The organism is Agrobacterium sp. NPDC090273 (genome assembly GCF_044772305.1).
In the GTDB taxonomy this organism is placed as follows: Bacteria; Pseudomonadota; Alphaproteobacteria; order Rhizobiales; family Rhizobiaceae; genus Agrobacterium.
On sequence record NZ_JBIVYN010000004.1, the window covers coordinates 1 to 57671 of the forward strand.

At 57.8% G+C, this 57671-nt stretch carries 49 protein-coding genes (1 of these 49 running past the window's edge); 18 read left to right on the forward strand and 31 right to left on the reverse strand.

The window, feature by feature from the left end; translation table 11 throughout:
* A partial coding sequence (locus ACIQT8_RS12015; RefSeq protein WP_400965444.1) for an NAD(P)-binding protein occupies positions 1-306 on the reverse strand: 306 nt, incomplete at its 3' end.
* A gap of 474 nt (positions 307-780) precedes the next feature.
* Here ACIQT8_RS12015 and ACIQT8_RS12020 point away from each other — a divergent pair.
* From ACIQT8_RS12020 to ACIQT8_RS12030, 3 genes are all read left to right on the forward strand, one after another.
* On the forward strand, positions 781-1569 hold the full coding sequence (locus tag ACIQT8_RS12020; protein ID WP_400965446.1) for an SDR family oxidoreductase: 789 nt from the start codon (positions 781-783) through the stop codon (positions 1567-1569).
* Positions 1570-1739: 170 nt separating this feature from the next.
* Complete coding sequence (locus tag ACIQT8_RS12025) at positions 1740-2576, forward strand: hypothetical protein (RefSeq protein ID WP_400965449.1); 837 nt, start codon at positions 1740-1742, stop codon at positions 2574-2576.
* A 71-nt stretch (positions 2577-2647) separates the two neighbouring features.
* Entirely contained in the window at positions 2648-2863 is a 216-nt protein-coding gene (locus ACIQT8_RS12030) for a hypothetical protein (protein WP_400965450.1), read from the forward strand.
* A gap of 1 nt (position 2864) precedes the next feature.
* Here the strand turns inward: ACIQT8_RS12030 and blaOXA (ACIQT8_RS12035) are convergent, their stop codons facing one another.
* Positions 2865-3674: a class D beta-lactamase gene (blaOXA, locus tag ACIQT8_RS12035; RefSeq protein ID WP_400966321.1), complete on the reverse strand. Its 810-nt coding sequence runs from the start codon at positions 3672-3674 to the stop codon at positions 2865-2867.
* A gap of 153 nt (positions 3675-3827) precedes the next feature.
* Here blaOXA (ACIQT8_RS12035) and ACIQT8_RS12040 point away from each other — a divergent pair, with 153 nt between their 5' ends.
* From ACIQT8_RS12040 to ACIQT8_RS12055, 4 genes are all read left to right on the forward strand, one after another.
* Positions 3828-4721 carry a LysR substrate-binding domain-containing protein gene (locus tag ACIQT8_RS12040; RefSeq protein WP_400965453.1) on the forward strand — a complete coding sequence of 298 codons (894 nt, stop codon included), beginning with the start codon at positions 3828-3830 and terminating at the stop codon, positions 4719-4721.
* A gap of 142 nt (positions 4722-4863) precedes the next feature.
* Entirely contained in the window at positions 4864-6156 is a 1293-nt protein-coding gene (locus ACIQT8_RS12045) for an Hsp70 family protein (RefSeq protein WP_400965456.1), read from the forward strand.
* 43 nt (positions 6157-6199) lie between these two features.
* The gene (locus tag ACIQT8_RS12050; protein WP_400965459.1) at positions 6200-7090 is read left to right on the forward strand and encodes a uracil-DNA glycosylase family protein; all 891 of its coding nucleotides are present in this window, start codon (positions 6200-6202) and stop codon (positions 7088-7090) included.
* Between the two features lie 152 nt (positions 7091-7242).
* Positions 7243-7434 carry a hypothetical protein gene (locus ACIQT8_RS12055; RefSeq protein WP_138794907.1) on the forward strand — a complete coding sequence of 64 codons (192 nt, stop codon included), beginning with the start codon at positions 7243-7245 and terminating at the stop codon, positions 7432-7434.
* A 122-nt stretch (positions 7435-7556) separates the two neighbouring features.
* Here the strand turns inward: ACIQT8_RS12055 and ACIQT8_RS12060 are convergent, their stop codons facing one another.
* Positions 7557-8495 (reverse strand): DMT family transporter, encoded by a 939-nt coding sequence (locus ACIQT8_RS12060; RefSeq protein ID WP_138794906.1) that lies wholly within the window; start codon positions 8493-8495, stop codon positions 7557-7559.
* A 434-nt stretch (positions 8496-8929) separates the two neighbouring features.
* On the opposite strand from ACIQT8_RS12060, the gene pepN reads away from it, so the two are divergent.
* From pepN to ACIQT8_RS12075, 3 genes are all read left to right on the forward strand, one after another.
* Entirely contained in the window at positions 8930-11578 is a 2649-nt protein-coding gene (gene pepN, locus ACIQT8_RS12065) for an aminopeptidase N (protein WP_400965463.1), read from the forward strand.
* Between the two features lie 306 nt (positions 11579-11884).
* The gene (locus ACIQT8_RS12070; RefSeq protein WP_400965466.1) at positions 11885-12022 is read left to right on the forward strand and encodes a hypothetical protein; all 138 of its coding nucleotides are present in this window, start codon (positions 11885-11887) and stop codon (positions 12020-12022) included.
* A gap of 243 nt (positions 12023-12265) precedes the next feature.
* The gene (locus ACIQT8_RS12075) at positions 12266-14602 is read left to right on the forward strand and encodes a PAS domain-containing sensor histidine kinase (protein WP_400965469.1); all 2337 of its coding nucleotides are present in this window, start codon (positions 12266-12268) and stop codon (positions 14600-14602) included.
* A 44-nt stretch (positions 14603-14646) separates the two neighbouring features.
* On the opposite strand, the gene ACIQT8_RS12080 is transcribed toward ACIQT8_RS12075, so the two are convergent.
* The 14 genes from ACIQT8_RS12080 to ACIQT8_RS12145 form a co-directional block, all read right to left on the reverse strand.
* Complete coding sequence (locus ACIQT8_RS12080; protein ID WP_400965472.1) at positions 14647-17616, reverse strand: bifunctional [glutamine synthetase] adenylyltransferase/[glutamine synthetase]-adenylyl-L-tyrosine phosphorylase; 2970 nt, start codon at positions 17614-17616, stop codon at positions 14647-14649.
* 112 nt (positions 17617-17728) lie between these two features.
* Positions 17729-19423 carry a DUF4166 domain-containing protein gene (locus tag ACIQT8_RS12085; RefSeq protein ID WP_400965475.1) on the reverse strand — a complete coding sequence of 565 codons (1695 nt, stop codon included), beginning with the start codon at positions 19421-19423 and terminating at the stop codon, positions 17729-17731.
* Positions 19424-19482: 59 nt separating this feature from the next.
* Positions 19483-19908, reverse strand: a complete 426-nt coding sequence (locus ACIQT8_RS12090; RefSeq protein ID WP_400965478.1) for a thiol-disulfide oxidoreductase DCC family protein — start codon at positions 19906-19908, stop codon at positions 19483-19485.
* 158 nt (positions 19909-20066) lie between these two features.
* On the reverse strand, positions 20067-21476 hold the full coding sequence (locus tag ACIQT8_RS12095) for a sensor histidine kinase (RefSeq protein ID WP_400965481.1): 1410 nt from the start codon (positions 21474-21476) through the stop codon (positions 20067-20069).
* Positions 21477-21485: 9 nt separating this feature from the next.
* A complete protein-coding gene (locus ACIQT8_RS12100) occupies positions 21486-22244 on the reverse strand; it encodes a response regulator transcription factor (protein ID WP_138794900.1) in 759 nt (252 codons plus the stop codon).
* A 111-nt stretch (positions 22245-22355) separates the two neighbouring features.
* Positions 22356-23918 (reverse strand): Do family serine endopeptidase, encoded by a 1563-nt coding sequence (locus ACIQT8_RS12105; RefSeq protein WP_138794899.1) that lies wholly within the window; start codon positions 23916-23918, stop codon positions 22356-22358.
* 154 nt (positions 23919-24072) lie between these two features.
* A complete protein-coding gene (locus ACIQT8_RS12110; RefSeq protein ID WP_400966323.1) occupies positions 24073-24525 on the reverse strand; it encodes a cytochrome c-type biogenesis protein CcmH in 453 nt (150 codons plus the stop codon).
* Entirely contained in the window at positions 24525-26516 is a 1992-nt protein-coding gene (locus ACIQT8_RS12115; protein WP_400965486.1) for a heme lyase CcmF/NrfE family subunit, read from the reverse strand. Before ACIQT8_RS12115 ends, ACIQT8_RS12110 begins: the two co-directional genes overlap by 1 nt.
* Entirely contained in the window at positions 26513-26992 is a 480-nt protein-coding gene (ccmE, locus tag ACIQT8_RS12120) for a cytochrome c maturation protein CcmE (RefSeq protein WP_400965488.1), read from the reverse strand. The genes ACIQT8_RS12115 and ccmE overlap by 4 nt, the downstream gene beginning before the upstream one ends.
* Positions 26989-28134 carry a c-type cytochrome biogenesis protein CcmI gene (gene ccmI / locus ACIQT8_RS12125; RefSeq protein ID WP_400965491.1) on the reverse strand — a complete coding sequence of 382 codons (1146 nt, stop codon included), beginning with the start codon at positions 28132-28134 and terminating at the stop codon, positions 26989-26991. Before ccmI ends, ccmE begins: the two co-directional genes overlap by 4 nt.
* Positions 28135-28270: 136 nt before the next feature.
* Complete coding sequence (locus ACIQT8_RS12130) at positions 28271-28705, reverse strand: hypothetical protein (RefSeq protein WP_138794983.1); 435 nt, start codon at positions 28703-28705, stop codon at positions 28271-28273.
* 105 nt (positions 28706-28810) lie between these two features.
* Positions 28811-30211, reverse strand: a complete 1401-nt coding sequence (locus ACIQT8_RS12135; protein ID WP_262525042.1) for a HAMP domain-containing sensor histidine kinase — start codon at positions 30209-30211, stop codon at positions 28811-28813.
* A complete protein-coding gene (locus ACIQT8_RS12140) occupies positions 30201-30872 on the reverse strand; it encodes a response regulator transcription factor (protein WP_003497063.1) in 672 nt (223 codons plus the stop codon). Before ACIQT8_RS12140 ends, ACIQT8_RS12135 begins: the two co-directional genes overlap by 11 nt.
* 97 nt (positions 30873-30969) lie before the next feature.
* On the reverse strand, positions 30970-31224 hold the full coding sequence (locus ACIQT8_RS12145) for a hypothetical protein (RefSeq protein WP_138794894.1): 255 nt from the start codon (positions 31222-31224) through the stop codon (positions 30970-30972).
* Between the two features lie 597 nt (positions 31225-31821).
* Between ACIQT8_RS12145 and ACIQT8_RS12150 the strand changes: the two genes are divergently transcribed.
* Entirely contained in the window at positions 31822-33024 is a 1203-nt protein-coding gene (locus ACIQT8_RS12150) for an MFS transporter (RefSeq protein WP_400965496.1), read from the forward strand.
* Between the two features lie 201 nt (positions 33025-33225).
* On the opposite strand, the gene ACIQT8_RS12155 is transcribed toward ACIQT8_RS12150, so the two are convergent.
* Positions 33226-33549 carry a Dabb family protein gene (locus ACIQT8_RS12155; RefSeq protein ID WP_210271353.1) on the reverse strand — a complete coding sequence of 108 codons (324 nt, stop codon included), beginning with the start codon at positions 33547-33549 and terminating at the stop codon, positions 33226-33228.
* Between the two features lie 815 nt (positions 33550-34364).
* Here ACIQT8_RS12155 and ACIQT8_RS12160 point away from each other — a divergent pair.
* On the forward strand, positions 34365-36026 hold the full coding sequence (locus ACIQT8_RS12160; protein ID WP_400965499.1) for an alpha/beta hydrolase: 1662 nt from the start codon (positions 34365-34367) through the stop codon (positions 36024-36026).
* A 34-nt stretch (positions 36027-36060) separates the two neighbouring features.
* Here the strand turns inward: ACIQT8_RS12160 and ACIQT8_RS12165 are convergent, their stop codons facing one another.
* A complete protein-coding gene (locus tag ACIQT8_RS12165) occupies positions 36061-36900 on the reverse strand; it encodes an SDR family oxidoreductase (RefSeq protein ID WP_400965502.1) in 840 nt (279 codons plus the stop codon).
* A gap of 146 nt (positions 36901-37046) precedes the next feature.
* Between ACIQT8_RS12165 and ACIQT8_RS12170 the strand changes: the two genes are divergently transcribed.
* Positions 37047-37424, forward strand: coding sequence for a winged helix-turn-helix transcriptional regulator (locus ACIQT8_RS12170; protein ID WP_400965505.1), 378 nt, complete (start codon positions 37047-37049; stop codon positions 37422-37424).
* On the opposite strand, the gene ACIQT8_RS12175 is transcribed toward ACIQT8_RS12170, so the two are convergent.
* Positions 37416-37847 (reverse strand): Lrp/AsnC family transcriptional regulator, encoded by a 432-nt coding sequence (locus tag ACIQT8_RS12175; protein ID WP_138794889.1) that lies wholly within the window; start codon positions 37845-37847, stop codon positions 37416-37418. The two genes, ACIQT8_RS12170 and ACIQT8_RS12175, sit on opposite strands and share 9 nt — an antisense overlap.
* A 127-nt stretch (positions 37848-37974) precedes the next feature.
* Here ACIQT8_RS12175 and ACIQT8_RS12180 point away from each other — a divergent pair, with 127 nt between their 5' ends.
* A complete protein-coding gene (locus ACIQT8_RS12180) occupies positions 37975-39075 on the forward strand; it encodes a saccharopine dehydrogenase NADP-binding domain-containing protein (protein ID WP_400965508.1) in 1101 nt (366 codons plus the stop codon).
* 117 nt (positions 39076-39192) lie between these two features.
* On the opposite strand, the gene ACIQT8_RS12185 is transcribed toward ACIQT8_RS12180, so the two are convergent.
* A complete protein-coding gene (locus ACIQT8_RS12185; protein WP_400966326.1) occupies positions 39193-40653 on the reverse strand; it encodes a YdiU family protein in 1461 nt (486 codons plus the stop codon).
* Positions 40654-40879: 226 nt separating this feature from the next.
* Positions 40880-44062 carry a PAS domain S-box protein gene (locus ACIQT8_RS12190; RefSeq protein ID WP_400965511.1) on the reverse strand — a complete coding sequence of 1061 codons (3183 nt, stop codon included), beginning with the start codon at positions 44060-44062 and terminating at the stop codon, positions 40880-40882.
* Between the two features lie 242 nt (positions 44063-44304).
* Here ACIQT8_RS12190 and ACIQT8_RS12195 point away from each other — a divergent pair, with 242 nt between their 5' ends.
* The gene (locus tag ACIQT8_RS12195; RefSeq protein ID WP_400965514.1) at positions 44305-46023 is read left to right on the forward strand and encodes a GH32 C-terminal domain-containing protein; all 1719 of its coding nucleotides are present in this window, start codon (positions 44305-44307) and stop codon (positions 46021-46023) included.
* Between the two features lie 13 nt (positions 46024-46036).
* Here the strand turns inward: ACIQT8_RS12195 and ACIQT8_RS12200 are convergent, their stop codons facing one another.
* From ACIQT8_RS12200 to ACIQT8_RS12230, 7 genes are all read right to left on the reverse strand, one after another.
* Positions 46037-47419: an MFS transporter gene (locus tag ACIQT8_RS12200; protein WP_400966329.1), complete on the reverse strand. Its 1383-nt coding sequence runs from the start codon at positions 47417-47419 to the stop codon at positions 46037-46039.
* 123 nt (positions 47420-47542) lie between these two features.
* Positions 47543-47740, reverse strand: coding sequence for a heavy-metal-associated domain-containing protein (locus tag ACIQT8_RS12205; RefSeq protein WP_262525022.1), 198 nt, complete (start codon positions 47738-47740; stop codon positions 47543-47545).
* Positions 47741-47797: 57 nt separating this feature from the next.
* Positions 47798-48220, reverse strand: a complete 423-nt coding sequence (gene cueR, locus ACIQT8_RS12210; protein WP_400965517.1) for a Cu(I)-responsive transcriptional regulator — start codon at positions 48218-48220, stop codon at positions 47798-47800.
* Positions 48217-50778 (reverse strand): heavy metal translocating P-type ATPase, encoded by a 2562-nt coding sequence (locus tag ACIQT8_RS12215; RefSeq protein ID WP_400965520.1) that lies wholly within the window; start codon positions 50776-50778, stop codon positions 48217-48219. Before ACIQT8_RS12215 ends, cueR begins: the two co-directional genes overlap by 4 nt.
* A 115-nt stretch (positions 50779-50893) precedes the next feature.
* On the reverse strand, positions 50894-51502 hold the full coding sequence (locus tag ACIQT8_RS12220) for a class I SAM-dependent DNA methyltransferase (RefSeq protein ID WP_400965523.1): 609 nt from the start codon (positions 51500-51502) through the stop codon (positions 50894-50896).
* Between the two features lie 39 nt (positions 51503-51541).
* Positions 51542-52369 (reverse strand): class D beta-lactamase, encoded by an 828-nt coding sequence (blaOXA, locus tag ACIQT8_RS12225; protein ID WP_400965526.1) that lies wholly within the window; start codon positions 52367-52369, stop codon positions 51542-51544.
* Between the two features lie 102 nt (positions 52370-52471).
* Positions 52472-52939 (reverse strand): YcgN family cysteine cluster protein, encoded by a 468-nt coding sequence (locus ACIQT8_RS12230; RefSeq protein WP_400966332.1) that lies wholly within the window; start codon positions 52937-52939, stop codon positions 52472-52474.
* Between the two features lie 181 nt (positions 52940-53120).
* Here ACIQT8_RS12230 and ACIQT8_RS12235 point away from each other — a divergent pair, with 181 nt between their 5' ends.
* Both ACIQT8_RS12235 and ACIQT8_RS12240 read left to right on the forward strand, forming a co-directional pair.
* Positions 53121-55313, forward strand: a complete 2193-nt coding sequence (locus tag ACIQT8_RS12235) for a transglycosylase domain-containing protein (RefSeq protein ID WP_400965529.1) — start codon at positions 53121-53123, stop codon at positions 55311-55313.
* A gap of 168 nt (positions 55314-55481) precedes the next feature.
* Positions 55482-55946 carry a VOC family protein gene (locus ACIQT8_RS12240; RefSeq protein WP_400965531.1) on the forward strand — a complete coding sequence of 155 codons (465 nt, stop codon included), beginning with the start codon at positions 55482-55484 and terminating at the stop codon, positions 55944-55946.
* Positions 55947-55961: 15 nt separating this feature from the next.
* On the opposite strand, the gene ACIQT8_RS12245 is transcribed toward ACIQT8_RS12240, so the two are convergent.
* The gene (locus ACIQT8_RS12245; protein ID WP_262525014.1) at positions 55962-56867 is read right to left on the reverse strand and encodes a LysR family transcriptional regulator ArgP; all 906 of its coding nucleotides are present in this window, start codon (positions 56865-56867) and stop codon (positions 55962-55964) included.
* Between the two features lie 95 nt (positions 56868-56962).
* On the opposite strand from ACIQT8_RS12245, the gene ACIQT8_RS12250 reads away from it, so the two are divergent.
* Positions 56963-57571, forward strand: a complete 609-nt coding sequence (locus ACIQT8_RS12250; protein ID WP_138794878.1) for a LysE/ArgO family amino acid transporter — start codon at positions 56963-56965, stop codon at positions 57569-57571.
* Here the strand turns inward: ACIQT8_RS12250 and ACIQT8_RS12255 are convergent.
* Positions 57568-57671: the final stretch of a M20 family metallopeptidase gene (locus tag ACIQT8_RS12255; RefSeq protein WP_400966335.1), read on the reverse strand. The gene runs 1285 nt beyond the window's last position; 104 of the gene's 1389 nt are visible here — the last part of the coding sequence; its start codon lies off the right edge, out of view; its stop codon occupies positions 57568-57570. The genes ACIQT8_RS12250 and ACIQT8_RS12255 overlap by 4 nt on opposite strands.

Below are 57671 nucleotides of genomic sequence, written 5' to 3' on the forward strand. Positions count from 1 at the left end.
TGGCAGGCGGATCGAGCCGGCCGGGCCGAGCAACAGGAACTGATCGTCCTTGACCTCGGTCTTGAAGGGATGCCCCTCCTCCTCGCGCCAGCCCGGCAGCAGCCTGTCGATGCCGATCGGATCGACAACCGCACCCGAGAGGATGTGCGCGCCGACCTCGCCGCCCTTTTCCAGAACAACCACAGACAAATCCGGATCGATCTGTTTCAGACGGATCGCCGCAGAAAGGCCAGCGGGACCTGCACCAACAATCACGACATCGAATTCCATCGATTCCCGTTCAGGGAGTTCCATCGGTTCGGTCATTCTACCCTCTCACTCGCCGGTCCCTTCCGGCTGTTGTTTCCACCCATCGCGGCAACTGTCGATCCCGCGGTTCATCGCGAAATCAGATAGCTGCACCTTTCAAGGCAGCTTTATCGATGCCTTTTGTCTTCGCAAAGCATGACACACTTGTCGAGCTTCTATAGCGGCAAAACATGTCGTATGCCAGATATTTGTCAGACAACCTGATGACTAAGTTTGCGGTATTACCTTTACGTTCACGTAATAGTAAATTCACGCTGATTGTGCGTCAAGCGACCATACTATCGCAAATGAAGAGGCGATGAGAATGGGCACTTGGAAATCGAACCGATTAACCGCCGATCAGCAAAGCGTGATGCTAGCATCAAAAATAATCGGCACTCAAAAACCATTCGGGCTTGAACCAGCCTTCAAATGCGAGCCACCGCCACCTATAAACACTGTCATCTGCATTTCGGCATAAGGATATTCGTCATGGATCTCGGCATTTCCGGCAAACGCGCCCTTGTTCTCGCATCTTCGCGTGGGCTGGGCCTCGGCATAGCAACTGCTCTCGCCAAGGAAGGCGCAAACGTTCTTCTGGTTGGCAGAAGCGGTGAAAAGCTGGAGGCAAACTGCAAGGCAATCAATGCTCTCGGCAAAGGCAAGGCCGATTGGGTCTGGGGCGACCTTGCTGACGAAGGTTTCGTTGATGCCATGACGCAGGCGGTCAAGGAAAAGCTCGGCGGCATCGACATTCTCGTCAACAACACCGGCGGCCCTACCCCCGGCCTGGCACAGGAAATGACCGCCGACAAGCTTGATACCTTCTTTCAGTCCATGGTCTTGCGCGTCATTACCCTGACCAACACCCTGTTGCCGCAGATGAAGGAACAAGGCTGGGGCCGCATTCTGACCGTCGCGTCCTCTGGCGTTTTCGAGCCGATCCCCAACCTTGCCTTGTCCAACACGCTGCGCGGCGCCCTTGTCGGCTGGAACAAGACGCTTTCGAGTGAGGTCGCGGGCTTCGGCATCACGGCGAACATGTTGCTTCCGGGCCGCATCCACACCGACCGTATCGATGAACTCGATGGCGCAAACGCCAAGCGTCTCGGCAAGAGCGTCGAAGAAATCCGGGAAGCATCGGTCAAGACCATTCCCGCCGGACGGCTTGGCTCCGTCGAGGAATTTGGTGCCGCCGGAGCCTTTCTGTGCTCCCAGCCTGCCAGCTACATCACCGGCACGATGCTGCGCGTCGATGGCGGTGCATCGAAGTCGAACTGATAAAACAACAATTCTGGAGCCGAAACTTCGGCTCCAGAATAATTATTTCTGAAAATCATTATAAAAACCACAGATACCGGCACATTTTAACTAAATGCGAGTGCGCGACTGCACGCAATATTGAGGCGCGTGCGAATACGGACTGCCCATTATCAATTTGGCATTCCGACATGTTAGAAAACATCCTCCGACCGACCACCCCCGGCGCAACGTCGGGCAATCAGTCCAGTTCGACGCAGAACAGCAATACGTCGAACACCACAGCCAACCAGCCATCGAGCCCGTCGAACAGCGACAACCAGGCGGGCAGCACGCCGCCCACGTCCGCAGAAGAACAGGGCGACGAGCAGGACATCGATGATGGCACCTATTCTCCGGCGCCTTCGCAGTCCGACGATGCCGCAATTCCATCAGCCGAGCAGGAAGACTCTGCAAGCGACAACGGCGCTGCGCCGGTAGAATCACCCGACGAACAAGCTCCTGCAAACGAGGCCCCGGCAAACAACACCGAAAGCGATTCGTCCTCCGGACAAGATGGTACTGTGGGCACGCCAGCAGCGGAGCCGCAACCGAACGAACCATCTCCGACACCGACGGAAGGTCAGTCTCCCGGCTCAGAAACGAATACGTCCGAAGCTGGCAAGAATGGCGGAGCACAGGCACAGCAGCCCATGCCATCGACACAGTCTGGCGCTTCCAATCCGGCACCGGTCGCAAGCTCTCCGTCGACGCAGCCGACAACGGCGCCTGTTCGAAATACTGTGAACAGTGGTTCCGATGCGATGAGCGAAAGAGCTGCGTTGCGCCGCAGTCTGGCCGAAAAGGAAGCGGCACTCGAAGTTGCGCGCAACCGGGCAGTCGAAGCGCAACAGGATCGCATCATTCGCGGTCTCCTGGATGCAGCCGTCAACGGCAACACTTCCAAGGATGGCAACAACCTTCAGAGGCCGGGTGACAATGAAGACAGCCACGCCAACGTCGTGACCCGTTACTACGCGGAGACCTGACAAATCCATATGTGTCAGTTTCGCATGACATCGGCGACCTCCCTGCATTATGGTGCGGGGAGGTTATGCTTATGGGGTCTATGATGCGCGTGCTTCGAATTTCCCTCGGTGTCCTTGGCGTATTGCTTACGCTTATCGGCCTCGTCTGGATGGGACAGGGCAGCGGATATTTCCCCTACCCAGCCTCCAGCTTCATGATCGACCAGAGCCCGTGGATCTGGCGCGGAGCAATGGTTGCCATCGTCGGCCTGGTGCTGATCTTTTTGGTACGTCGCCTCGTACGCTGATTTATTTCACCAGCGCCGGCAGATCGGCAATCAACGAATCGCGCGTCACGAAGCTGATTGGTTCTTCGCGGCTCCAATCGGCGATGTTAAGCCGTGCGAACACAACACGCCGCTCCCCTTTATCTGCCCAGCCGACGAACCAGCCAAGCCAGGCATCACCATCCGGCTTGCCAGCCTTGTTGCGCATGCGACCGGAACCGGTCTTGCCATGCACCTGCCAACCATCGTCTGCGGCAAATTGCGGAATGACCGCCCGCGTCTTGTCAAATGCGGCTTTCGAGACCGGCAATTTTCCATTGATGAAACGGCGTACGAAATCAGCCTGCTGGTCACCGGAAATTTTCAGGGAAGACATCAGCCAGGATTCCGTCAAACCATCCGTCTGGCCCGGGATACCCTTCACATCAGCATTGCCGTATCCGAAATCGCGCACATAATCGGCGAACTTTTTCTGCCCCAGCTTTCTGGTGATTTCCTGCGAATACCAGACAATCGAGTCTTTTTCCCAGATCGTCGGGTCGACCGATTTCTGCTCACGCTTCGGCCGGTTCCACAGGCTCTTGTAGTTCCATCGCGGGGTCGTCGCATCTTTCAGGATACCTGCGTCATATCCCATGATAGCCAAAGGAAACTTGAATGTGGATTGCGGTGCAAATGCTTTTTCACATTTGCCATTGCGATGGAGCGCAGCGCCACTTTCGGCATCAAGAACAACCGTGCAATGCACCGGCTCTGCGGCAAGCACGTTACGAGATGGCAGGCAAGAGATTGATATCGCCACAAAAAATGCGGCGGTAAATCGTCTTGTCATCATGTTTCATTCTCCTTGGATTGGCGACCACTCAATGTCTGATCGTACCGATTTAGGCGCGTTTGCAGGCAAGCGACAAATGATGATATCTGCCGTAAGGCATGAATTAAACTTGGGCTTAAATGTCATAGCCCGTTGAATGGAGATGGCCGCATGGTCCGCCCCCACCTGCCGCTGAACGCTCTTCGCGCCTTTGAGGCTGCCGCACGCCACCTGAGCTTTACCCGCGCTGCGATAGAACTGTGCGTCACCCAGACTGCGATCAGCCATCAGGTGAAATTACTGGAGGAACGCCTCGGCGTAACGCTTTTCCGTCGTCTTCCCCGTGGCCTGATGATTACCGACGAAGGCTTGGCGTTGCTGCCAACCCTGCGTGATTCATTTGATCGTATGGCCGACATGCTGCAGCGCTTCGAGGATGGTCACCTTCAGGAGGTCCTGACCGTCGGCGCAGTTGGAACTTTCGCCGTCGGCTGGCTTTTGCCGCGCCTGCAGGAGTTTAACGAGCTTTACCCCTTCATCGATGTTCGCCTCTCGACCAACAACAACCGTGTCGACATCGCTGCAGAGGGGCTGGATTTTGCCATTCGTTTCGGCAATGGCGCCTGGCATGACACGGAGGCGGACGAGCTTTTTTCGGCACCACTCTCGGCGCTGTGCATTCCCACCATTGCCGAACAGCTTGAAGGCCCACAGGACATTGCCCAGCATACGCTCTTGCGCTCCTACCGCACGGACGAGTGGCCGGGCTGGTTCGAAGCGGCAGGCGTGGCGGCACCACGGATCAAAGGTATCGTCTTCGATTCATCCGTGCCGATGGTCGAGGCAGCCATGCAAGGTATCGGCATCGCACTTGCCCCGCCACTGATGTTCCAGCGCCAGCTTTCATCCGGCGATCTGGTGCAACCCTTCCCGGTCTATGTTTCCAAGGGGTGTTACTGGCTGACCCGTCTGAAGTCGCGCAGCGTCACGAAGGCCATGGCAACCTTTGCGGCCTGGATTGCAGCAAGAGCAGAGGCGATGCGGATGCCCCCGTCAAAAAACTGACGCCACGCGCTTGCTATTCACAATTGCCTGTGCGATCACGCGCCCTCTTCAAAACAGGCGGGCGCTTTTTTGCGTCCCTTTATCTGTCCGGATGCTCACTGGCTTCCGGCGCATCTCTTGTTGACACATAAGGATATCCGCTATGGCAAGGGCACTCGGCCTCGATTTCGGCACGACCAACACGGTCATGGCAATTTCCGATTCTGGCACCACCAGCCACTCCATGCGCTTCACCAGCAGTGCGGGAACGGCAGACAGCATGCGCACCGCTCTCTCCTTCATGAAGGATAACGCCCTTGGCGCCGCTGCCTTGCATGTGGAAGCAGGCCATGCCGCTATCCGCCAGTTCATCGACAATCCCGGCGATTGTCGTTTCCTGCAGTCGATCAAGACCTTCGCCGCATCCTCGTTGTTTCAGGGCACATTGATCTTCGCAAAGCGCCAGAGCTTCGAAGACTTGATGGAGGTGTTCCTGCGCAAGCTGAAGACCTATGCCGGAGACGAATGGCACAACGACGTTTCCACAGTCATCGCCGGACGTCCGGTACGCTTCGCAGGCACGAACCCGAATGAAGAACTGGCGCTGACCCGTTACAATGAAGCGCTGACACGCGCCGGTTTCCCGGAAATTCATTATGTCTATGAGCCTGTCGCAGCCGCCTATTACTTTGCGCAGAGCCTGAAGAAGGACGCCAATGTTCTGGTGGCCGACTTTGGCGGCGGCACCACCGACTATTCGCTGATCCGCTTCGAAACCCATGGCGGAAGGCTTTCGGCAACGCCAATCGGCCACTCGGGTGTCGGCATTGCCGGTGACCATTTCGATTTCCGCATGATCGACAACCTCGTCTCGCCGGAAATCGGCAAAGGCAGCAAGTTCAAAAGCTTCGACAAGGTTCTCGACGTCCCCTCGGGTTACTACGTCAATTTCGGCCGCTGGAACCAGTTGTCGATCTTCAAGACCTCGAAAGAGTTTTCCGATCTGAAATCGCTGGTCCGTTCAGCGATAGAGCCGGAAAAGCTGGAGATGTTCATCGATCTGGTCGAGCACGATGAGGGCTATCCCCTTTATCAGGCCATCTCCGCAACCAAGATGGCGCTGTCGTCTCAGGAAGAGGCAGAGTTCAACTTTGCCCCGCTCGGCAAAGCTGGACGCAAGACCGTCAAGCGGAGCGATTTCAACAACTGGATCTCCGAAGACCTCGGCAAGATCGAGGAAGCGCTGGACGAGGTTCTGGTCAAGACCAACACCGCGCCTGACGCCATCGACAAGGTGTTCCTGACTGGCGGCACGTCGTTCGTGCCAGCCGTCCGCGAGCTTTTCACCCGTCGTTTCGGTACGGACAAGATCGAAAGCGGCGGCGAAATGCTGTCCATCGCCCACGGTCTCGCCATGATCGGCGAAAGCGGAGACATTGAACGCTGGACAGCGTGATTTACGGGTTTCGCCGGGCCGGGACTTGGGATAGTTTTCCCTCATGATTTCGGCCCACGACCTCTCCCCGGCAGAACTTGCCGCGCTTCTGCATTTCCATGCGGATGCGGGCGTGGACTGGCTTCTCGAAGACCAGTCGATTAACCGTTTCGCGGAATTTGCGACAAGCCGCCCGGCACGATCAACGGCGAGGCAGGAAGCTCCCCAGGGCGACCGTCAGGGCAATGATCGACCGGCAGGCTCGGCCGAACCATCGCGACGGCCGGCAGCCGCTTCGGGCAGAGCTGCGCCGCCCACTCCCGCCATTCAACAGAATGTCGCCGTTCCGGACGAGCAGGTCGTGGCGGCTGCACGCTTTGCGGCCGAAAGCGCCCGCTCCATCGAAGAACTCAAGACTGCTGTGGAAGCCTTCAACGGCTGCAACCTGAAGAACAGCGCGCGCAGCACCGTCTTCGCAGAAGGTAGCCCTGCCTCCGGCATCATGGTGATCGGCTCCATGCCCGACGCCGACGATGATCGTGAAGGCATTCCATTTGCCGGCAAAACCGGGTTGCTGCTTGAGCGCATGCTGGCGGCAATCGGGCTCGAGCGCAGCGGTATCGTGCTCGGCAATGTCGTCCCCTGGCGCCCCCCGGGCAATCGCCAGCCGACTCAGGCGGAAATGGACATTTGCCGCCCGTTCATCGAGCGTCAAATCGCGCTTTACGAGCCAAAACACCTGTTGCTTCTTGGCAACTTTACCGCACGTTTCTTCTTTGGCGGCAGCGGAACCATTCATACCATGCGCGGACAGTGGCGGGATGTCGCCGCCGCGCACCTTGTTTTGCCCGCCCTTGCCAGCCTGCATCCGCAGGAACTTTTGAACGCCCCCGCTTCCAAGTCATTGTCCTGGCAGGATTTATTGGCATTCAGGGCGCGTATCACGCAATCGTAAATGCCTCCTTTCTGCTCAATGTAAATGATTTGTGAAAAAAGCCATGCATTTTGCGCATAACAGCGGCGCATTTGCCTTGCTTGCCGAATCCATGCTGCGCTGCGATATATCCCGCCATGTCTTGGGAGGAAAAGGTTTAAGGAACCAAGGCAATGACCACTCGCTTCCGTCCGGTGCATTCCGGCTTTGAAACGCTTCGTCTGGCGGGCCTCAGCCCCCGTTCGAGCAATGGCTATCATCGTTTTGGCGCTGCCGCCAATGAACAGATGACGGCTCGCGCTGCTGCGCAGCAGGTTCGCGTTACGCGTCCTTCTGCTGTTTTTGCGGATTTTCGCGAACGCTAAGATTGTTTGATCGGCGACCTGCCGATGCGACATGAAGAACTGCGCTGTGGCGTCTTTCTCCGGAAAGGCGCCTTTTGCATTTCAAGACACACTACAGGCTGACGGCAACCCCAAAAGGAAATTCATCCCTGTGGCGTCGAGGCTTTGCGCGCCGCTTTTCTGGCGAGACCAAGCTGGTGCTCGCGAAGGATGATGAAAATACCGGCCATGATGACAATCGCCGTACCGATAAGCATCGTTGTTGTCGGAATATCACCAAACAGAACGTAGGACACGGCAATTCCGAAGACGATGGAGCTGTATTCGAAAGGCGCGATGATCGAGACTTCGGCGTGCCGGTAGCTTTCCGTCAAAAAGATCTGCGCCACGCCACCACAGATGCCGCTGCCAATCAACAGGGCCGCCTGCTGGGGATTGAGCCACAACCAGCCGAATGGCACGCTGACCAAGGACAGCAAGGCTGCCGTCAGCGAGAAGTACAGGACAATGGTTGGCGTCTTTTCCGTTTCGACCAGTTGCCGTACCTGGATCATTGCCAGGCCACCCAGCGCGGCGCCGACAAGAACGGCAATCGCCGCCGTCCCCTCGCCCGCAGCGAACCCGCCTTCACGCAGCAACGTCATTTTCGGCCACAGAATGACTAGGACGCCGACCATGCCGATAGCGACAGCGCTCCAGCGATAGACCCTGACCTTTTCCCGCAGGATAAGCGAGGCAAACACCACGGCGAGCAATGGCGAGGCATAACCGATGGCGATGAACTCCGGCAAGGGCAGCAATGTAAGACCATAAAAACCGCAGGCCATCGACAGGATGCCGAGAAAACCGCGCTTGAAATGGCCCGCAAGATTGTTGGTATGTAATGCACTTGCCAATGCGTGCAGCCAGGCCAGATAGACGACGATCGGGACAATGGCGAAAGCCGAGCGGAAGAAAGTTATCTGCCCCGGAGGCACATCCGGCCCTGACGCCTTGATGCAGGTCTGCATCATGAGAAAGAAGCCGACCGAAATCAGCTTCATGGAAATCCCGCGAACGGGACTATAGGCATCGGCGCTCATCGGCAGTTACTCATATCGTCTGCACAAAACGCCATCGAAGATTTTTTCGCACGAAAAGGACGACGCAAGGGGGGAATTGAATTTCCGCAAAGCTAGAACAAATGTGCCACCGCTTCACATCAAAAATCGTTATCCATCCATGAATTCGGTTGATTGCTTATGCGAGACGGCAGTCCTTGAAATGCAACCGACGCCAACCTTGAAAATTTTCATAAAAATCAAAACAACTTCAGCAATCGTTCAACATTTGCTGCCATGGTCCGCAGAAACCAGCGGCCAGAGGACAAACTACACTGCGGGTTTGATCCTCTTTCCGGGGACAGAATGTCCCGCGACGCTCACATGAACGTGACGAGTACTTCCGTATTTTACATTCAGGCTTTGTGACGACATGATGCCTGGCCGACGATCGACAGAATTATTCAGGAATAGTCATGCGAACAGATACGGGCCAGGTCGTTCACCTGGCAGATTACCGCCCTACCGATTTCGTTCTTGAGCGCGTGGATCTCACTTTCGAACTCGACCCCAAGAATACCAAGGTCGAGGCCCGTCTGATTTTCCATAGACGAGAAGGCGCGGAAAAGACCGCCCCTCTGATCCTGGATGGCGACGAACTGAAGCTGTCGAGTGTCCTCCTGGACCAGATCGAGCTTCCCGCTTCGCAATATGACGCAACGCCGGAAAGCCTGACGATCCGCGATCTGCCGGAAGAAACGCCGTTCGAGATCTGCGTGACAAACTACATCAATCCGCAGGTGAATACGCAGCTTATGGGGCTTTACCGCACCAATGGCGTTTATTGCACCCAGTGCGAAGCCGAAGGCTTCCGCCGGATTACCTATTTCCCCGATCGTCCTGACGTTCTGGCACCTTATACCGTGACAATCATCGCGGCGAAGGAAGGCAATCCGCTGCTGCTGTCGAACGGCAACTTCCTTGGCGGCGGCAACTACGACGAAGGCCGGCACTTCGCTGCCTGGTTCGATCCGCATCCGAAACCCAGCTATCTCTTCGCGCTTGTCGCAGGCGACCTCGGCGTTGTGGAGGACACCTTCACCACCATGTCCGGCCGCGATGTCGCGCTGAAGATCTATGTCGAGCACGGCAAGGAGCCGCGCGCAACCTATGCCATGGACGCGTTGAAGCGTTCGATGAAGTGGGATGAAGAGCGCTTCGGTCGCGAATACGACCTCGATATCTTCATGATCGTCGCCGTTTCCGATTTCAACATGGGCGCGATGGAAAACAAGGGGCTCAATGTCTTCAACGACAAGTTCGTGCTGGCAGACCCCGAAACCGCAACCGATGCGGACTATGCCAATATCGAACGCATCATCGCGCACGAATATTTTCATAACTGGACCGGCAACCGCATTACCTGCCGCGACTGGTTTCAGCTTTGCCTCAAGGAAGGCCTGACCGTTTATCGCGATCAGGAATTTTCATCCGACATGCGGTCGCGACCGGTCAAGCGCATTGCCGATGTGCGTCACCTGAAGTCCGAACAGTTCCCTGAAGACTCCGGTCCGCTGGCTCATCCGCCGCGCCCGGACAGCTATCGTGAAATCAACAACTTCTACACCACGACCGTCTACGAAAAGGGTGCTGAAGTCACCCGCATGATCGCGACGATCCTCGGTGAAGGTGATTTCAAGAAAGGCATGGACCTATACTTTGAGCGCCATGATGGTGAAGCAGCGACGGTCGAGGATTTCGTCAAGAGCTTTGCCGATGCCAGTGGCCGTGACCTGACACAGTTTGCACTGTGGTACACCGAGGCCGGAACGCCGCTTGTTGCCGCATCGACGGACTACGATTCTGCCACCTCCACGTTCAAACTGTCGCTGGAGCAGACTATTTCTCCGACACCCGGCCAGCCGGTCAAGCAGCCACGGCATATTCCTCTGTCGCTGGCGCTGATCCTCGACAATGGTCAGATCGCCGAACCGAAGTCCGTTGAGGGCGGTGACTACCGTGACGGTGTGCTGCACCTGACTGAGCGTCGCCAGACTTTCACCTTCTCCGGCATCTCATCGCGGCCGGTCGTTTCAATCAATCGCAGCTTCTCTGCACCCGTGAACATCGACTTCGTGCAGCGGCCTGCTGATCTCGTGCAGATTGCCCGGCACGAAACGGATATGTTTGCCCGCTTCCAGGCTCTGACAGAGCTGGCCTTGCCGGCGCTGATTGCCGCCACGAAAGCCATCCATGCCGGTGGTGATGTTGTTGCGGATGCCGACCTCATCGCGACGCTGATCGAAGTCGCCGGTGACGAGAGCCTCGAACCCGCCTTCCGGGCGCAGGCGCTTGCGCTGCCCAGTGAAACGGACATTGCCCGTGAACTCGGTCGTAACACGGACCCTGACGCCATTCACAAGGCGCGTAACGCAACAATCGCTGCCATAGCCAAGGCTGGTATTGCCACGTTCACCGGGCTGTTTGAAACCTATGGCAACGAAGGCGCCTACAGCCCCGACGCCGAGAATGCCGGTCGCCGGTCGCTGCGTAACAGCGCCTTGAACTACCTGGCTTTTGCCGAGGAAACGCCGGATCGTGCAGCCCGGGCCTATGCAACGGCTGGCAACATGACCGACCTCGCTCATGCCCTGAGCGTTTTGACGCAACGCTTCCCCGAGCAACCACAGACCGTCGAGGCTCTTGCAGACTTCGAAGGTCGCTTTGCGGATAACGCACTGGTGCTGGACAAGTGGTTCTCGCTGCAGGCCGCAATTCCGGGTGAAGGCGCACTGGAACGGATCAAGGGACTGATGGCGTCGAAGCATTTCATCCCGTCCAACCCCAACCGCGTTCGCTCGCTGGTCGGAACACTGGCCTTCGGCAATCCCACCGGTTTCCACCGACCGGATGGCGCTGCCTATCGTTTCCTGGCAGAGCAGATCATCGCCATCGACACACGCAACCCGCAGCTTGCGGCACGTCTTCTGACATCGATGCGCTCCTGGCGTTCCCTCGAAGCCAATCGCGGAGAAAAGGCAAAAGCGGCTCTCTCGCAGATCGCTGAAACCAAAGGGTTGTCGGCCGATGTCGGCGATATCGTCGAGCGTATCCTGAAGGGCTGATAGCGAGCAAAAGCGCATCGCCCAGACATGACAGAGAACGTATTCCGCCGCCTTGATCCCAATCAAGGCGGCGGATTTGTTTCTTCAGCCCGATCACGCTGACAGCACGATCGGGTGGCGAAATTCATATGTGACATGTCCCAAATCGGCACATTGCTCCAGCGCCTCATCGCCGGAACCCCACGGCAGGTCGCCTGAGTTGAAGCTATCCAAAATCTTTGGAGCGGCCTTGATGCTCGATCCGAAAACGCAGTGCGTGATCTATATCGGTCTTCTTGCAGCGTTCAGTTGGATGGGGCCCCTGCCTTGCACAGTCTCGAGGCCAAAGTGCTCGCGGCGAACCGCGAGGACGTCGTCAGCGCCTTAGTGGCGAGGCTTCCGGCCGCAGGCAATGGTGTTGTCCAGACGCTGGAGCCTGCTCTCTATGCCTATTCGCAAGCGTGAAAAATCGTTTCCGGCTACGCGTCCTGTTCGCAGAAAAGCGATGCGTCGGCGTCCTGTTTTTCGGCAACGACAGCGACGGTGAAATCACCTCTCCGATCGACGTGAAAAAATGCGGAGTCGGTTCAAAGGGTTAAAATTCTTTTAACTTCTCCCTCTGGACACGGAGAATCGCAAATGATTCATTAAGGCAGATTCGGGCGGCGGCGCTTCGAATTCCATGAGGGACAATCACAAGGCGGGACAATGACGAACGTGCGGCGGGCGACTGCGGGCGATGAGCGGCCGTATGCCAAATTTTCAGACTTTGCGGCCTGGGGAGAGCGCCTCTCCAGTGATCTGATGGGTCTGATGGATGGCGACGAGCGGCGAATTCCGCAGGTTGAGAGCCTGCTCAAGCGTTTGATTCCTATTCTTATTCTGGCGTTCCTCGTTGTCGTTGCGGCATCGCGCGTGCTTGGTATCGTTTCCGAATACAGCCGCATGGAGGAAGCTGCCCGCCACAGCACGGCCTTGACCGCGCTTACGGCAAAGGCCGCCCTACTCAACAATGGCAAGGTTTTCGCCGTGCAGGATCGCACGCCCGCGGAAACAAGCCTGCTGGCCGCGTTGCCGCCGGGCAGTCTTGCCGATGGGACCCTGGTTCTGCTCTCAGGCAGCAATGGCCGGATCTTTGCCGGTGCAGGCAAGCAAGCGCCGCTTTACATTGGCACCGCCCTTCCCGCTCTGCTGCCGGAAATTGCTATCGTCCAGCGCTTTCCGGGTGCACCCGGCACCGTCGAGACCACGATCGACGGCATCCAGCACTACGCCACGATGATCCCGTTCGGCAGCGACGGCAGCATGGTGATTGCCGCCAGGTCGCTTGAGCCGATCCGCTCTTTCTGGCGCAGCGAAATTGCCATGAACGTGACGCTGTTCGCAGGCATTTCCGCCATCCTGCTCGTTATCCTCTACGCCTACTACATGCAGGTCAGACGCGCCCGCGATGCGGACGATATTTTTGCAGAATCCAACCTGCGGGTTGAGACCGCGCTGTCGCGCGGCCGGTGCGGTCTCTGGGATTTCGACCTGTCCACCCGGCGCATGTTCTGGTCGGGATCGCTCTATGAAATTCTGGGCATGCCGCCGAAGGCAGCGCCCCTGTCCTTCTCCGACGCCGCCCGCATGATGCATTCCGAGGACGGCAACCTCTATGAACTCGCCCGCGCTGTGGGTTGTGGCAACCTTCGCCAGATCGACCAGATCTTCCGCATGCGCCACTCCAAGGGACATTATGTCTGGCTGCGCGCCCGTGCCCAGGTCATTCGCACGAACAATGGTCCGCGTGTGATCGGCATCGCCATGGATGTCACCGAGCAGCACCGTCTGGCACAACGTTATGCAGAGGCCGATCAGCGCCTCGCCGACGCGATCGAATCCACCTCGGAAGCCTTCGTTCTCTGGGACAAGAACGACCGTCTGGTGATGTGCAACACCCATTACCAGCAGGCTTACGGTCTGCCGGACAGCGTTCTCGTCGCTGGCACCGAAAAGGCTGTCCTGCTGGCTGCCGCCTCGCGTCCGGTTACAGAACGCCGCGTTGCCGATCCGGATCAATCCGGCCTCTCCCGCACCATGGAAGTGCAGCTCGCCGATGATCGCTGGCTGCAGATCAACGAACGCCGTACCCGCGACGGCGGGCTTGTCTCTGTCGGTACCGACATCTCGCTTCTCAAGCGCCATCAGGAGCGCCTGCGCGAATCCGAGCGTCGCCTGATGGCAACGATTGGCGATCTCTCGGCCTCGCAACACAAACTGGAGCGCCAGAAGACAGAGCTATCTGCGGTCAACGCCAATTACCTGTCAGAAAAAGAACGCGCAGAGGCTGCCAACAAGGCGAAGTCAGAGTTCCTTGCCAATATGAGCCATGAACTGCGCACGCCGCTCAACGCCATCCTGGGCTTTTCCGAAATCCTCCTGGCGGAAATGTTCGGTCCGGTGGGCTCACCGAAGTATTCCGAATATGCGCGCGACATCCACGACAGCGGCAAACACCTGCTGAACGTCATCAACGACATTCTCGACATGTCGAAGATCGAAGCAGGACATATGCGCATCAACCGCGAGACGGTCGATCTTGCTCCGCTGATCGAGGAAACGCTGCGGCTTACCGCCATTCAGGCGGAACAGAAGGCCATTACCGTTCACCAGCGCGTCTGCTCAGGCCTGACCATGCACGGCGACCGCCGTGCCATGAAGCAGATCATGCTGAACCTTTTGTCCAATGCCGTGAAGTTCACGGGAGACGGCGGTCACATCGCGCTTCGCACCCACGTTCATGAAGCCGCCCTTATGCTGACAATTGCCGATACAGGCATCGGCATTCCCGCCAAGGCGCTCGACAAGATTGGCCAACCTTTCGAACAGGTACAAAGCCAATATGCCAAGAGCCAGGGCGGTTCAGGTCTCGGCCTCGCCATTTCGCGCTCACTCGTCAAGCTGCATGGTGGCACGATGAAAATCCGCTCCTGCGAGGGCAAGGGCACGGTGGTCACGATTGTCATTCCCCATGCCGAGGCGCGTTGCGGCACGAAGCATTGATATCGCAACGGCAGAAATGGGCTTCCGTTCAAGACGTTGGCCCGTCAGCCGCCATTCTTGACCGTTGACTGATAGGCTTTGCGTACCGCCTTCGACAGTCGCTTCACCTCACCTTCCAGGGTCTGAATATTGGGGCAATCTCCCGCACGGCAGACAAGGTCGACCAGACCTGCCGGGGCTTCCTTCGGATTGAAGCCGCCATCGATACACAGACGGACGATCTGCGAAATTTCCGTGTAAAGCGCCATCGCCTTCATGCAGTCGTCGAAGGCCATCGGGTCCATTGTTCCCGCTGCCATGGCCTGAAGCGCTTCACGTGTACTCAGGCCGGGCTTGTGCGCAGGCAGTCCCTTGGCGGGTCCGACCAACGCCAGAAATTGCGCGATGAACTCCAGATCGATCAGACCACCGGGGATAAGCTTGAAGTCCCAGATGTTTTCCGGCGGTTTTTCCTGCTCAATCAGCGAGCGCATTTCAAGAACATCTGCGGAGACTTTCGACACATCCCGTTTCTCGGATAGGATTGACGCAACGATCTTTCCGGCATCCTCGATCAACGAGGCGTCGCCGCAGATGAGCCTTGCGCGCGACAGGGCCATATGCTCCCAAGTCCAGGCCTCCGTGCGCTGATACTTCTCAAAGGCTGCGATGCGTGTCGCGACCGGACCTTTGTTGCCCGAAGGGCGAAGGCGCATGTCGACTTCATAGAGCACCCCCTCCGCCGTCGGGGCGGAAAGTGCCGAGATCAGCCTTTGTGTGACACGGGTGAAGTAGCGCACGGCATCGAGCGGTTTGGCACCGGTCGATTCATGTGCGGTGTCGTCGTAGTCATAAAGCAGGATCAGATCGACATCCGAACCTGCTGTGAGTTCGAACGAACCAAGCTTGCCCATGCCCATGACAGCAACGCGGCCACCGGGATATTGACCATGCGCTGTTTCCATTTCCGCCAGCACTGCTTTCAGTGCCGCCTCGATCACCAGATCGGCAAGATGAGTAAAAGCGCGGGCGGCAATATCGCCATGGATGGCGTCAGTCAGCAGTCGCACACCGATCAGGAAGCGTTGTTCGGCGGCGAAGATGCGCAGCCGATCCAGAACGTCCTCGTAGTGAACCGCAGAAGACAGGAAATTGTCCATGCGGGCAGCAAGATAATCGCGCGTCGGAATATCGCTCATCAGAGCGGGATCAAGCATGCCATCGAACACATGTGGACGGGCCGCGATGATTTCGGCAAGCCTTGGCGCAGAAGACATGATCGTTACCAGCAGCGACAGAAGTGCCGGATTGTTGCCGAGCAACGAAAAGAGCTGGATACCCGCAGGCAGGCCGGAGAGGAAATTGTCGAACCGCAGTAGCGCCTCATCCGCGCGTGTGCTTTCACCAAAGGCTTTCAGCAGGTCCGGCGTCAATTCCGTCAGTCGCTCGCGTGCTTCCACAGATTGCGTTGCCCGATAGCGGCCATTGTGCCAGGTGCGGATGACGCGGGAAATATCTTCCGGCCGTTGGAAACCAAGCGAAGCCAAGGTCTTCAGCGTATCCGGGTCGTCTTTCTGGCCGGTGAAAACCAGATTGCCACCATCGCCTGAGAGCTTCACTTCCTGTTTAAACAGGGCAGAGTATTTGCGCTCCACCAGACGCAACACACCCTCGAGCTTTTCGGCGAAGGCCTTGGTATCGGCAAAACCAAGCATGAAGGCGATGCGTTTCAGTTCGGACTCGCTGTCCGGCAAGGTGTGGGTCTGCTCGTCCCGTACCATCTGGATGCGGTGTTCCACCTCACGCAGAAACCAGTAAGCGTCCGCCAGACTATCGCGGGTTTCCGGATCGATCCATTTCGCTTCGGTCAAGGCAGCCAGCGCCTGCTCGGTGGAGTGGACGCGCAATGCCGGCATACGACCGCCGGCAATCAACTGCTGCGTCTGGGCGAAGAACTCTATTTCGCGAATACCGCCACGCCCGAGCTTGACGTTGTGCCCCTTCACGGCAATCGCGCCATGTCCCTTGTGGGCATGGATTTGCCGCTTGATCGAATGGATGTCGGCAATCGCCGCATAATCAAGATATTTGCGGAAGATGAACGGCGTCAGTTCGCGCAGGAAGTTGGCGCCTGCCTTCAGATCGCCTGCAACCGGACGCGCCTTGATGTAGGCGGCGCGCTCCCAGTTCTGACCCCGGCCCTCGTAATAGGTCAGCGCTGCTTCAACCGGAATGGCAAGGGGCGTCGAGCCGGGGTCCGGGCGAAGTCGCAAATCGGTGCGGAACACATAACCGTCCGCGGTGCGCTCCTGCATGATGCGGACGAGACGGCGCATCATGCGACCAAAATTCTCGGTCGCATCGAGCGGGTCTTTCATGATGCCTGCGGACGGCTCGAAAAAGACAACTGCGTCGATATCGGATGAATAGTTCAGTTCGTGCGCGCCGAGTTTGCCCATTCCGAGAACGATCAGGCCCGAACTTTCGCTCGGTGCAGCCACATCCTTGAGGACCAGTTTTCCGCCCTCGTGCGCTGCAAGCAGAAGATGGTCGATGGCGGCTGAGAGCGACGCATCCGCCATATCGCTCAACCAGCGCGTTGTGTCGCGGGCGGTGAAGATCCGTGCGAGATCGGCAAGTGCGGCGATGAAGGAAAGCCGGCGTTTGGCGATACGAAGCCTCGACATGACTTCGTTTTCAACAGGGGTTCCCGCATCTTCCGCAGGCTTCCAGCTATCGCGCGCTTCCTCCACCAGCGTTGCGAGCAGTGGCTCAACCGGACCAGATATGGCAAGCGTCAGCAAACCTTCGTCCGCCGTGGCCATGTCACGCAGATAAGGCGAAAGAGTAAAGGCGTTGGCAATGAAGGTCTTGAGCGTGCTTTCTCCCGCAAGCAGATCCGCCACAGCGGGTTCGCTACGACCGATGTCCTTCAGCGTCGACAACACCGACTTCAGTTCGGCCTGCGTATAAGGGCGGATCACATCCGGCTGAACGTCACCAAGCCATTTGCCTTCGGCATTTGTCTTCTGCACTGTCTCTCTCCCTGCCTGCAGGGTCCCATACCTGCATATCGTCCCTACCGCATCGGAGCGAAAATCCAAATCGATTTCCGCTCACCGGGTGAGATGAGCCGCTCCTTTGGAGCTAGGCGACGTCCTCAATGACCGGCAAATCCTGCCGCGCCTGCGCTGGTTGCAGCCTTCCCTTGTACGCAACGATCGGGCCGATCAACGGCAGCGAAATATCGATGTCGAAACAGAAATCGTTGCCTTCCTGTGTTTCGAAACTCGCACCTGATGGCAGCAGGAAGTCGGGCAACGGGACGCCCAACACGCGCCAGCGACGCGGAACGAACGCCAACCGGCCATCGTGCAGCACAAGTGCAAGGGCCACCGTGACGATGCCGCAACGTTCCAGCAGCAGATACGTATCCTTGCCGAAGCCAGGTGACTGAACAGACGAGAAGCGTCTTCCGCCGAAGTTGCGTGTCCAGCGCTCCCCGTCTTTCTCAGGAGTAAGTGTTACGCTGACGGGCACCTGATCTGCCGCTTTGGGAAAGCCGAATAGTGCGGAGATCATTCGCGCCATGATGCCTTGTCCGCGCCGGACCTCAGCAAAGCCGTGCCAGTTCCGGGTTGCAAGACTCTCGTGCAGTTCGCGCAGTCGCGGCGGCAGATCGTCAAAGGCCGAGCCCAGCACCTTGCGAAACAAGGGCAAAGTTGGTTCGTCACGACGGAAACCGGTGAAAATGGTCTTGCGGCGAAACAGCCTTTCGTAATCGGCAAGATCAAGCGCGTGGGCGCCCGAGCGGGCACCTGGTTGCGGTCGCTCGCCAGCCTGCAATTTGCGAATGATCGCTTCTATTGCCATCGAGGGGATGTAAGGACCATCGTCCCCCTCCGCCAACATATGCCAACTCATCTCCGTGGGGTTGCCGTCTGCCAGACCGTGGGCGTGCACAAACATGCCGCCCCGGTGTTCGCCAAAGCGCAACAGGTTCAAGACGGTATAGAAAAAGACAGAGAGCGGCTCGAAGGAACGCAAACCAAAACGCGCTCGCGCTTTTGCCAGCAGGTTGAGCATGCGGTGCAGAATTTCAGGCGTGGGACCAGCACCCATCCAGATATCTTTCATTGTCGCATGTTCCGGCGGGATCACCTGCAGGTCCGGCACATCGACCAGTGAGAAGTGCACGTTCCTGAGCGGGAGCTTTCCGGGAACAGCCACTGTGTAGCGCATGCTTTCCGCCAGCCCAATGCCGTGAGCGTGCTTGCCGTCTCGCCGGAGCTTGACCGGCGCCCCGGCATAACCCGCCACGGCGCGCATCACGTTCAGACCAATTCCGGCATAAGGGGAAGGCGCGATGCCACCTTGTACCGAGACGACGTCCATCTCCTTGGCGATCTCGCGCAAAACAGCCGCCGTCAAAACGGGAAAACTGCTGACACCTGAGAGAACGAACACACCCGCGGACTTCGCGTGGGCATCGAACTGGCTGACACCGAAAACAAAGTCGGCGGCGTCGGCAAAGTCCAGATAATCGATATGTGCCTCAAGACACGCTTCTAAAACTGCGTAGCGTTCGGTCCCGTAATCCTGAAAAGGGCCCGAAGCATCGACAACGAGACCGGGAGCATGGACGTGCAAGGCAGTTTTAATATCCTGACGATCGAGTGCGACGGGCGTAAGTTTCGGCCGCCCCTTATAGCCCGCACAAAAGGCCTCGGCGCGGGTCAGCTTTCGACCGCAGACCAGAATTTCCAGACCGGACATATCGGCAAGCAGTTCTGCAAGCCGACCGCCAAACACACCATAACCGCCGAGGATCAATATCTTCACCGACGCACACCCCAATCGATTTTCAAATGACGATCTTTAAAAACGCCTGCACTTCCCGTTCAAAGGATTCGGCTCCTGTATTCGGGCGGCGCGACCCAGCACTCCTGCCGTTTCCCGAACCAGCGATATCGGTTGCGCGCGACAAGGCGATAAACAGGATCACACAGAAAAGCGGGGATGACACGCACTATGCCGAGCAACCGCCAAGGAAAGCCTAGCGCTTCGTAGACGCCGAGAACGGCGTCACTGTCCTGGCGAATCCTGTCGCCATCGACAAGCAGAAGGCTGACCGGGTTTTTCGGGTCCATACCGTGACGTCGGTAGATTTCCGCGCCGATGACGCCCTGCATGGAGGCCAGCCGAAAATGTCCTGCCCTGTCGTGTTTCAGGACGAATTGCGCATTTGCGGCGCACAGAACGCATTCGGCATCGAAGAGAATGATCGGACCTTGCCGTTCCATATCCGCCGGGGCCGCGCTTGCCATCTGTCAGTCTTCCTTGTGCCGATCGCCATGAAAAACACAGAGATCAGAATGAACCAAAGAGCAATATTTCGATCAATATTCTTCAGTTCAACACAAAAGAACAGGCGCCATTTGACGCACCAGCAGTCCCCCGGAAGTCGACGATAATCTCCTGCCGGCTACGATTTTGTGACTGGAAAAACCATGGAAACGGTCAGGCCCGGAGATGCGGCATTGGCTGGATTGGTGTCTGATAGCGCCAATGAACCACTGTGCAACTCCATAACGGCCTCCACGAGAGAAAGACCGAGGCCTGTTCCTGGCTTGGAGCGACTTTCATCCAGTCGCACGAACCGTTTCAGCACTTCCTCGCGCTTGTCGGCGGGAACTCCCGGCCCGTCGTCGGCGACGGAGAGCACGATGGAATCCTGCTGTTTTGTCAGTCGGACCACGAGCTTCTTCTCGCCCTCAGCTTCGCTCGCATACTTCATCGCGTTGTCGATCAGGTTGGAAAGTGCCTGACCGATCAGTTCGCGATTGCCCTTGACGGACAACCCCTCCTCGATCTCGGTCGTCAGAACCAGCCCGGCGTCTTCTGCAACAGGTTCGTAAAGTTCCGCACTGTCGGCAGCGATCGCAGACACATCCACATCGGTCATTTCGGCAGCAATGGAACCTGCCTCAACACGTGAAATCATCAGAAGCGCATTGAAGGTGCGTATGAGTTGGTCGGATTCCGCGATGATCCCTTCAAGGGCAGCGCGCCGCTTCGTTTCATCGGCATCGTTCAATGCGTCGGCGGCCTTGTTTCTCAATCGCGTCAGCGGTGTCTTGAGGTCATGGGCGATGTTGTCGGAAACCTGCCGCAACCCCTCATTCAGCTTCTCGATGCGACCAAGCATGGCATTGAGCGAGCCCGACAGACGATCGAACTCATCCCCGGAGCGGCCTTGCGGCAGACGCTGTGAGAGATCGCCCGCCATGATCTTTTTCGTGGCGGCAGACATGCGGTCGATGCGTTTCAGGGCGTTGCGACCAATGCCGAACCAGATGAGCAGCGCACCGGCACTCATGATCGCCAGCGCAACCATCAGCGCGTTGCGGACCAGTGCCCGGAATTTGGTTGGTTCACCAAGGTCGCGTCCGATCAGGATGCGCAGGCCATTGTCCAGCGTGAAAACATTGGCAGTTGCCAGATGCTGCACACTGTCTCCGCTCTCCGAGTAACGCTCGTAGCTAAAGGGGAAGCCTGTCCAGCCCTCCTTGTCGAACACGCCCGGTTCCACGGAGGCGACATTACCGGCAAGAATTTCACCGTTCGGTCCAGCGATGATGTAGAGGCTTGCTCCCGGCTGGCGTGCCCTACGCTCCATCATCCGCAACAGCGGATTGATGCCGCCGCGGCCATAGATGCGCTGCACATCGGCCACTTCCTGCAGCACGGCATCGCGCGTCTGCTGGTTCAGCAGGCGCTCCGACAAAGCCGTAACGTAAAACACCAGGAAAGCGGCACACAGTGCAAACAGCAGGATATAAAGCGCCGACAGGCGGACCGCTGTGGACCGGAACAATATTCTAAGGCGGGCCATTTTCGCCAATCAGCCCTCGTCCTTCATCATGTAACCCGCACCGCGAATGGTCTTCAAAAGCGGCTTCTCGAAGTCCTTCTCGATTTTCGAGCGGAGACGGGACACATGCACGTCGATAACATTGGTCTGGGGATCGAAATGATAGTCCCAGACATTTTCCAGGAGCATGGTACGGGTCACGACCTGTCCGGCATTCTTCATCAGATATTCCAGCAGGCGGAATTCGCGCGGCTGCAGCAGGATTTCCTTGCCGTTGCGGCGCACGTCGTGGGAGAGCCGATCCAGTTCCAGATCGCCAACACGATAAACCATGTCCTGTTCGGGTTTGCCCTTGCGGCGGCCCAGCACCTCGATACGGGCGAGCAGCTCTGAAAAGGCGTAGGGTTTGGGCAGATAGTCGTCGCCACCGGCACGCAGCCCGGTGACACGGTCATCCACCTGTCCGAGTGCGGACAGGATCAGAACCGGGGTTTCGATACCGCGACGGCGCAGTTCGCTGATGACGGACAGTCCGTCGCGACGCGGCAGCATGCGGTCGATGACCATGACATCATAGGCGTTTTCGCAGCCCATGAACAAACCGCTTTCACCGTCGCTGGCGTGATCGGCGACAATTCCGGCTTCCCGGAACGCCTTTGTCATGTAGGCAGCAGCCTCAAGGTCGTCTTCAATGACTAGAATCTTCATGTGCGGGACAATAGCGCCCTCGCCCTTTTCCGTACAACCGGAAACAGATGCGGGAGACAGTTCCTGAACCTTGTTTTCCACGAGAAGTCCTCCGGATATACGGCGGGAGGCCGACGGGAGCCGGCCTGCGTCCTGCTTCATATCGGGGTGGCGGGGAGACGGCACCAGCCGCTCCCCGTCCCGTTCAGATCATCAGCCCTGATCGATATCGAGAGCGATGAAGCGGCTGCCATTTTCCGTCTGGATCTGGAACAGCGCCTTGGAACGACCGTCCTTCTTGGCCTGTTCGAGGATCTTCTCGACATCGGCTGCGGACGCAACCTGCTGGTTGTTGACCGAGGTGATCTTTTCACCCGTCTTCAGACCACGAGCGGCGGCATCGCTATCAGGATCGACATCGGTGATGGCAAGGCCATTGCCGTCATCGGAAGGCGCAACCGTCAGACCGAGGCTGGAGAGAGCCTTTTCGCTGGAAGGCTGGCTGCCGTTGTCGTCATTCTGGGTCGGCGTTGCCTTGGAAGCATCGTCGCTAGCCAGATCGCCGAGCGTCACGGTTACCGACTGAGACTTGCCGTCACGCCACAGCGAGACTTCAATCTTGCTGTTCGGCGCCATGCCACCGATACGACGCGAGAGATCACGTGCATCCTTCACCGGATCGCCGTTGACAGCGGTGATGATGTCACCCTGCTTGATACCGGCCTTGTCGCCCGGAGAACCGGCCTGCGGAGAAACGACCAGAGCACCGCTTGCTTCAGACAGACCCAGCGATTCAGCAATATCCTTGCTTACCGGCTGGATCTGCACGCCGAGCCAACCACGCTCAACCTTGCCGTCCTTCTGAAGATCGGCAATCACGTCCTTGGCGACGGAGGCCGGGATAGCAAACGCGATACCGACGTTACCACCCGACGGAGAGAAGATCGCGGTGTTGATACCGACCACTTCGCCGTTGAGGTTGAAGGCTGGACCACCAGAGTTACCACGGTTCACAGCAGCATCAATCTGGAGGTAATCGTCGTAAGGACCGGAGCCGATGTCGCGGCCACGGGCAGAAATGATACCCGAGGTAACAGTACCGCCGAGGCCGAACGGGTTACCGACTGCAACAACCCAGTCACCGACACGAACCTTGCTGTCATCGGCAAAGCGGACATAGGTGAACTTGCGGTTCACATCGACCTTGAGCAGAGCCAGATCGGTGCGCGGATCGCGACCAACCAGCTTGGCATCGAGTTCGGTGCCGTCGTTCATGACAACCGTATATGCGGAACCGTCATCGACGACGTGGTTGTTGGTAACGACGTAACCGTCTTCAGAGATGAAGAAGCCGGAGCCCTGTGCAACAGGACGCAGCGGACCCTTGCCATCACGGTGGCGGTTCGGGCCACGATCGCCGCGGTCACCACGGTCCATGTTAGGGCCGCCGAACTCCTTGAAGAAGCGCTTCAGCGGATGGTCATCGGGAAGCTGGTCAAGACCGCGTCCACCGAAGTTAAAGGAAAAGCTGTTGCTGTCATCGGAGGCAGGCTGGACATTCGACTGGACGCGAACAGAAACAACGGCAGGCGAAACAGCATCGACGACGTTGGCGAAGCTCGGAACCTGCGGAGCGTTGACTTCAACCGGAGCAGCGAAGGACTGTGCGATTGGCGCAGCAACACCGGTCGAGAGCATCAGCGCGGCAAGACCGCCAACGGTCGTTGCCTTCAGAAAATTCTTCAGCGAGGGACGTCCGTTTTGCGAGTTAGACATTTTCGTACCTTCTTTCTTCATTCAGACAGGAACCCGTTTGACCGGGGAAGCGGTGGATGATGAAGATATAAGAGGCGACACCTTACAGCGAAGTGTCTGACGAATGAAAAAATCGTAATGTTGGAAAAGACTTCAGACGCGGAAAATAAACCGCTTATTTTTCAGTAAGGCCGCGGATTCTCGCTTCTTCTTCCGGCGTCAACATTGTGCCTTGCGGCAAGGCAGCCCGGCGACGGGAGAACACGAAAACGGCAAAAGATCCGGCAAGAATGAGGAGAATGGGGGCGCCCCAAAGGAGAACGGTGCGCAGGCTGAGACGCGGTTTCAGCAGCACGAACTCGCCGTAGCGCGACACCACGTAATCGATCACAGCCTGATCGCTGTCACCTTCAGTCAATCGTTCGCGCACCAAAACTCTAAGATCGCGAGCCAGTTCAGCGTTGGAATCGTCGATGGACTGGTTCTGGCAGACCATGCAGCGCAACTTCGACGTCAGATTTCTCGCCCGCCCTTCCAGCACCGGGTCTTTCAACACCTCGTCGGGATTGAAAGCAAAGGCCGGCAAGGCAAGGAGTGAAAGCAGCAGCGCCACAAGCAGTTTGCGCATCATTCCGCAGCCTCCAGCGTCGGCGCTTTAACCGGCTTTGCCTTGCGGTTTGGCGCACCGACGCGCAACCGTCTGTCAGACAACGAAACGAAACCGCCCAACATCATGAACAGCGTTCCACCCCAGATGCAGAGAATGAAGGGCTTCCACCAGATACGCACGACGATACCGCCATCTTCCATGGGATCGCCGAGCGACACGTAAAGCTGGCTCAAACCGAAGGTCAGGATACCCGCTTCGGTGGTCGGCATGCGTCTTGCGGTATAGAGGCGCTTCGATGACCAGACATCGCCGACTTCAACGCCCGCCTTGCGAACGGTGAAATGGCCGCGATCCTCGGTGAAGTTTGGACCGACGGCATGGCGTATGCCGTCGAAGGTCAGGCTGTAGCCACCGGCTTCAGCAGTCATGCCCTGCTTCATCTCGAGCACGGTTTCGGTTTCGAAGGTGGTGACGATCACGATGCCAAGCACCGTGATGCCGAGCCCCATATGGGCAAGTGCTGTTCCAAAGGCCGAACGCGGTAGACCCTTCAGACGTCGGAAAGCAATGGAGAAGGCGAGTTTGCCGAAATTTGCTCGATACCACAGATCAGCGAATGCGCCCAATACCAGCCAGAAACCGGCAGCGATGCCAAGCGCTGCCAGGACCGGGCCACCGTTTTCCACGTACCACAGTGTCAGACCGGCAAGTGCGGCAAGCCCTGCAACCACATAAAGGCGCTGAAATGCTCCAAGCAGGTCGCCGCGTTTCCATGCGAGCAGCGGACCGAACGGCGTCACGATCAGGATCGGCACCATCAACAGGCCGAAGGTAAGATTGAAGAACGGTGCGCCGACGGAGATTTTCTCTCCCGTCAATGTTTCGAGGATCAACGGATAGAGCGTACCGATCAGCACAGTCGCGGTCGCAACTGTCAGGATCAGGTTATTGAGAACGAGCGCGCCTTCACGCGAGATTGGCGCAAACAACCCGCCTGCCTTCAACTCCGGTGCCCGCCAGGCAAACAGGGCAAAGGCACCGCCGATGAAGATCATCAGGATACAGAGGATGAAGATGCCACGGCTTGGATCGGTCGCGAAGGCGTGCACCGAGGTCAAAACACCGGAGCGAACGAGGAACGTCCCGAGCAGCGACAGCGAAAAGGTCATGATCGCCAACAGCACTGTCCAGATTTTCAGCGCCTCGCGCTTTTCCATGACCAGAGCCGAATGCAACAAAGCCGTTCCGGCAAGCCACGGCATGAAGGATGCGTTTTCAACCGGGTCCCAGAACCACCAACCACCCCAACCGAGCTCGTAATAGGCCCAGTAAGACCCCATGGCGATACCGGCCGTCAGGAAAGTCCAGGCAGCCAGCGTCCAGGGCCTGACCCAACGTGCCCATGCGGCATCAATCCGGCCTTCGATCAGCGCTGCAACAGCAAAGGAGAAACAGACCGAAAAACCGACATAGCCGAGATAGAGCAGTGGCGGATGAATGGCGAGACCGAAATCCTGGAGGATCGGGTTGAGATCCTGTCCCTCGGCGGGCGCCGGATCAAGGCGCAGGAAGGGATTGGACGTCAGCAGAATGAAGAGCAGGAACGCGACACCGATCCACGCCTGGACGGAAAGGACATTGGCTTTCAGCGTCTCCGGCAGGTTGCGCCCGAACACGGAAACAAGCGCACTGAAGAATACGAGGATCAGCAGCCACAGCAGCATGGACCCCTCGTGATTTCCCCACACGCCCGTCAGCTTGTAAAGCATCGGCATCAGCGAATGGGAATTTTCCCAGACGTTGCGGACGGAGAAATCCGAAACGGCATAAGCGCGCGTCAGGGCCGCGAAGGACAACGATACCAGAAGAAACATCACCACCGAGCCGAGCGATGCGATGTCCATCAGCGCCCGGTCGTTGCGGCGGGCACCGATGACCGGCAGGATCGAGACGGTCAAACCGACGCCGAGCGCCAGAACGAGTGCATAGTGGCCGATCTCGTTGATCATTGCGTCGCTCCGGTCTTGTCCGTCGAAGCCCCGTCACCTTCGGTGTGCTGCCACAGCCCCTTGTCTTTCAGGCGGTCAGCGACTTCCTTCGGCATGTAGTTCTCGTCGTGCTTGGCCAGAACGCTATCGGCAACGAAACCATGTGTCGCTGCGTCAAACGTGCCTTCCGTCACCACACCCTGCCCCTCGCGGAACAGGTCCGGCAGAATGCCGGTATAGGTCACCGGCACGGTGGCCGATCCGTCAGTGACCGTAAAGCTTACAATCCTGCCCTCACCCCGCTTGACCGAGCCTTCCGCAACCAGTCCACCCAGACGAATGCGTGTGCCCGGATTGACCGGTGTTTTCTCCAGATCGGCAGGCATGTAGAAATAGGCGATCGACTGGCCGAAAGCGAACATGACGAGCAGCACCGCCATCATGATGAAGCTCACGCCGCCGCCGATGATTGCAAGCCGTTTCTGTTTGCGGGTCATTGTGTTGCACCCTCCTGCGGCACAAGTCCGTCAGTGGAAATTCCGAGTTCCCTGGCGAGCGCCAGAAGCTGTTTGCCCTGTTCGCCCTGCGGCGGGAACGCGGCAAGACCTGATTTCAGCGCCTCATTCGCCCTGTTGCCGTTTTTCAGAACGGCATAGGCTCGAACCAGGCGCATCCATCCATCAAAGTCGGCAGGATTGTCGCGCATCTTGGCCTCAAGGCTTTCGACCATCCCCTCGATCATCGCCTGCCGGTCGGCGGGCGCCATGTCTTTTGCCGCGGCAACATCTTCAGCCGTTGGTCCAGGCTGCGCTACGCCACCAGTACCGGCTCCGGTCGTGCGGGCAATATGCTCACGCACAAGCGGCAGCCACGGCGCACCGGCCGATGCATCCTTGGCAAGTGCGGTGAACGCCGCCTGCGCTTCCGGCATCTTGCCAGCCTGCTCCAGAGACAGCGCCAGATAGAAACGTGCTCGCGGATTACCGGGTCTCTGACGCTCGGCATCCTCGAAGGACGACCGGGCAGCCTCGATGACAATGCCGTCATTCATTGCGACCAGCGTCTCGCCGAGACCGGTCAGGCGTTCCGGATTTTCTCCCAGCAGACGGATAGCATTGCGGTAAGCCATTTCGGCGTCACCCAGACGCTGGGTCTTGAAGTAGATCGGAGCAAGCACATCCCATCCACCGCCATCCGCTGGATTCTGCGCCAGATGTCTCTCAACCTTGGCAATCAACAGGTTCATGTCGTTGCCGGGGTTTTCAAGACGTGCCTCGAGCGGCAAGTCCGGGGCATCCGGACTTCCCTGCCAAATGTAAAGACAGAGACCGAGTGCTGGAAGCAGGACAGTGATAAAGGAGACGGCCAGATTGTGGCGGCTTGGGCGAACGGAGTTCGCGGTCTCCTCGGCATCGGCTGCGGCCAGCAGGCGACGACCGATTTCGGCGCGCGCATATTCAGCCTGCGTGTCACCGATCAGGCCCGCCTGACGCTCGCGCTCAAGCTCTCCGAGCTGATCGCGGTAAACGGCAACCTCTCCGTCGCGGCGGCTTTCAGCCACCTCGGTCTTCCGCATCAACGGATACATCAGGGTGATGGCGACAGCCGCCGTCAATATTGCAACGACAATCCAGAACATAGAGGCTCAATTACTCGAATGCGCGCCGCATGAAAACACGCGTATTGGGAATGACGTAAATTTGAGACATCACGTCGCATGCCACTCTTCCAGCGACAGGCGCTTTCTGGATCAGGCAAGCACACTGCGCCTTGATTTACGTCAATGGTGACCAGCTTCCATCAGGGTTGCGACAGGCTGCACCGCGCACGCGCGTTTCCTTGCCGTCTACCGTCAGCGTATGGGAATATTGCCGGCAATTCTGGTTTCCGACCTGGTATGGCGCGTTGGCGATAACCTGCCCGCTGGCATCGTTGCCGGTCCAGCTTACCGGTGTTCCAACCGGCGCAGTCTCAAGTGCACGATATTCGGCCTCAAGCGCCTTTGTCTGGTCACCACGGTCAAGCTGCACACCGCTGCGTCCAACGATACCGCCCTGGAGATTGGCAAGGAACGGCGTGGAAGGCTGCGACGAGCGGCCAAACAGCCCACCGCCACTGCTTGCTGTCCGCGTGTTTGTCGTCGTGCAGGCGCTTAACATCGACACGCAGAGGACCGACAGAAGCACAGGGCGCGACACCAGAGAACGCATCGTTACGGAACGGCCGTTATCGTAAACGTCAACCAAACTCAGTCCTCACTACCATCGCATTGCACGCATTGTATCGCCATTGAATTTCTTGCTTTTTTTCTTGGATCACGCAAGTTCTTTCGACAGTCCAGGCAAAATCAGATCGGCCTTCAGACCGCCAATCGCGCTGCGCGACAAAGAGAAACGGCCATGATACTCCGACACCACTTCGCTGACGATGGAAAGACCGAGACCCGTTCCCGGTCGGCTTTCATCAAGGCGCCTGCCACGCTTCATCGCTTCGCTGATCTGTTCCGGCTCCAGTCCCGGCCCGTCATCCTCAACCGTCAGTTCGATCCAGGCTCGGCGGGCAATCTCCGGGTCTGACGACGGATGGGTACCTGCGGCGACCCGTACGATCACCTGATGCTTCGCGAAACGGGCCGCATTTTCCAGGAGGTTGCCGACGACTTCCTCGAGGTCCTGCTGCTCCATCGCCAGAACACTGCCCGGCACATCGAATACCAGGGAGAACTGCTTGTCGGGGTTCAGGCGGCGCATGACGCGCACCAGCCGCTCGAGTGCCGGTTCAGCTTCAGCACGGGCCAGAATCGAGCCGCGCTGGGCCGCGATACGGGCACGTGACAGATAGGACTGCACCTGAGCCTGCATGGCATCTGCCTGTGCCCGTACGAGATCACCATGCTGCGGCTCCAGCGTCCGTGCTTCGTTCAACAACACGGCAATCGGCGTTTTCAGCGAGTGCGCCAGATTGCCCACCTGCATTCGGGCGCGCTCCACGATACGGCGGTTGCTGTCGATCAGCGCATTGACCTCATTTGCCAGCGGCTGGATTTCCCGTGGGAATTCGCCCTCGAGGCTTTCGGCTTCGCCGCCTCGAATCTTGCCAAGTGCAACACGGGCCTGATCAAGCGGGCGCAACGAATAGAGAATGGCAAGACCATTAACGACAAGACTGCCGACACCGAAAACCGCGAGCGCCAGATAGAGGCTGTTGGAAAAATCCCGAACATCATCCTCAACGACGTTGAGGTTGCCGGAGACGCGGAAACGCGCAGCTCGCCCCTCACCGTCCAGTACCACTTCCGTTTCGGCAACCTGCACGCGATTGCCCGCTTCATCGGTCACGGCATAAAAGCGCTCGTAGCGATTGTCGAAGGGTACATCGAGAATCCCCGGCACTGGCAGCGAGGCAACGCCGAGCGAGGACGAAACCAGCGGTGCGGTCTGGAAATTGCCAAGCGGCTCCACCACCCAGTACCAGCCGGTATCGGGCTGTGAAAATCTGAGATCACCGAGCTGCGGGCTGCCCGCTAGGGTATTCTCGTTTGAGATCGTGATCGAGTTGATCACGTTGTAGAGCTGGGCGCGCAAAAGATCCGTGAAGCTACGCTCCACGCCCTGACGATAGAGCGTGGAAATCACCACCGCAATCACCACCAGCGCCAGCACCGACCAAAGTGAGGCGAGCAGCAGGACGCGGGCGGTGAGTGAGTTACTTCGCATCTGCGGGCGCTTGCATCCGATAACCGAGGCCACGGATCGTCTCGATCAGGTCGACGCCGAGCTTTTTACGCAGGCGGCCAACGAAAACCTCGATCGTGTTGGAATCGCGGTCGAAATCCTGATCATACATATGTTCGACCAGTTCCGTCCGAGACACGACCTCACCCATGTGATGCATGAGATAGGAGAGCAGTCGGAATTCGTGCGACGTCAGTTTCAGCGTCGTTCCGTTGACTGTTGCCTTGGACGACTTCGTATCAAGCCGCACGGGGCCACAGACCAGTTCGGATGACGCATGACCGGCAGCACGGCGAATGAGAGCACGAACACGCGCCAGAACCTCTTCCACATGGAACGGCTTCGTCACGTAGTCGTCGGCACCCGCATCAATGCCGGCCACCTTGTCGCTCCAGCGATCGCGCGCCGTGAGGATCAGGACAGGCATGGCCTTGCCGGCAGCGCGCCATTTCTCCACAACGGTGATACCGTCCATCTGCGGCAGACCGATATCGAGCACGATGGCATCATAGGGCTCCGTATCGCCGAGATAATGGCCTTCTTCGCCATCGAATGCCTGATCGACAACATAACCGGCTTCTTTCAAAGCATCGGTCAACTGGCGATTGAGGTTTGCATCGTCCTCGACAACGAGAATGCGCATGATCCGCCCTTTCCTGTCCGCCGCAGCCTGTTTTCGTGCTTCGGTCTTCTTGTATTGATAAGGGTTGTTTTCCGATATTTTGATGCCGCGAGCAAGGCTACATCGGAACGCGCATCGTAACCTTGCGCGGACGTTCGCCATTGCCCTGAACGAGTACCGTCACGACACAGGACTGACCGTCATTGGAGGGATAAACCGAAAGGAGCTGTCCGCCAGTTTCGCGGACCACGCGGGATACGGCCGCACTGCAATCGCTCGCAGCAAGAGTGTAACGGCCCTGCAGATCAGCCTCGGGCGCCGTGAAACCGGAGAGCCCGGCTGCAAGCGTCGCGATGATGAGAGGTGATGCCATTGCACAAACTTCCAAACAAGACAGGGTGCGTGTCAAATCGTATTGTGACTGAATATGTAGCGTAAAGCGTCTGAATGGCAAATGAATGCCAGCTTTCCACCGGCAAGGCGGGGAAAAAGCGAGGGGTTACACACCTCCGCAAATCTGGCCGCAACGGCTGGAAGACAGCCGAAAAACGCTGCAAGAGCGCCGATCCATCCCGCTTTCGATCGTATTTCTGCATCGCCCGCCTTTAGAGGTCGCCCAACCGTGTCCGACCAATGACGCAATCTGCTACCTCAACGAACACCCTCGCCACCGAACTGACCCAAGATTGCCGATTCCAGGCCTTTTCTCATTGGTTTTCAGGCCTTTCAACGGCCAAGCCACGGCTCACCGTCGAAGCTGATTCCTCCGCATGCGACGAAAGGAAAGAAGGCCCACAAAAATGTGATCCCATGAAGCGCGGAAATCTGTGCGTTGGCTGGGTCTCACCAAACGATTGAGACATTCGCACACCCTTAACTTGCAGGCTCGTCTGATTGTGGTTGTTGATGTCAGGGCGCGCTGCTACCAAAAGCTTCATTTCCGTTTCAGAATCAGTATCTGCATCCTGCCATGTCAGAACCCGCAATTCCCGTGCGTCGCGTGCGACTTATCGCTGTGCTTGCCATCGGCCAGATCATTGGCTGGGGTGCGTGCTTTGAATCTCTTGCGTTGCTGGGCACACCCATCGGACGCGATCTCGGTCTTGCTAAGGAACTCGTCTTTGCCGGCTTGACGGTTATGATGGCGGTCAGCGCCTTTTGTGGCCCCGCACTTGGACGCGCTCTCACTCGGTACGGCGCCCGCCCCGTGCTTGTTACGGGATCGCTGCTCTTTCCTGTGGGTCTCGGCATCCTCGCCTGTTCGAATGGCTTTCTGAGCTATTGCCTTGCATGGACCGTGATGGGATTTGCCGGAGCATGCGGCCTTTCGACGTCGGCCAACACAGCGATGGTCGAACGCATCGGCGCAGGCGGCGGTCGGATGATCTCGCTGTTAATGATCTTCACCGGACTTTCCGCAACCATCTTTCTGCCGATCACCGCCTATGGCGAGCACCACTTCGGCTGGCGCGGCACGCTGGTGATCTTCGCCGGCCTGCAGCTCTTCGTCATGGTTCCGCTTTACATTTTCGCCTTGCCGGGGGAACGCTTGCCTGCGGCCTCTCCGCCATCCCAGAAGACAACGCCTGCGGCTGCAACAACCGACGCACGGCAGCATGCCTTTTTGCTTCTGGCTGCAATGACGACAATCAGCGCCTTCACCAGTTTCGGACTGTCGCCTCTCGTGCCATCGCTGCTTTTGGCAATGGGAGCATCCTCTGCGCTTGCGTTGCAGCTTGCCTCGGCACGCGGGGTTTTCGCCATTTCCGCACGCGGTCTCGATTTTCTGTTGGGAAAGCGCGGCAATCCCTTCGTCACCGGGATGGCCGGCAGCATCCTGTTCCTGCTCTCGCTGCTGCTATTGCTTGCCCTCGGTCCATCGACGGCGGCTTTCACTGTCTTTACCGTTCTCTTCGGCTTTGGTGGCGGAGTGGTCGCAGTCAGCCGGGCGGTACTGCCTCTTGCGGTGTTTTCGCCGCAGGAATACGGCCTTCAAGCCGCAAGGATTTCGTTACCGCAAAACCTCGCAATTGCCGCTGCTCCACTTTTCTTCACGGCTGTGCTGGAGCGAGGTGGACCAACCCTGGCACTCACCGTGGCAAGCGTATTGTTGTTTGTCTCGATCGTGCTTCTCGCAGCTCTGTGGAAGACAGTCCGTAAATCGTCGCGTTGAGCAAAGTCACCCGCAACCAAGGCTTGGTCAGCACGTTCAGGCTTGAATAACCGTTTTGATCTATGATCTGGGCAATGGCGCGGACAGCCCGCGCCAGCCAGAGCGACTGCGTGCAAAAAATCCTGAATCGCTGGAATCACTTGGAGGCAACGCCTCACAAAACGATTCCGCATCTTCAGAAACCGATTCAGGTTCGGTCGTTCAGCGGATTGGCTGCTTGACTGCGGTGTCGCTGTTGAAATCGGCTGCGACGCGAGTGTCGCGCAAAGGCTTTACCGTCCGTGTCGAAAGATCATAAGCGGGATCTGCCTTGTAAGCGGCGAGTGCCTCCTCGCTTTCGAACTCCCCGTAAACGATGAAGTCGACCGAGTTGCCCCACTGATCCTTCTTGACGTTCTCACCGATTTCCAACTTCAGCGCATGCGGTATGGCAGTGAGGCCCGACAGCCCCTTGCGCACGGCGTCGCGGTTTTCCTCAGGAACGGTGAAAAAGACGATATGGCGGATCACGGTGTCACCTGTCATTCAAAATTCAAACGCGGCCATTCGGGCCATGGAGACGGGTTATCATCTGGTTCACGCGGGTTCAATGCATAGCCTGCATGTCGTTCTGACGAAGAATCGGGCAAACCGAATCCCATTTCCAACCCCTGAAAATCGCCAGTATCGTAACACCCCGTTTTTCCACATGATCGTTGTCAGGACTAAATCGATTTGAAAAAATCTTAATCGATTTTAATCCGCAGATCGAAGTTTCGGGGTAAAAAATTCCTTGAATAACGGAACCTTAGCGCGCTATCTCGATTTATCGCGCAATTCTGCAGCGTTAACCCATTAGGAGGAATGCCACCATGACAGCGACAGTCCCCCAGACAGTTTACGACCGTCTTGAAAACGAATGGCGCCAAATGCGCGAGACCGGCTCTCAGCAAAAACCTGCCCAGACGCCGAAGAAATAAAGACAGTCCAGGCTTCCAGAAAAAAGCCTTGTTTTGACACCATCCCCGACAGGCCTGTCGGGGAAAAGATCATCAAAATGATCGCGTTTATTATACCACTGCACGTGGCTCTGATTTCTCATTCGCTCACCGCAATCCTCCCCCCCCAAAAAAAGACTACGCCACCGATAGAAACAGCGACTTTTTTATCCCCGTTGTTACGTGGCTTCCTGTTTTCACGTGTTAGCCCAATCGTGTGGAACCAAAGCAAGCAGCGCTGAAAATCCAATTTAGGATTATTTTCCTTGTTTGTGAATTTTATCTCGCAAGGGCGTTTGCACAGGCGTGTGAGGCATACTACACTCCCGGATGATGGTGCGGCGACAAGGGGAAATAATATCCATGAAACAATGGATTGCACGGTTGTTTGCAGGTCTGTCAGCAACCGGGATCGTGATCGGCACTGTGCTGTTCTGCGCATCACTCACCCCTTCTCTCCTGCCGCGAAGCTGGATGATGCAAGGCGTGTTGTGCGGTTTCTCCTTTGCGATCGGCTACCTCATCGGCGTATGCCTGCATGCTGTCTGGGCCTATCTGGAACTGCCTGAACCTTCACGTGGCAACAAACGCTGCATAAACTTTCTACTGTTTCTGGCGGGGCTTATCATGGCCTGCGTCTTCCTATGGCAGGCAGCAAATTGGCAAAACTCCATTCGTGTGCTGATGGAGCTTGATCCGCTACCAAGTGCGCACCCCACCAAAACAGGTCTGATTGCCCTTGCTGTCGCAACCGTCCTCATCCTCCTGGGGCGGCTTTTTCAACTGGTGCGACGCTTCTTTGCGTCGCGCAGCCGTCACTTCCTGCCGCAACGCCTTGCCAATGTCATCGGCATTACCGTTGCGGTGGTTCTGTCATGGATGCTTCTGAATGGTCTGATTTTCGATATCGGCCTGCGTTTCGCGGATTCCTCGCTCAAACAAGTGGATTCGTTGATCGAACCGGACGTGCCGCGCCCCGAGGACCCGAACAAGACAGGCAGCAGCGCTTCGCGAATGACATGGGAATCGCTTGGCCGACGCGGACGTGAATTCGTCGCTAGTGGGCCTGATGCCGGCAATATTTCCGGTTTTACCGGGCGCGGTGCCAAGGAACCGTTACGTGTTTATGCCGGCCTCAACTCAGCAGAAACACCCGAGGCGAGAGCGGCATTGGCGCTGGAAGAGCTGAAACGGGTCGGCGGCTTCGAACGAAAGGTCCTGCTCATCGTCATCCCGACCGGCACGGGGTGGATCGATCCTGAAGGGCTCGACACTGTCGAATATCTGCACGATGGCGACATCGCCAGCGTTGCCGTACAATATTCTTATCTGTCGAGCTGGATCGCGCTTCTGACAGAACCGAACTACGGCGTTGAAACCGCACGCGCACTGTTTCAGGCCGTTTATGGGTACTGGACAACGTTACCGAAAGAGACGCGTCCGAAGCTTTATCTGCATGGTCTGAGCCTCGGCTCTCTTAATTCGCAGAAATCCTCTGATCTTTACGATGTGCTCTCAGATCCCTTCCAGGGTGCGCTTTGGAGTGGTCCACCCTTCTCCAGTCCCACCTGGCGCATGGCAACCAATGGCAGGGTCGCAGGCTCACCGGAATGGCTGCCACGGTTCCGAGATTCGTCTGTCATCCGCTTCGCCAATCAGTATACGAGTGCGCACATGCTCGACACAGCGTGGGGGCCGATGCGGATCGTTTACCTGCAATATGCAAGCGACCCCATCACCTTTTTCGAGGCTTCGTCTCTCTATCGCCGTCCGGAATGGATGGTTCACCACGGTCCGGATGTTTCCTCTTCCTTCCGTTGGTTCCCTGTCGTGACGCTGCTGCAACTCGGGCTTGATGTCGCCTCCGCCACCACGGCACCCATGGGTTACGGACATGTCTATGCGCCGGAGCATTACATCGACGCCTGGATGGAAGTGACGCAACCAGAGGGGTGGAGTGCGGACGATATCCAGCGACTGAAAATGTTCTTCAAGGCCCGTCGCGGCTCGACTGATCCGACCTAGGCGGCGGTGGAGGCCGCGACGGGTTTTACGCCCTTCAGCCTTTCAACGCGTCCAAGTGATCGGCCACATAGATTTCCAGAGAACGCGGTGCCTTGCCCGTTAGCGTTTGCACGTCGCCGGTCACCGCTGACGTCCAGCCTTCGCGTACCGGGTAGAAGATCGACGCGAGGAAAGCTGCGTAATCCTGCGGCACGCCTGCACCTGTCAGGATGCCGATAAACGCTTCATCCGAAACGGCATTGTAGGCAACAGGCCTGCCGATTGCCTTTTCGATGATTGCTGCAGCATCGGCGTAACCCAGCGCCTCCGGGCCAGTCAGATTGAATGCCTTGCCATCGAAGGCTGTCGAGCTCAGCGCTGCGGCGGCACTGTCAGCGATATCGCGGACATCGATAAAGCTCGACTTTCCATTGCCGGCAGGAACAGCAATCTGCCCGCGATCGATGCCTGCCTTCCAGAAGGTATGAAAATTGTCAGCAAACCAGTTGGGACGAAGAATGACGTGGGGAACCCCTGAGGCGATGATTTTCAGCTCTACCTGGCGATACGGGATGGAATCGTCGGCATCGACACCGAAGACACTCATGAAAACGATCTTGATCTTGCGGCGGATCGCCTCGTCGACGACTGGCGACAATGCGCCAAGAACATCGACATGGCCTGTTGAAAGCAAGAGGTAAAGCCTGTCAACGCCATCAAAGGCTGCCGCGAAGGTAGAGGCGTCAGCGTAATCGAAGCGAACGCCGTCTGCCCCTTCCACAGCGTTGCCGCTGCGTGACGCAGCCTTGACGTTTTCGCCCTTGTTTACCAGCGCTTTCACCAGAGGATTGCCGACCGTTCCGGTTGCACCGAGCACGAGTATCTTGCCTGTCATTCCAAATCTCCTTAGTATCTTGCGGAAACCATGTTTCCAGAAAACACATACTGCGGATTGGAAATCGCTAAAAGAGAGCACTTTTCGGTTATCTGGTAACCTGCAGGAAACCCGGCAGTCACAATTGTCGGGGCGAAAGGGACACGATGAACTACCCCTACGACGTATATGAAGACCGCTGCCCGACACGCATGGTGCTGGACAGGCTTGCAGACAAATGGGCACTTCTCATTCTCGACCGTCTGCGGGTGGAGGCCGTGCGCTTCAATCTGCTGCGGCGTGAAATCAAAGGCATTTCCCAGAAGGTCCTGTCTCAAACCTTGAAGAAGCTTGAGCGCGACGGTCTGATCGTGCGGCAGGCTTTTCCAACAGTTCCGGTAACGGTCGAATATTCGCTGACGCCCCTCGGACGCACGCTGACGGAAACGGTCGCCGCCCTTGCGCACTGGGCAGAGGGCAATATCGAAGCTGTGATGGCGGCCCAAAAAGCCTATGACGCGGCCAATGAGCGAGCGTCAGCGTGAAATCCGCGTCGAGAGGATAATCGACGACAATGTACGCTCCACGCCCTCAAGGGCACCGATCCGATCGATCAGTTGATCGAGATCGGCGATGGATGGCGCCGCCAGAATGGCGATGAGGTCAAAACTTCCGCCGACCGAATGCAGTGTCGTGACCTCCCGAATTGCCGAAAGCGAGGCGGTGACGGCCGGCAAGGCCTTGGGTGCAATGGTAATCAGCACGTGGGCGCGAACCAGTCCGGATAGATAGCTTTCCGAAAACCTCAGACCATATCCGGCGATCACGCCGTCCGTCTCCAACCGCTCTATCCGGGCCTGCACAGTCGTGCGTGAAAGGCCAAGTTTGCGCGCCAATTCGGCAACCGGCATGCGGGCATTTTCGGACAAAAGCGCCAGAAGCGCGCGGTCCTTATCTGTGATAGTCATTATGATCAATCCTATCGTCAATCTGACCAATATTACCCTGCAATTATGGCAGAGTGAAGCTACGAATCGACGGCAAAATCCGACATTTTTGGATCTCATATTCATTCAAACTGCGGGGAACAAACCTATGAAAAATATCGTCATTGTCGGTGCGGGCAATATCGGATCGGCCATCGCCTGGATGCTTGCCGTAACCGGCGACTACAAGATCACAGTGGCGGACCGCTCTGCCGAACAACTTGCCAATGTGCCGACGCATGACAACGTCGAAACCGAAATCGTCGACATTACCGACCGCGCTCCGCTTGAGGCGCTACTCAAAGGCCGTTTTGCCGTTCTTTCTGCCGCACCTTTCCATCTCACAGCAGGCATCGCCGAGGCCGCGGTTGCAGTCGGCACACATTATCTGGATCTGACCGAAGACGTTGAATCAACCCGTAAGGTCAAGGCTCTGGCCGAAACAGCTGGAACGGCCCTAATTCCGCAGTGTGGTCTTGCACCTGGTTTCATCTCCATCGCCGCAGCAGATATCGCGTCGCGCTTCGACAAGCTCGACAGCGTGCGCATGCGCGTCGGCGCACTTCCTCAATATCCGTCCAATGCCTTGAACTACAACCTGACCTGGAGCACGGACGGCCTCATTAACGAATATATCGAGCCATGCGAAGCGATTGTCGAAGGTCGCCTCACCGCTGTTCCCGCACTTGAGGAACGCGAAGAGTTCTCGCTCGATGGCGTGACGTACGAGGCGTTCAACACCTCCGGTGGACTGGGCACGCTATGCGCCACGCTGGAAGGCAAGGTGCGCACCATGAATTACCGCACCATCCGTTACCCCGGCCATGTTGCAATCATGAAAGCACTGCTCAATGATCTCAACCTGCGCAATCGCCGCGACGTGTTGAAGGACCTGTTTGAAAACGCGTTGCCCGCCACGATGCAGGACGTTGTGATCGTGTTCGTTACCGTCTGCGGCACGCAGAAAGGCCGCTTCCTGCAGGAGACCTACGCCAACAAGGTCTATGCCGGCCCAGTGTCCGGCCGCATGATGAGCGCAATCCAGATCACTACGGCCGCCGGCATCTGCACGGTTCTCGATCTTCTCGCCGAAGGCGCCCTCCCCCAGAAGGGCTTCGTCAGGCAGGAAGAAATCGCACTGCCCAAGTTCCTGGCGAACCGCTTTGGCCATTATTACGGATCGCATGAGCCGCTTGCCAAGGCTGGCTAAGGGAAGACTCAGAGTCGTCGACCTAATTTCAGCGTCGCACTGAACGCGATACGGTTAGGTCGATAAGCCCGAAAACTCTCTTCGCCGCGCAGACGCGCGGCGACTGGAGGTTTCGCGTCACGTCCCGCAGAACGTCCGGGACACACGCTCGTGGTTCATCGGCGCCTGCATGTAGACTGCGAACTCATCGCGTTCCTCGAACGGTTTGGCGATTGCCGCCAGCATGTCGTGGAATGGTTCAAAGTCGCCGTCTTCGACTGCTGCTGCGATCAGTTCTTCGATGCGGTGGTTGCGGGGAATGATTGTCGGATTGATAGACAGCATCGCTGCCTTTCGTTGGGCTGCAGACACGCCGTCCCGTTCGGCTCTGGTACGCCAACGCGCCAACCATGCGTCCGCCGCAGCAAGATCGATGAACATGCCGCGAAATGCTTCGGCATCGCCATCTGCTGCATGAGACAGTCGCCGGAACGTCAATGTGAAGTCAGCCTCCGAAGCTTGCATCATTGCCAGAAGAGCCTGAACGAGCGCCGTGTCGTCGTCCTCTTCCGTCACCAGTCCAAGTTTCTGACGCATGCCGGAAAGCCAGCGTCCTGGAAAATTCCCGGCAAATTCCGCAAGAACGGCGTTGGCCAGTTCCGCTGCCTTTTCCGCCTCGGGATCAAGCAGCGGCAGCAGGCATTCTGCCAACCGGGCGATGTTCCACTGGGCGATGCCCGGCTGGTTGTTATAGGCATAGCGGCCTTGGGCATCGATTGAGGAGAACACTTTGTTGGGGTGGTATTCATCAAGGAAGGCGCAGGGGCCGAAATCGATCGTTTCTCCTGAAACGGCCATGTTGTCTGTATTCATCACGCCATGGATGAAGCCCGCCATCAACCAACGAGCCACAAGATCGAGTTGCCGTGCCGCGATCGCCTGCAGAAGCGCGAGATAGGGATTATCAGCCTGCGTCGCGTCTGGATAATGGCGATCGATGACGTAATCGGCCAGCGCCTTGATGCCATCATCGTCTTCACGCGCCGCAAAGAACTGAAACGTACCGACACGGATGTGGCTGGCCGCAACACGGGTGAAGACGCCACCCGGCAGCCCGATCTCACGCTGCACGCGCTCTCCGCTCAACACGGCAGCGAGTGCCCGCGTGGCAGGAATGCCAAGCGCATACATGGCCTCAGAGACGATATATTCACGCAGAACCGGACCAAGTGCTGCACGCCCATCTCCGCGTCGCGAAAAGGGCGTGGGGCCAGACCCTTTCAGCTGGATGTCGCGCCGTTTGCCGTTCCTATCGATGACCTCGCCGAGCAGGATCGCCCGTCCGTCGCCAAGCTGCGGAACAAACCCGCCAAACTGATGCCCCGCATAGGCCATAGCCAGAGGTTCAGCGCCTTGCGGTACCGTATTGCCGGAAAAGATTGCAGCGAGTCTGTCATCAGCAAGGCCGGAAATATCCAACCCCAATTCATCGGCAAGGGGATGATTGAAGGCGATAAGTTGCGGCGCCTTGACCGGGGTCGGCAGCACGGCAGCGCTAAAACGCTCTGGAAGACGGGCGTAGGAATTGTCGAATTTCATCACGGATGCGCTCCTGCTTTGCGGCTCAAACCGCCAAACCGTTCAACGCGTTAGCGCGACAGCTTTTCCGGCATATTATCACTACAAAACCATGAGACGATTTTGCGCGACATGCTTTTCTCCTTCGCATGTCCGTACCACAAAACCGCAAAACACTTTTGCGCGACATGCCTTATATGGCGTGTCGCACCCGTGGTTGCGAGATCAAAATCGCACCCGGTTTGTTTCAGGCCGATTTCAGAATGCCTTCTCCGATCGCCTTGTTCAGTTCGGGCATCTCCGAAAACAGCGCCTGCAGTTTTTCAGCGCGCAGCGGCTTTGCCATCAGGAAGCCCTGAACCTCACTGCAATGGTCTGCCGTCAGCACCGCAAGCTGTTCATTGGTTTCAACGCCCTCTGCCGTGACCGATAGACCAAGCGCCTGCCCGAGCCCAAGGATCGCCTGGACAATGGAGCGAGCACTACCATCGGCTTCAAGATCCGTGATGAAACTGCGGTCGATCTTGATGACGTCAAACGGGAAGTTGCGCAGATAGGAGAGCGACGAATACCCCGTGCCAAAATCGTCCATGGCGAGTTTGACGCCCAGAGCCTTGAGGCTCTTCAAGACGGCTACCGCACGATCTGCATCTTCGAGCAGCACGCCCTCGGTAATTTCCAGTTCGAGGAGATCCGCAGGCAAGGCGGTTTCGGCGAGGCAGTCCCTCACCTTCTGCACGAATTGCGGATCGCGGAACTGTGCGGGCGAGACATTGACCGAGACGCCAATACCGTCCCAACTCATCGCCGTGGTGCAGGCAGCGCGCAAGATCCAGTCTCCCAGAGGCACGATCATGCCGTTGCGCTCCGCAAGCGGAATAAAATCGGCCGGAGGAATGCGTCCGCGTTCAGGATGTGCCCAGCGCACCAATGCCTCGGCACTGCGCACGCAGCGCTCGCGCGTATCGAAACGCGGCTGGAACTCCAGATAAAAATCGCCGGCGGCGAGGCTGTGGCGCATATCTTCGGCAAGCCGTCTCTGGCTGACGATCCTGTCGTTCATCTCCATCGAGAAGAAGCTGTAGACGCCGCGGCCATTCTGCTTGGAGCGATAGAGCGCGGCATCGGCCGCGCGTAAAAGATCGTCCGGTGTCTCCCCATCTGTCGGGGCAACGGCAATACCGATTGACATGCCAATGCTGATTTCACCGCTCTCATAAGGAATGGGTTTTGTCACCGTCTCGATCAGTCGGCGGCAGAATGCCTCTATGTTTTCGACCGCCATACCCGGCGCAACGATGACAAATTCATCGCCACCGACGCGTGCCACCATTTGATCTTCATCGATCATGCGCCGCATGCGGTCAGCCACTTCGCCGAGAACGCGGTCGCCAACATGGTGGCCATAAGTGTCGTTGACCGGCTTGAAGCGATCGAGATCGATGTAGAAGACAGTCAAAGCCGCTCCCGGTCCGGCAAGCGAGGCATCCATGAAGGAGGCCAGCTTGACGCGGTTGGGAAGCGACGTCGCGGCATCGTGGTGTGCCTGACGACGTGCATCCTCGAACGCTTCGGCCAGTGCCACATTCGAGCTGACGTCGGTCGCATATTTGATGACGCTGACCGGCTTGCCATTCAGGTCGAGGACCGGATTGTAGGAGGCTTGTATCCAGACCTCGCGGCCGTTCTTGGCGAGACGCTTGTACAATCCGCTATGATATTTGCCGCTTCTGAGCATCTCCCAGAACGTCACATATTCATCGCTGACGTAGAAATCCCGCTCGACAAACATCGAGTGATGGGCCCCCTTCAATTCATGGATACCGTATCCGAAGAGGTCGAGAAAATTCTCGTTGGCGTCAGACAGAACGCCATCAAGTCCGAAGACGGCAACGGCCTGCGACTTGTTGATGGCTTCGATCTGGCCGCGATATCCGGCCTGCATGAGTTTGTCGGCGGTGACGTCGATTGCGTATTTCACAACCTTGAAGGGCCTGCCGTTCATGTCGAAGATCGGGCTGTATGTCGCCTGCAGCCAGATTTCGCTGCCGTCCTTGCAGACGCGTCGGTATTCGCCTGCCTGGTGGCACCCTGCGGCCAGATCGCGCCAGAAGGCCTGGTATTCTTCCGAAACGGCATCGGTTTCCGAAACGAACATGCGGTGATGGCGCCCCATGACGTCGGCGTAACGGTAGCCGGTCGCATCGAGGAAGTTTTCGTTGACGTCGAGGATCGTCCCGTCCAGCGCGAAGGAGATGACGCATTGCGCCTTGTGAATGGCAGCGATCTGGCCCTGGCACTCCGCCTCGATCAACTTCTCGTCGGTGACGACGGAGGCGTATTTCACCACCTTCACCGGCTTGCCGTCGGCATCGAAGATCGGATTGTAGGTGGCATGCAGCCACACCTCGCGACCATTTTTTCCGAACCGCTTGTAATGACCCATACGATGCTTGCCCTGCCGCAACTCACGCCAGAAAGTCTGGTATTCGCTGCCGTGAGCGTAAGCCGGATCGACAAACATGCGGTGATGGCGGCCCTCGATCTCGGCAAGATCATAGCCGGTCGCCTCAAGGAAGAGATCATTGGCGTCGAGAATTGCACCGAACATATCGAAGGTAATGACGAGGTTGGACTTGTGAATAGCAGTGATCTGCCATTGATAGTCTGCCTGCCGCATCTTCGCTTCGGTAATGTCGGTGGCGTATTTCACCACCTTCAACGGGCGCCCGGCGGCATCGAGAATGGGGCTATAAACGGCTTGGAGCCATACCTCCCGACCATCCTGGCGGATACGGCGATATTCGCCTGAGCGGTGTTCGCCCTGCCCCAGCCCAGCCCAGAAGGCGCGATAAGCCTCGCTTGCGCGTTCATCGTTATCCACCAGCACGGAATGATGTTTACCGACGAGCGCATCATGGTCGTAGCCGACGGCATTCAGGAAAAGCTCGTTTGCTTCGAGCACATGACCGTCCAGCGAGAAATGCACGACGGCCTGTGTGCGGTTGATGGCCATGAGCTGACCGCGCGCATCCGCTTCGCGCGCTTCGCGCTCAGTGATGTCCTCGATGACCTGTACGACCTCCGTGATCGTTCCTTCTTCATCCGCCAGCGGCATGTAACGGCAATTCAACCATAGTTCCTTGCCGGATTTGCTGACCCACAAGGCCGTCTGCTGTTGTGGCTTGCCCTTGCGCACATTTCGCCAGAGCGCGAGCTGCTGGCTTCGCTCATAGCTCTTGGAGACAAAAAACGTATCTTCCTGACCAAGAAGTTCTTGAAGATCATAGCCAAGTAGTCGCAAGAATTGGTGGTTGGCGCCAACGATGCGCCCTTGTCCGTCGAAGCGAAGCGTTGCGAAAAGCTGATTGAATGCCCTCAGCTCCGCCGAAACGGCAGAACCATGAGTTTCAGGGTAGGTTGAGGACATCCACGCTTATCCGTCAAAAAAGTTATGAAGAATGACTATTCCAGCCGTCTTCTGAATAGAGGGAAACTCCTAACAAACACAAAACCAGGTTGCACAACTCAGTGAACTTTTACCGCGAACCTTCGTTTTGACTGTGCTGCCAGTCCAAGTCAGCAATCGACGTCCGCTACCACGCGTTGTGCCTCATTCCTGACAGACGGGGTGATACATTGGGCGGGACCATGAGAAGGAAAGGAAGAGGAATGACCGTCGTTGAAGCCGTGCTGGCAGAACCGGAAAGCGCCATCCGCACCATCCACACCGATCTTCCCGTCAACACGACCTTTCATATCTGGCTGAAGGCGAAAAAAACAGCGGAGCCAGGCTCTGTTTCGTTTTCCAATGCCAACGGAAAATTCGCCGAAGTTTCAAGTATCAATACTGAAGAATTCAGTTTTCGAATCTACCAGATCTTTGGCGGCGGGCATGTGGAGCTGAGTTACGACACCGTGACAACAGCCGTTTCTGTCATCTACTGGTTCACAGCCTCGGACGTTCTGGAAACCGGCATCACCGTTGTCCATACCAAGCCGGACAACGCCCCGCCCGAACTGCCGCAAAGTTATCACTTCCGTCCGCCATTCGGCTGGATGAATGATCCGAATGGTTTTGGGCGGTTCGAGGGACGCCCGCATCTGTTCTATCAGCACTATTCCCATGGGCTGCGCTGGAACACCATGCATTGGGGGCACGCGGTCTCGTCCGATTATCTGCGCTGGCGGCATCTGCCGATTTTCCTCTTTCCGTCCGAAGATCTGACAACGCGTCCGGACAAACGTGGCGGCGCCTATTCCGGCTCGACCATTCCTCTGGTCGAAGGACCGGGCATCAGGGTATTCTTTACCGAGCAGGTGCAGGACCGCGTTCCGGAACAACAGATCCAGCTCACAGCAACCTCTTCCGATCTCATCATGGCTGGACAGGCCGACGTCGTTCTTGGACTACGCCCGGATGGACAGGGACTGACACCGGACTTTCGCGATCCTTACGTCGTCCGTGGACCGGATGGCTTGTGGAAGATGCTGCTGGGAAGCCAGAGCGACAGCGGTGGCGTCATTCTGCTTTACGAGACCCAGGACCCGACGGCATCATCCGGCTGGACCTACGTGGGCAAGCTTTGGGTCGAAACACGCTACAAGACAACCGCCATCGAATGCCCCTGTCTGCTGCCGCTCGATGGACCGGCGAACGCGCGTACAACGCGATGGGTGCTGATCTATGGGCTGATGCATTCCGAAGATCCGCAGACCGGCCGCAAGAACCTGACAATGGCAGATGTCGGCTGGTTCGACGGCAAGACCTTTACGAAGGAAACAGGACAGGAACTGGATTTTGGCACCGACAATTACGCGTTCCAGGCGTTTCTGGATGGTGACAACATCGTGGGGATCGGCTGGCTTGCCAATTGGGCCGATGCCAATCCGGAAATCGATTTTCCGACCTCGATGACCTTGCCTCGCCGATTGCATTATGCCCATGGCGAACTTCTAACGCCCCCGATCGGTGCAGCCGAAAGCCTGCGCAGCCACATTCTTGACCGTACCCGGCTGGCGTCCGGCGAACGCGTCACCTTCCTCAATGGCGCCGTCGAAATCCTGTTCGAGCTGACCTCACCCGGCCAACCTTTCGAACTGCAACTCGATCATCCGACAGTGCGCCTTGGCGTCGTGTCGGATGAAAGCGGTCTGTGGATACGACATGAAGATGGGCGTGACGGCCCCTCGCCGCTCTATATCGCCAAAGGGGCGCGGGCGTCACGCGTGCGCATCTTCCTAGACTACGGTTCGCTGGAGGTTTTCGTGAACCGTGGGCGTTATGTCGGCACGAAGCGGATCGAGGGTTTCGAGCCCGTCCGCTCGGCTATCCTAAAGGCCGAGCCCGGTACGATCGATCATGCGACGTGCTGGGCACTGAAACTCTAGTCTTCGTCGAGCCTCAAGTCCGCCTGCCGCGCAAGCCGCGGGCGGTCACGAGCGCCAGGATAGAGACCAGCACTCCAAGGCCATAGAGATAGACCATCGGCATCAGGATGTCGCCGCGTTCCATTTCCGCAAAAAGATTGCTGGCGGCGGCGACGGTTCCACTCGCCCCTGCTCCGGCGGCAGCGCCAAGCGTTGAGACCGTGGGCAAAAGTGCGCCGGTCATTTCCCGTTCGGTATCGGGTGCGGCTTCCATCGCTGCCTGGCTGATGCCTGCCCAGGACATGCCGAAGGCGGAACCGATCAATATCTGGCCAGCGAGCATCTCCAACCAGTTGCCATTAACGAGGCCAAGCCCGAGGAGCGCGCATCCCGGCACCATTTGCCATGGGCCATAATGCAGGCAAATTGCCCGCAATCTCGCTGATCTGAGACTGCCAATGACCATGGCAATGAAGCTCCAGGACAGTGGCATCGTGACCACAATAAACCCGGCGAATGTCGGCTCATAGCCCCAGAGATTTATCGCGACATAAGCGAGGTAAACATTGCCCAGCGCATGCGCATAAGACATCAGGAACAGCACCCAGAAACCACTGCCGAGTACGCTGTTCAGGCGAAACGCATTTCTCGGAAACAACCCCATAGAAGGACGCGTGCCTGATTTGAGCGATGCCCACAACAGGATTGCACCGCCAACAAGTGCAAGGACACGCAACAGCGTGCCGTCAAAGGCCGACGGCGCTGAAAAGGCAAGTGCGCCAGCAAGGCACAGGAAAAGCGGCACGAAGGGCCTGCGCGTTGATACAACCGGCTTTTCAGTTGGAACGGCCATAACAGTATAAACGACGAGAAGCATGATCAGCGGCGCGGACAGCAGGAATGTTGCCCGCCAGGACAAGTGTTCGGTGGCAAAACCGCCGGTCAGCGGTCCAACGAAGGAGGCAATCGCCCAGATCGCTGCTTCTATGGCGAAGACTTTCGGCAGAAGATCTGATCTGAAGCCAGCGGGAATGAGGCTGTAGCAGACGGCAACGATCAGACCATCCGCAACACCTTGCAGAGCTCTTCCCATCACCACCCAGAGAAAGTCGCCGGCGATGGCGGACAGGATCGATCCGAGTGAAAAGATCAGGCAGCAAAGCAGAAGAACGAAGCGTGCGCCAAAGCGCTGGCGGAACAGAACAGCGGTAACGCCACCCGCTACAGAGCCGACAAAATAAACACTGTAAGCCCAGCTATAGAAGGCCGCCCCGCCAATCTCACTGACAGCAACGGGCAGCGCCGTTACCACCGCGAACTGATTGAAGGCGTGCAGGCCGATACCGGAGGAAATAACCGTCAGAAGCGCGAGGTTCGCGCCGCTCAACAATTCCAGCCACCCGTTGCGCTCGACCATTTCCGAATTCACCACTGCCGTATCCTTTCTGTTTTTCGATACGGCGGGCAAACTAGAACCACAAGCGCAGTTGAGGTCAAGCGACATTTCTGATCAATGAGGCAGGCATGCTGTCTGCCACTTTCAAGCAGCTCGTTCCGGCGAGTAACCCACGTCGCGAATTGCATCTTCCGCTTTTGCCGCATCACCGGCGACGGTGACTGTGTGGGCAGCGAGGTCGATGTTGACCGAGCTGCCGGGCAGTGCTTCGGCAAGGGCGCCACGTACGGTCTTTTCGCAATGGCCGCAGGTCATATCAGGCACGAGGAACGTGGTGGTCATGGTCTTCTCCAGTGAGGATTGTCTTTTGTGGTTGTGCACCTTGCCATAGTGGCAAGGTCAAGCGGTTTTCGCTGAGCTGTGGTGCGCCGATTCAATGCCAGCCAGATCGTCGAGAATGGGACAATCCGGCCGATGGTCACCGCCGCAGCAATGGGCGAGATGCGAAAGCGTCTTCACCATGCCCTTCATCTCGGCGATCTTGCGTTCGAGATCAGCGACATGGGCAAGAGCAATGTCCTTCACAGCGGCGCTCTCACGGCTTTTATCCTGCCAGAGTTTCAGCAGCGTCTCTGTCTCTTCAAGCGAGAATCCGAGTGTGCGGGCGCGCTTGATGAAGCGCAGGTTGTGAACGTCCTGCTCGCCGTAGACCCGATAATTGTTCCCCGTGCGGGCGGCCGGGGTAACGAGGCCGATCTGTTCGTAATAACGGATCATCTTGGCCGAAACGCCGGACGCATCCGATGCCTGTCCGATATTCATGCCGTTGCCTCCTTTGCAGAAACTCTGGCCGTTTTGAGCCGAAGGGCATTGGCCAGCACGAACACGCTGGAAAGCGCCATGGCGCCTGCGCCGATCATCGGCGATAAGGTAATGCCGAAGGCCGGATAAAGAACTCCGGCGGCAACGGGGATCAGCGCCACGTTGTAACCAAACGCCCAGAACAGGTTCTCCTTGATATTGCGGATCGTCGCCCGGCTCATCTCGACGGCATTGACCGCGCCAGTCAGATCGCCGCCGACCAGAACAACATCCGCGCTTTCAATCGCAACGTCAGTGCCGGTACCAATGGCAATGCCGATATCGGCCTCGGCCAGTGCCGGCGCATCGTTGATACCATCTCCGACAAAGGCCACCGTCTTTCCACCTTCGCGCAGCGTGTGGATTGCTTTTACCTTGCCTTCCGGCAACACCTCGGCCACCACCTTGTCGATCCCGACCTGTCTGGCGATGGCATTTGCTGTGCGCGCATTGTCGCCCGTCACCATCACAACCTCGATGTCCATGTCCTGCAGAGCCTTGATGGCACTGACGCTCGATGGCTTCAGCGGATCGGCCACAGCAATGGCACCGGCGAGCTTGCCATCAATGGCGGCGTAAAGCGGTGTCTTGCCTTCATCACCCATCCTTGCGGCCGCATTGGTAAAGGCATCGACAGCAAGCCCAAGCCTGGTCATATATCTGTCTGCACCCACCTCGACCCTGCGGCCGTTGACGATGGCCGCAATGCCATAGCCTGTCACGCTCTCAAAGCTCTCGACAGTTTGGGGTTCGAGTCCCTCCGGGCCCAACAGCTGCCGCTCCTCCGCCGCCTTGACTATGGCTTCGGCTATTGGATGTTCCGAGTGGGCCTCCACGGCTGCAACCAGCGTCAGAACCTCGTTTTCCTCAAAACCGTCAGCAACGACCAGATCGGTCAATTCAGGACGGCCTTTGGTAATGGTCCCGGTCTTGTCGACCACGACGATATTTGCCGAGCGCAGTTCCTGCAGTGCCTGTCCCTTGCGGAAAAGCACGCCAAGTTCAGCGGCGCGACCGGTTCCGACCATGATCGAGGTCGGTGTGGCCAGGCCCATGGCGCATGGGCATGCGATGATGAGGACGGCAACCGCATTGACCAGAGCGAAGCTATAGGCGGGTTCCGGACCAAAGATCGCCCAGACTGCAAAGGTCAGAATGGCAATGGCGATCACCACCGGCACGAACAGCGCAGTGACACGGTCGACCAGCAACTGGATCGGCAGTTTCGAACCCTGCGCTTCCTCGACCATACGGATGATCTGCGCCAGCATCGTGTCGGCACCAACCTTGGTGGCGCGAAACTTGAAGGCACCTGTCTTATTGATCGTACCACCGACAACTTTCGCACCGGCAAGTTTTTCAACCGGCACCGGTTCGCCGGAAATCATCGATTCGTCGACATAGGACGATCCTTCGATGACCTCACCATCCACCGCCAGCCGTTCGCCCGGACGAATGACGACGATATCACCTTCCCGCACATCTTCCGGTGCAATCTCGAGCGTCTTGCCATCGCGTTCGACACGCGCAGCCTTGGCCTGCAGGCTTGCCAGTTTGCGAATGGCATCGCCGGTCTTGCCGCTGGCGCGGGCTTCCAGCAAACGACCAGTCAGGATCAACGTCACGATGACAGTCGCTGCTTCGTAATAAACATAGTGCGCCTCTTCAGGCAGCAGCGATGGCGCAAAGGTCACAACGGCCGAGTAGAGATAGGCTGCGGTGACGCCGAGTGCCACCAGCGAGTTCATTTCCGGCGCACCGCGCAACAAAGCCGGGAACCCGGCTCTCAGGAACCGCAAGCCTGGCCCGAAGATCACCGCCGTAGCCAGCAGGAAATAGAGGTAATAGAGATTTTGCGTGTCAATGATGCCCATCAGCCAGTGGTGCATCGGTTCATAAAGATGCCCACCCATTTCCAGCACGAACAGCGGCGCAGTGAGTATGGCGGCAATCGTCAGATCGCGCTTCAGTGCACCCTCCTCACCGGCGTGATGCATATGATCGTGACCGCCGCCCGCATCTGGATGATGGTCGTGCTCCGAATGAGAATGGTGATGTGCCGCCATAGGCGCCTGCAAGACAAATCCGGCGGTCTTTGCCGTTTCTACCAGCATGTCGCGTTCGCGACGTCCACCTATACCGTCAACGAAGACCTTGCCGTTTGCCAGGTCCACGTCAGCAGAAAAAGTCGTCGCGATTGCGGTCAGAATTCCCTTCAGACGATCAGCATCCACCTCGCTTTTCAGTCCTTCGACGGAAAATTCGTGACGTTCCGGGGCGACTTCATAACCAATCTTCTTGATTGCTGCGCCTAACGTCTTTGCCGAAAAACCCTCTGCCGGTTCAACCGTCAGCTTTTTGGTGGCAAAATTGACCGAACTCGCCGCAACGCCCGGCACTTTCGCCGCTGCGGTCTCGACGCGACGCACACAGGATGCGCATGTCATGCCTTCAACGGGGATGGAAACCGGCTCATGGGAGTGTGCATGGGCGCTGGGGTGTCTGACTGTCTCGTTCATGGGAATTCCCCTTTCGAGGAGCTTTGTTGCAGCATGCCGTGTCACGAAACCGCTTAGCAGTCCTGCTCGGCATACCCCATGTAATGCTTCCCATCATGGGAAGGTCAAGGCCTGATCAGCCGTTTTTACATTTTGCCAAAAACACCGTCGCGCCACCGCAATCGGGGTCGTTTTCAACATGATCCACCAAACGAAAATCATGCTGTGACAACAGGCTTTCATATTCGCTGCGGGCAAGGCTTGCATGGTAGAGCGGCTTACCCTGAAAGCGCCCGATTGCCTCGCCGTGTTCTGGGCCTGCCGTAAACATCAGGGCCGCGCCGGGACTGGCGTGCCTGCGAAACACATCGAACATATGCCGCTGATCCTCCACTGTCAGATGGAAAAAACTATGCCAGGCAATCAGGCCATCGAAGCGCCGGCCAAGCGCCAGGTCGCGCATATCGGCGATGGCCCAAAGGCTATCCGGAAAACGGGTCCGGCAAAGGGCAATAAGCGGGCCGGAAGCGTCGATCCCGGTCACCTCATATCCGCTTTCGATGAAATAGCGCGCGATGGGATCACCCGCCCCGCAGCCGATATCGAGAATGGAGCCATTTGCGGGCAAAAGGGAAAGGAACTTGTCTAGCCAGGTTTTTTCGACCAGCCCGCGCCCTCGCTGGGCGTCGAAATCAGCGGCGTGGTCGGTATAGAGGGCAATGATCTGGTCGGAAGCGTTCATCATGGCCCTCCTCATTTTACAGTCGGATTGCCATCCAGGCGGTCACCGGTGGACGGCCAGGCGCGGGACATCACGCAGGAAAGCATCGCGTACAAGTGGCCCAAGCGGTTCCGTCGATGGCTTGTCGGAAACCTGCAAGCGGGCGAAAACGATATGCTGACCTTCGCGTTCCGCCCAGCCGACGAACCAGCCGAAGGGACGGTTGTTATCGGGATTGCCGTTGGCATCACGCATCACGCCGCTTCCGGTCTTGCCATGCACCTTCCAGCTTTCCGGTGCGTCAAACACTGGAACAAGCGCACGGGTCTTGGCTTGCGCGTCACGCGAAATCGGCAGGTTGCCCGCCAGAAGACGGCGAAGAAAGCCCACCTGCTCGACAGGAGAAATGGTCAGCGACGAGCCGAGCCAGGAATGGGTGAGGCCATTGTCCTTGCCGGGATCACCCGATACGTCGGCATTGCCGTAGCCGAGCCGCTTCACATAGGCTGCGAATTTTTCGGGACCGAGCCTGCGGGTCAATTCCCGCGAATACCACAGCACCGAATCCTGTTCCCACATGGTCGGATCAACCGTCTTGCGATCCTGAGCGCGCGCTTCAATGCCCGGCGTCCAGTCCCAAGCGGGTGTTTTCTCATCCTGCAGAATGCCGCTATCGAAGCCGATGACCGCCAGAGGTACCTTGAAGGTGGAGGCCGGCGCGACGCGCTGATCACAGGCGCCTTGCTGGTTGATGACTGCGCCGGTCTCAATCGACGTGACAAGCGTGCATTCGAAAGCCTGCGGTTTTGGCTGCTGAGCAGATGCGGCATGGGGTGAGGTACCCGCAAGAACCAGACAGGATAAAACCGTGGCAGTCAGCCGATAGCGCATGCGTTTTGATGTCCCTTGTCCGTCGTTCGCGGACTTTTTTGCCAGAATGACCTACGGCCTAGGAAAACCATGGGGCAGGATTAGGGCCAAGCGGATTTCCCGTTAGTCTTCGCCTTTCTCACCCACCGTCAGCGGCCAATCGACCACATAATCCTCGAAGTCGTCAACATCGACGTCCGTTTCGCTGACGGTGCGACCGCGTGCGGAAATGCCTGCCTGATGGACCGTTTCCGTATCGCCGGAAACCAGATAGTGCCACCAGTAAAGATCCTTGCCATCCCGCACCAGCGCGTAGGCGCAGGTCGGCGGAAGCCAGCCAATCTCATCCACTTTCTTCAGGTCAAGCTGGATGCAATCGGGCACTGTGGCACGGCGGTTTTCATAGTCGGAGCAACGACAGCTCTCGCCATCCAGCAACTGACATCGTACCGAGGTGAAGACCACTTCACCGGTGTCCCAATCTTCCAGCTTGTTGAGACAACAGAGCCCGCACCCATCGCACAGGCTTTCCCATTCCTCGCCGGTCATTTGCTCCAGCGTTTTGGTTTTCCAGAACGGGGCATCATTTATCGTTAACATTTTCGTCTCATTTTGATCCATCAGGCTACGCATAGCTTAGCCCGTTTGTCGTATCGCAATCGGCTGGAATATAAGATATTCCTTAATTCCGGCAGAGTGGTGATGAGGAATGACCCGCGCAAGGTTATTGCGTCAAGCATTGCTCGCCCCATCGAACAGGAATTCGCTTCAGGTGCAGGAAGAAAAAGACAAGAAACAGGCGAGACGCAAACGCCACATTCTGCTTCGGATCGATTCATTCATCGACTCGGGCCTGTGGACGGCTGCAGCGAGGTTTGTCGATTTCTGGGAGGAAGTTACCATTGCGTCGCGCAAACTGCACGTGCGCGGCTGGAAAAAACTTCTCGTCAACCTGACCGGCGATGCGCTGACCTTTGGAACCGCCGGTTCCGTGGTGCTTCTGGCGCTTGCCATGCCCGCCTTCGAGGAAACGAAGAAGGACTGGCGTTATCGTGGCGACTTTGCCGTCACCTTCCTCGACCGTTACGGCAATACGATCGGCCATCGCGGCATCATCCATGAAGGCTCCGTGCCAATCGATCAGATGCCGGATCATTTCATCAAGGCCGTCCTCGCGACGGAAGACCGGCGCTTCTTCGAGCATTTCGGCATCGACTTCATTGGCCTTGCGCGCGCCATGAGCGAAAACGCCCGTGCCGGTGGCGTGGTCCAGGGTGGCTCGACGCTGACGCAACAGCTCGCCAAAAACCTGTTCCTGACCAATGAGCGCTCGCTGGAACGCAAGATCAAGGAAGCCTTCCTGGCATTGTGGCTCGAAACCAACATGTCGAAGAAGGAAATTCTCAGCCTTTATCTCGACCGCGCCTATATGGGCGGCGGCACCTTTGGCGCGGCTGCAGCGTCGCAATTCTATTTCGGCAAGAACCTGACCGACGTGACGCTGGCGGAATCCGTCATTCTGGCTGGCCTCTTCAAGGCACCGGCAAAATACGCACCGCACGTCAACCTTCCCGCAGCCCGTGCCCGCGCCAACACCGTTCTTTCCAACCTCGTACAGAGCGGCCTGATGACCGAAGGACAGGTGATCGGGGCACGCCGCAATCCGGCGACCGTTATCGACCGGGCCGATGTGAAGGCACCCGATTATTTCCTCGACTGGGCCTTCGATGAGGTTCAGCGTCTGGCAGCCGAGGGCAAATTCAAGGACCATACCGTCGTCGTGCGCACGACCATCGATACCGGCCTGCAACAGGCCGCCGAACAGGCGATGGAAATGGGTCTGCGCGAATATGGCGAAGGTTACCGCGTCAAACAGGGCGCGATGGTGATGATCGAAAACGGGGGTGCCTTGCGCGCCATGGTTGGCGGCCGTGACTACGGCGAAAGCCAGTTCAACCGTGCAACCGCGGCAATGCGCCAGCCCGGCTCTTCCTTCAAGGTCTATACCTACTCCGCTGCCATGGAAAAGGGCATGAAGCCGGATACACTGATTTCCGATGCGCCCGTGACCTGGCGCGGCTGGTCACCGCAGAACTACGGCCGCTCCTATGCGGGCAAGGTGACTTTGCAGGTCGCGCTCGCCAAATCGTACAACACGGTGCCTGTGCGACTGGCCAAGGACGTGCTCGGCACGCAGGTCATCGTCGATACGGCAAAGGCGATGGGTGTCACGACACCGCTTCGCAGCGACAAAACCATTCCGCTTGGCACCTCGGAAGTAACTGTGCTCGATCAGGCGACGGCCTATGCGGTATTTCCGGCAGACGGCATGCAGTCCCGCCGTCACGGCATCGAACAGGTGCTGAATTATGAGGGTGACGTTCTCTATGACTTCGGCCGCGATGAACCACCGGCCAAACGCGTGTTGTCCGAAGAAGCCAATTCGAAAATGAACCAGATGCTGGTGACGATCCCGGTCATGGGAACGGCACGGCGTGGCGCGCTCGAAAACGGTATCGTGTCGGGCGGCAAGACCGGCACATCGCAGGCCTATCGTGACGCCTGGTACGTGGGCTTTACCGGCAACTACACAACGGCTGTCTGGTTCGGTAATGACGACTTCACGCCAACCAACGAGATGACCGGCGGCGCTCTTCCGGCCATGACCTACAAGCGATTGATGGATTATGCGCACCAGGGCATGGAGCTGCGCGCCATTCCCGGCATTCAGAACCCGCTGCCGACAGGGGTGCGCCCGCAGCCTTCCGCCGAGGCGGCAACCGCGTCTGCCACTGGACAGACGATGCCGGCGCTCACCCGCCCGCGGTCGCTTTCCGCCGAAGCGACCCGTGTCATTCGCTCCATCGCCAAGAAGATGAAAGAAGCCGCTCCACTGACGCTGACGACACAGAAGGTGGCAGCCGCTGCCCTGCGTAACGGGTCGGAAGAACCGGAACGGCGCTGACAAGCCCTTTTTCCAGCGGCAGGCAAGAGGCGTTTTCCGCCTCTGAAGCAGAACCTTCACATGCCCATTTTCATGCTTGACCTCAACTGCGCTTGAGGTTGCAGAGTGCCATCGCAAACGCGATCCGGCGCTTGCAATCGCATTTCGCATGACGATCGAGGAAGAGATATGGTGAAAATAAATACGCTGTTCGAAACCCATTTGACGGTTTCAAACCTGGAACGCTCAATCGATTTTTATCGCAATGTCGTGGGTCTGGAACTGGCGCACAGGGTCCCAGACAGACATCTGGCATTTTTCTGGATTGGTGCACGTGGTCAGTCGATGCTTGGCCTTTGGTCGATTCATTCCGCACCGATCAGCACCAGATTGCATCTGGCATTCAGTGTTGAACTCGATCAGGTTCTCGCTGCTCCAGATTATCTCAGGTCCAAAAAGGTCGAGCCTCTCGGCTTTGCCGGCGCCCCCAACATCGAAGAACCGGTTGTCTTTCCCTGGATGCCGGCGGCGAGCGTCTACTTCGACGATCCCGACGGCCACTCACTGGAATATATCGCCTTTCTCGAAGACAAGCCCAGAGCAGATATACCGCAGGTAAAAAGCTGGACCGAGTGGCAGGCTATCCGTCGTTAGCCCGCAACTACAATTTCAAACTTCGCCCAGCAGCGCCGCGCGTGCGGCGCTTACCACACTCGCCGTCAAACCGGACAGGCGGTCGGCGGCCATGCGGTTCACCTGCCAGTAGAGTGGAATGTCGAGCGGGATGCCCGGTATCAATTCCAACAATCGCCCGGCCTCAAGATGATCCTTAACGAGCAGGCTGGGGTTCATGCCCCACCCCATGCCGGAAAGGCTTGCCTTCACGAAGCCATCAGTCGATGGCAACCAGTGGGTTGGATAGGACATGTCCCGACCGAGCGCGGATTTGATCCAGCGATTTTGCAGCCGATCCTTCTGATTGAAGGTGATGCCCGGAGCCGCAGCAAGCGATGTCGCTGTAACGCCATCGGGAAAAAAGCGCCGCATGAAATCGGGACTGGCTGTTGCATGAAACCGCAGAATGCCGAGCGGCGTGACCCGGCAACCCTGCACCGGCTTGGCGTGTGCCGTGACGGCGGCCAGGACTTTGCCACGCTGCAACCACTCGACGGTATGGTCCTGATCATCCACGGCGATGTTGACAAGAAAATCGGATGTCCGGCTGAAAGCAGATACGGCATCGAGAAACCACGTGCCGAGACTGTCGGCGTTGGTGGCGACATTCAGCGTGACGCGCGTGTGCGTCGCCCCTTCCTCCGCGAGCGTGGGCAGTTGCCGGAACAACTCAGTTTCCAGCATGCCCACCTGCTCCATATGGCGACAGAGCCACTCCCCCTTTTCCGTGGCCGTGCAGGGGGTTCCGCGGACAATGAGCACGACACCAAGCCGTTCTTCGAGCTGTTTGACCCGCTGCGAGACGGCAGATGGTGTGACAAACAGCGCTGCCGCCGCCTTCTCGAAACTGCCAGTTTGCGCCACCAACGCCACAGCTCGCATGGAGGGATAGTCGATCATTAGTTTTCCTTAATCCGGATAAACTTGTTTAACTGGATTAATCCAGGACAAACAATTATCCAAGGCTTCGTTTTCTATTGAGGGGCTACTAACGCGTGGATTTGCAGGTTTTCTTCACCGGCCTGATGATGGGTCTCAGCTTGATCGTCGCCATCGGCGCACAGAACGCCTTTGTTCTGAAGCAGGGGCTGATGCGCTCGCACGTCTTTGCTGTCTGCCTGACCTGCGCCTTATCGGATGCCCTGCTGATTATTGTCGGGGTCACCGGTTTTCGGCAGATCAGCGCCGTAATGCCGGCGCTCGATCCGATCATGCGGTATGCGGGTGCCGCCTTCCTCATCTGGTACGGCGCAAAAAGCCTCCATTCGGCATTCCGCTCGTCCGGAGCGCTCTCCGTTGCGGAGCGCAAAGAGGTCAGCCTATGGCAAACACTCGCCATCTGTCTGGCGCTCACCTTCCTCAACCCGCATGTCTATCTCGACACCGTAGTCCTGCTCGGTTCGCTATCGACACAGTTTCCCGGCTTGGAAAAAACCTTCGCAGCCGGCGCGGCGACCGGCTCGCTCGTGTTTTTCTTCTCGCTCGGTTACGGCGCAAGGTGGCTGCGGCCCCTGTTCGAAAAACCCGCCGCCTGGCGAATTCTCGAAGGGCTGATTGCCGTCACCATGTGGATCATCGCCTTCACGCTCCTCAAGGGCGCTTAAAGGTCGGGGACATCGGCTTCGCCCAGGTCCCAGTAGAGCCCCGCCATGATTGCCAGTCCTTCACGGGCAATCTGCTTCGGAAGATGTTCGTTCGGTGCAT

Coding starts and splice junctions, on each gene's coding strand:
- ACIQT8_RS12020 (WP_400965446.1), top strand. CDS start 781: ATGGATCTCGGCATTTCCGGCAAACGCGCCCTTGTTCTCGCATCTTCG.
- ACIQT8_RS12025 (WP_400965449.1), top strand. CDS start 1,740: ATGTTAGAAAACATCCTCCGACCGACCACCCCCGGCGCAACGTCGGGC.
- ACIQT8_RS12030 (WP_400965450.1), top strand. CDS start 2,648: ATGGGGTCTATGATGCGCGTGCTTCGAATTTCCCTCGGTGTCCTTGGC.
- blaOXA (WP_400966321.1), bottom strand. CDS start 3,674: ATGACAAGACGATTTACCGCCGCATTTTTTGTGGCGATATCAATCTCT.
- ACIQT8_RS12040 (WP_400965453.1), top strand. CDS start 3,828: ATGGTCCGCCCCCACCTGCCGCTGAACGCTCTTCGCGCCTTTGAGGCT.
- ACIQT8_RS12045 (WP_400965456.1), top strand. CDS start 4,864: ATGGCAAGGGCACTCGGCCTCGATTTCGGCACGACCAACACGGTCATG.
- ACIQT8_RS12050 (WP_400965459.1), top strand. CDS start 6,200: ATGATTTCGGCCCACGACCTCTCCCCGGCAGAACTTGCCGCGCTTCTG.
- ACIQT8_RS12055 (WP_138794907.1), top strand. CDS start 7,243: ATGACCACTCGCTTCCGTCCGGTGCATTCCGGCTTTGAAACGCTTCGT.
- ACIQT8_RS12060 (WP_138794906.1), bottom strand. CDS start 8,495: ATGAGCGCCGATGCCTATAGTCCCGTTCGCGGGATTTCCATGAAGCTG.
- pepN (WP_400965463.1), top strand. CDS start 8,930: ATGCGAACAGATACGGGCCAGGTCGTTCACCTGGCAGATTACCGCCCT.
- ACIQT8_RS12075 (WP_400965469.1), top strand. CDS start 12,266: ATGACGAACGTGCGGCGGGCGACTGCGGGCGATGAGCGGCCGTATGCC.
- ACIQT8_RS12090 (WP_400965478.1), bottom strand. CDS start 19,908: ATGGCAAGCGCGGCCCCGGCGGATATGGAACGGCAAGGTCCGATCATT.
- ACIQT8_RS12095 (WP_400965481.1), bottom strand. CDS start 21,476: ATGGCCCGCCTTAGAATATTGTTCCGGTCCACAGCGGTCCGCCTGTCG.
- ACIQT8_RS12105 (WP_138794899.1), bottom strand. CDS start 23,918: ATGTCTAACTCGCAAAACGGACGTCCCTCGCTGAAGAATTTTCTGAAG.
- ACIQT8_RS12110 (WP_400966323.1), bottom strand. CDS start 24,525: ATGCGCAAACTGCTTGTGGCGCTGCTGCTTTCACTCCTTGCCTTGCCG.
- ACIQT8_RS12115 (WP_400965486.1), bottom strand. CDS start 26,516: ATGATCAACGAGATCGGCCACTATGCACTCGTTCTGGCGCTCGGCGTC.
- ccmE (WP_400965488.1), bottom strand. CDS start 26,992: ATGACCCGCAAACAGAAACGGCTTGCAATCATCGGCGGCGGCGTGAGC.
- ccmI (WP_400965491.1), bottom strand. CDS start 28,134: ATGTTCTGGATTGTCGTTGCAATATTGACGGCGGCTGTCGCCATCACC.
- ACIQT8_RS12130 (WP_138794983.1), bottom strand. CDS start 28,705: ATGCGTTCTCTGGTGTCGCGCCCTGTGCTTCTGTCGGTCCTCTGCGTG.
- ACIQT8_RS12135 (WP_262525042.1), bottom strand. CDS start 30,211: ATGCGAAGTAACTCACTCACCGCCCGCGTCCTGCTGCTCGCCTCACTT.
- ACIQT8_RS12140 (WP_003497063.1), bottom strand. CDS start 30,872: ATGCGCATTCTCGTTGTCGAGGACGATGCAAACCTCAATCGCCAGTTG.
- ACIQT8_RS12145 (WP_138794894.1), bottom strand. CDS start 31,224: ATGGCATCACCTCTCATCATCGCGACGCTTGCAGCCGGGCTCTCCGGT.
- ACIQT8_RS12150 (WP_400965496.1), top strand. CDS start 31,822: ATGTCAGAACCCGCAATTCCCGTGCGTCGCGTGCGACTTATCGCTGTG.
- ACIQT8_RS12155 (WP_210271353.1), bottom strand. CDS start 33,549: ATGACAGGTGACACCGTGATCCGCCATATCGTCTTTTTCACCGTTCCT.
- ACIQT8_RS12160 (WP_400965499.1), top strand. CDS start 34,365: ATGAAACAATGGATTGCACGGTTGTTTGCAGGTCTGTCAGCAACCGGG.
- ACIQT8_RS12165 (WP_400965502.1), bottom strand. CDS start 36,900: ATGACAGGCAAGATACTCGTGCTCGGTGCAACCGGAACGGTCGGCAAT.
- ACIQT8_RS12170 (WP_400965505.1), top strand. CDS start 37,047: ATGAACTACCCCTACGACGTATATGAAGACCGCTGCCCGACACGCATG.
- ACIQT8_RS12175 (WP_138794889.1), bottom strand. CDS start 37,847: ATGACTATCACAGATAAGGACCGCGCGCTTCTGGCGCTTTTGTCCGAA.
- ACIQT8_RS12180 (WP_400965508.1), top strand. CDS start 37,975: ATGAAAAATATCGTCATTGTCGGTGCGGGCAATATCGGATCGGCCATC.
- ACIQT8_RS12185 (WP_400966326.1), bottom strand. CDS start 40,653: ATGAAATTCGACAATTCCTACGCCCGTCTTCCAGAGCGTTTTAGCGCT.
- ACIQT8_RS12190 (WP_400965511.1), bottom strand. CDS start 44,062: ATGTCCTCAACCTACCCTGAAACTCATGGTTCTGCCGTTTCGGCGGAG.
- ACIQT8_RS12195 (WP_400965514.1), top strand. CDS start 44,305: ATGACCGTCGTTGAAGCCGTGCTGGCAGAACCGGAAAGCGCCATCCGC.
- ACIQT8_RS12200 (WP_400966329.1), bottom strand. CDS start 47,419: ATGGTCGAGCGCAACGGGTGGCTGGAATTGTTGAGCGGCGCGAACCTC.
- ACIQT8_RS12205 (WP_262525022.1), bottom strand. CDS start 47,740: ATGACCACCACGTTCCTCGTGCCTGATATGACCTGCGGCCATTGCGAA.
- cueR (WP_400965517.1), bottom strand. CDS start 48,220: ATGAATATCGGACAGGCATCGGATGCGTCCGGCGTTTCGGCCAAGATG.
- ACIQT8_RS12215 (WP_400965520.1), bottom strand. CDS start 50,778: ATGAACGAGACAGTCAGACACCCCAGCGCCCATGCACACTCCCATGAG.
- ACIQT8_RS12220 (WP_400965523.1), bottom strand. CDS start 51,502: ATGATGAACGCTTCCGACCAGATCATTGCCCTCTATACCGACCACGCC.
- blaOXA (WP_400965526.1), bottom strand. CDS start 52,369: ATGCGCTATCGGCTGACTGCCACGGTTTTATCCTGTCTGGTTCTTGCG.
- ACIQT8_RS12240 (WP_400965531.1), top strand. CDS start 55,482: ATGGTGAAAATAAATACGCTGTTCGAAACCCATTTGACGGTTTCAAAC.
- ACIQT8_RS12245 (WP_262525014.1), bottom strand. CDS start 56,867: ATGATCGACTATCCCTCCATGCGAGCTGTGGCGTTGGTGGCGCAAACT.